This window comes from Alicyclobacillus sp. SP_1 (genome assembly GCF_024706985.1).
Lineage (GTDB): Bacteria > Bacillota > Bacilli > Alicyclobacillales > Alicyclobacillaceae > Alicyclobacillus_I.
Window position 1 is genome coordinate 57,672 of sequence record NZ_JAMCCX010000050.1, and the last position, 57,671, is coordinate 115,342.

The window sequence follows — 57,671 nt, forward strand, 5'->3', positions numbered from 1 at the left end:
ATGCCTCCGTTGGCCAAGATTCGACCACGGGTGCGCCGACGGTCGATGTCACGTTTAAAAATGCCTCCCAATGGGCGAAAATCACTAAGCAGTACTTGGGCAAGCCTATTTATACATTTCTGAATGGGAACCTCATTACGGCCGCCACGATTGAGGATGTTATTGAAAACGGACAAACGCAAATCTCGGGTATCGGCAGTGTCGAAAAATGTCGTGTGCTGGCGAAGGAACTTAACGCGGGCTCGTTGCCTTACCCTCTGAAGCGAATTGCATCGACAAACATCGGTCCACAGCTCGGTGCAGCGTCGTTGAAAGCGACCATGTATGCGGGTTTGGCAGCAGTCATATTAATCTTTTTCTTCATGATTGGAATGTATCGAATGGCTGGCGTCATTGCTGACTTGGCCATCGTCGCTTACGCCTACGTTACGCTTCTGATTTTCGCCGCTTTCCCGATTACCCTGACCCTACCTGGTTTGGCCGCCTTGGTGCTCGGGTTAGGTATTGCCGTGGACGCGAACATCATTACCTATGAGCGCATCAAGGACGAGGTTCGCAACGGTCGTAGCTTACAGTCAGCCGTCATCGCGGGTTCGCGCAGAGCTTTGCGGACCATCGTCGATTCCAACGCCACCACGTTTATCGCTGCCGTCGTCATGTTTTGGTTTGGTCAGGGAGATGTGCGGGGCTTCGCAGTCGCCTTGATGGTCAGTATCATCGTCTCCTTGCTGACGGCAGTATTCCTGTCGCGCACCATGCTCCAAGTGTTCACGCGGGCTAACGTCGTCCGCAAACCGTGGTGGTATGGTTCACGGAAAAGGAGCGTGGAACAATGAAAGTGCATTTTGACATCATCCGTCGACGCAAGTGGTTTTTCACCATCTCGAGTCTTATCACAGTAGCGGGCCTCGTGGTCTTTTTGGTGTCGGGTTTCAACTTGGGGACCGACTTTAAAGCGGGATCGCAAGTGCAAGTGCAGTTGAATCAACCTTTCACGTCAACTCAAGTCGCGCATGTCATGACCGAAGCAGGGTTGACGTTGACTCCTGGCGCTGTCACGAAAGCCGGCTTAAACGACCAGACCGCCATCATTCGCTTCTCGGATGTGCTGACGAGCAAGCAGATTGCGAACATCACGTCGGATATGAAAACGGCGTTTCCCAAGGCACTGCCGCCGCAAATTAACACGGTTGATCCACTCGTTGCCACTCAGACTTCACATAAAGCAGTATTGGCGGTCTTATTTGCCTCGCTGTTCATCGTGATTTACGTGGCCATTCGCTTTGAGTACCGCTATGCAGTGGCCGGTATCATCGCGCTCATGCACGATGCGTTTATCGTCATGTCGGTCTTCGCCTTGTTGCGCTTGGAGGTCAACCTGACGTTCATCGCAGCGGTATTGACGATTGTCGGCTATTCCATCAACGACACGATTGTCATTTTCGACCGAATTCGCGAAAACATGAAACTCACGCCGCCCAATTCGTATGAGGAGTTACAGGCTCTCGTCAACAAGAGTTTGTGGCAGACGATGACGCGGTCTCTGAATACGGTTGCCACCGTGTTGATTGCTGCCCTTATGCTGTTCTTCTTTGGGGGCCAGTCAATTCATGACTTCACGTTTGCACTGATTGTCGGTCTTATCAGTGGAGCGTACAGTTCCATTTTTATCGCATCGCCGATTTGGGTCATTTGGCGCGGACGCGATTTTCGACGCAAGGCAAGACTCGCGGCTCTCGACAAAGCGTGACGTGATGGCGACTTCGGAAGACTGGCAAGCGCGCCAACTCGCAGTAGTCAATGCGGTCATCAATGTGCTGCTCACCATCGTCAAAGCGGTGGTGGGCATCTTGTCGTCCAGTGAAGCCTTAATTGCGGATGCGGTGCACTCAGGAGCTGATGTAGTCGGTTCGATTGCGGTTATCATTGGACTCCGAATTGCCAAAAAGCCAGCGGATGCCGACCATCCTTACGGTCATGGCAAAGCAGAATTGATTGCTGCGTCCCTCGTGGGTGGTTTTCTCTTCGCCGCGGCTCTGGATGTGGGATATTCTTCGATTCGCTCCCTGTTTGCACCCCAGACTGCTCCTGGCGTCAGTGCAGCATATACTGCACTTGGCGCCATCGTGATCAAAGAGATCTTGTTTCATCTGAACTTCCGCATTGGCCGAAAAATTCATCGCCAGAGTTTAGTTGCGAGTGCCTATGATAGCCGGTCCGATGTATACTCCTCTCTGGCGGCGCTCCTCGGCATTCTACTCTCGATTGCCGGTAAACGGTTTGACGTTCCGTTTCTTCTCTATATGGACGGAGTCGCAGGCGCAGTCGTTGCCCTGTTGGTCTTGAAGATCGCTCTGCGTGTCACAAAAGAGGCTTTACAGCCCCTGATGGACCGAGTCATCTTGGAACCCACCAATCTCGCTCCATATCGGGAAGTCATTGTCCACGTCCCTGGTGTCGAGCACATCGACGAGCTTCGCGTGCGGGACCACGGTTCTTACGTGATTGTCGATGTTGAAATTAGTGTTCACGCCCAGATGACCGTGCTTCAGGGTCACGAAGTGGCGGCAACGGTCAGGAGGGCGATGCGCACGGCATTCCCGCGTGTTCAAGATGTGTTTGTGCATGTCAATCCGTACATAGAAGGGGAAGATTTGTTTGGCCGACCACACGACTGAAGGGATGGACCGTTCCATCGACCATGGGTCATCGCCGCTGCTTTGGAAGTCTGCCGAGGTTTGTGAAGACGATATCTCGAGATTGTCTATCGCGTTGTCCGTCCCTCCGGTTGTTGCGAAGTGGCTGTGTTTGCGCGGTCTCACGGAGGCTGCGGACGCTTTGGAATATCTTCACGGCAGCGAACCGTTCACGGCGCCCGATGATTTTTTGGACATGACAGAGGCCGTGAGAATTCTCACAGACGCTGTGGAACAACGGCAGACCATAGCCATCGTCGGCGACTATGACGCCGATGGTGTGACGTCCACTGCCATCCTTCATTTAGTGATGAAGGCACTCGGCGGCCAAGTGATGTGTCTCATCCCGCACCGTGAAGAAGATGGGTACGGCTTGTCAACCTCCCTTGTCGATCGCGCTCGTGAGGCTGGGGCCAAGGTTCTCTGTACGGTCGACAACGGCATTCGCGCCATGGACGCCGTTTCGTATGCTAAACATGCGGGCATGGTGGTCGTGGTCACGGATCATCATGAACCGGGAGAGCAGTTGCCTGACGCCAATGCGCTCATTCACTACGAGCGGCACCGCTATCCGCGGATTGCAAAGCGCCTTTCGGGCGCTGGAGTCGCTTGGAAACTGGGGGTAGCCCTGTTGGAGGCGAGTGCCACCCGAAGTGTGGGGCGGGACATTGGCGCGGCGGAGCGAGATGAACTGCACCATCTCGCGATGGGCTATGCTGCTGTTGGCGCGATTGCCGACCGAATGCCGCTCTACGGTGAAAATCGGCGCTTGCTGCGGGAAGGGCTGAATGCTTTAGCGGGCGTATCCCATGCGGGATGGCAGGCGTTTTTAGCTCGAGCTGGGGTGCAAAAGCAACCCGTGAGCGTCGGCGATGTGGAGTGGAAACTGGCTCCGCGACTCAATGCTGCGGGTCGAATGGACTCTGCCGAGGTTGCTTATCGACTGCTGATGGCGACGAATGACGCCAGTGCAGCGACGTATGCGGAGCAACTAGAGGAGCTGAACAAAGCGCGTCGATCCGCTTCTCTCAGGGCATCTGCAGAAGCTATTGCGGCCACAGCTCTGGGCGACGTGGACAGGCCGTCAGGCGTGGTTGTGGCGGGTCCTTGGAAACTGGGGGTGGTCGGCATTGTCGCCGCGCGTGTCGCCGAGGTGTTTCAGTGTCCGACGGTGGTCTTTTCTGACTTCGGCGAGCCGATTTTGCGCGGGTCGGGACGAACCTATGGGCATCGACCGCTCTATTCCCTGATTGAGGCGTGTTCTGCACATTTGCACCACTACGGGGGGCATGAAGGTGCGGTCGGCTGCGGGGTGGAGCGAGACCATCTTGAAGCGTTTCGGAGTGCGTTTCAGGAACAAGCTCGGCGCGTTGCTGACTCTGTGCTGCCGTCTGCCATCGATGAGAGAGCACCTGTGGCCGATGATTTTTTAGCGCTGTCCGATGTCACGCTGGATTTGGTGCAGTGGAAACAGCGCTTCGAGCCGTTCGGGGAGGGGAATCCTGATTTTTTATTCTACCTTGGCCCGCTACAAATCAAGGAGATTCAGTGGATGGGGGCAGACTCGAAGCACGCGCGTTTGCACGTAGCGGAGGGCAATGTGGAACACGGTTTGGTGTGGTTTCAGGTGCCAGAAGCAGTGAAGCAGTGGAAGGCCGGTCAGCAGATAGCCGTTTTTGCAAGGCTGGAAAAGAACGAGTGGCGTGGCAACCTTCGGCCGCAACTGCGCGTCGAGCGCGGGTTTTTACTGGATAATCCGCTACTCCGTGAGCAGTTTGCGCAGATGTATTTGTGGTTTCGCAGAAAAGGTGTTATCACCAAGTCAGAGATGGTTGGAAAACGGGCGGAAACGGCGCGTTTGCCGTTGTTATTTCAAATTTTTTGTGAGCTCGGATTTGCTGAGGACGAAGGCACTGCGTATCATATAGTGCATACACCGAAGCCGCGTGACTTGCGGCATTCCACCACGTATCAACGTCACTTGTGGCAGTGCATGCAAGCAGCGCTCAAGGGACCGTCGGCGTGAGCTTGCAAGGAGGACATCATGGGATTTGAAACGTGGATTCGAGATATCCCCAATTTCCCGAAAGAGGGAATTTTGTTTCGCGACATTACCCCGCTTCTGGCGGATGGCAAGGCTTATCGAAAGGCTATCGAGCAGTTGTCCGACTTCGCTCGTTCTTGTCGAGCGGAGATGATTGTCGGCCCGGAGGCGCGTGGCTATGTGGTGGGGGCACCTCTTGCAGTGATGACGGAATGTGGGTTTGCACCAGTCCGCAAGTCGGGCAAACTGCCAGGAGAGACCATCCGCGAAACGTATAGTCTAGAGTATGGTGAGGATGCCTTAGAAATACACACAGATGCCATTCGACCAGGAATGCGAGTGCTGGTCGCCGACGACTTGTTGGCAACTGGAGGCACCATGCAGGCCACAGTCAAGCTGGTGCAACGGCTTGGTGGACATGTGGTTGGTGCTGCCTTTTTGATTGAGCTTGTCGCACTCGGCGGTCGCGCTCGACTCGAGGGCATTCCTGTCGTCACTTTGGTGCAATACGATGGCTAAACAGAGAGGAGGAGACGGCAATGGTGAGTGAAGAACGGACACTGGACGAGCTTTGCCGCATCGTCTCCGATTACTGTGACCCACAGGAACTCGATTTGATTTGTCGTGCCTACCGTTTCGCTGCCAACGCGCATGAAGGGCAGTTTCGGAAATCTGGGGAACCCTACATTACGCATCCTTTGGCCGTCGCCAACATCCTTGCCGAACTGCAAGTGGATTGCACCACCATTGTGGCGGGACTGCTTCATGATGTGGTCGAGGATACGCCGGTGACCGATGCCGATCTCGTTCAGTCTTTCGGCTCGGACGTGGCTGCTTTGGTGGATGGCGTGACGAAATTGAAACGTATTAAATTTGACTCGCGCGAGGAGCAGCAGGCGGAGAATTTGCGCAAGATGTTTATGGCGATGGCTCGCGACATCCGCGTACTTATCATCAAATTGGCGGACCGTCTGCACAACATGCGTACGTTAAAATATCAGCCGCCCGACAAACAATTGCGCACCGCGCGTGAGACATTAGAGATTTTCGCGCCTTTGGCACACCGCTTGGGAATTTATACTATGAAGTGGGAATTAGAAGACGTAGCATTTCGCTATTTGAACCCCACAGAATATTATCGCATTGTGGACTTAATGGCCGAGAAGAGGAAAGAGAGAGAGCGTTATATTGAGGAGGTCATGAATCTTCTGCGCAACCGACTTTCCGAGTTAGACTTAGCCGCAGAAGTTTCCGGACGTGCCAAACACATTTACAGTATCTATCGGAAGATGATCACCCAAAACAAAGAGTTTAACGAAATTTACGACCTATTTGCCGTCCGAGTCACGGTGGAAAGTATTAAAGACTGCTATGGGGTGCTCGGCGTGGTTCATACGTTGTGGAAACCCATGCCGGGTCGATTTAAAGACTATATCGCCATGCCTAAAGCGAATATGTATCAAAGCTTGCACACAACGGTGATTGGACCACGCGGTGAACCGCTCGAGATTCAAATTCGCACCTGGGAAATGCATCAAACTGCCGAATTTGGTATTGCTGCCCATTGGGTCTATAAAGAAGATGGAGAAGGCAGTCGTTCCGAAGGGAAATTTTCGCAAAAATTGGCGTGGTTTCGCGAAGTGTTGGAGTGGCAGCAGGATTTTCGAGACGCGCAGGAATTTATGGAGACACTTAAAATTGACCTCTTTGCGGATGAGGTTTTTGTTTTCACACCGAAAGGCGATGTTTACGATTTGCCAGCGGGTTCGGTACCCATTGACTTTGCCTATCGGGTTCATACGGACATCGGCAATCGCTGCACGGGAGCGCGCGTGAATGGGAAAATGGTGCCGCTCGACTATCGACTGCGAACGGGAGACATCGTTGAAATTCTGACCACGAAGACGGGTTACGGGCCGAGTCGCGACTGGTTAAAAATCGTCAAGTCGTCGCAGGCCAAGAGTAAAATTCGTCAGTGGTTCAAACGGGAAAAGCGAGATGAGAACATCGCTCGTGGGCGAGAAGTGGTCGAGAGGGAATTGGTTCGCCAACGGATTGACCCTCATTTAGTCTTGTCTGGGGCTTATCTTACGGACGTGATGCAAAAATTTTCGTTTACACGGGAAGAAGATTTGTATGCGGCCGTAGGGTACGGTGGAATTAGCGCCGGGCATGTGGTGACACGTTTAGTCGAAAAACTTCGCAAAGAGCAGCAGACGGTTCAGCAGGATACGCTCAGTCTGGAGCGAAAATCGGCTTCGAAACCCACCGAGATGGGCGTGCGCGTGCGCGGCGTGGACAATATGCTGATTCGGTTTGCTCGCTGCTGTCATCCCGTTCCTGGGGATGCCATCACCGGGTTTGTTACGCGTGGTCGAGGCGTGTCGGTTCATCGCGAAGATTGTCCGAATGTGAAAAGCTTGCTTGTGGACGGTAGTCGTCAAATCGACGTGGAGTGGGCGTCACACCGAGATTGGTCTTATCACGTCGCATTGGAGGTCACTGCGATGGATAGGCATGGGTTAATTAACGAGATGATGAACGCTATTGCCGAGACAAAAACCGACATCATGGGTGTGAGTGCTCGCGTTGACAGCCAAAAAGTGGCTCACGTGCATCTCGATGTGCGCATCCGCAATCTTGACCACTTGCGCAGTGTGACGGAGCGGTTGAAACGTTTGCGAGACACGCTCACGGTGCACCGTGTGACGCAGTGAGACTAAGGACCATCGTGTGAGGCAGTGAGATCGGTGTGAGGGGGTGTGAGTAGAGAATGAGAGTCGTTGTTCAACGGTCTGGTCCAGCAAAGGTGTGGGTCGATGACCGTGTGGTTGGCGCGATAGACGGCGGACTCGTCCTCTTGGTGGGAGTTACTCACGGGGATACAGAGCGGGATGTCGACTATCTCGCAGAGAAGACGGCACACCTGCGCATTTTTGAAGATGAGTCCGACAAGATGAACCGGAGCGTACTTGATGTCGGCCTGTCCATCTTGTCCATCTCCCAATTTACCTTGTATGGAGATTGCCGCAAAGGGCGCCGGCCGAATTTTATGGAGGCGGCCTCACCGCATTTAGCCGAGCCGCTGTATGATTCCTTTAACCAAGCTCTCCGGCGACGAGGCCTCACCGTAGCCACGGGTGTGTTCGGCGCCATGATGAAAGTAGAATTGGTCAACGATGGTCCAGTCACATTGTTGCTCGAAAGTTAGTGGTCGAGGAGGAAAAGGTATGCACATTCGAAAGTTTGTCGTCTCTCCCGTTCAATCCAACTGCTACGTTGTTTCGGAATCTCAGGAGAGGGGTGCACAAGCAGTCCTTATTGACCCTGGTGACATCCATCTCGATGCGGTTTTCTCCTACATTGAAGACGAAGGGTTGCGCCTCGTGGCCAACTGGAACACGCATGCTCATTTCGATCACGTTGCAGGCGCCAACCTCGTCCGCTCGAAGTATGGTATCTCCGCTTGGCTTCACCCAGATGACTTGGTTGTCTGGGATGCGGTTCCCGCATCGGTCTTGCGATTCACTGGCGAGACCGTCGCCCCGCTCCTGCCGCCCGAACAAGAGTTAAGGGATGGCATGGAACTGCGCCTCGGCGATTTGACCTTTCAGGTCATGTCGACACCAGGGCATTCACCGGGATCGGTCATCTTGTATGATGAAACCGTCGCGTTTACTGGCGACACCTTGTTTGCAGGCACGATTGGCCGCACGGACTTGCCACATTCGAGTTCTCAGCAGATGGAAGCATCGTTGCAGAAGCTGTGGTCCCTGCCCGAATCTCTCCGCTGCTATCCTGGTCACATGGGGGAGACGACGCTTGCCTCAGAGCGGCAGTCCAACCCGTTTTTGTTAGCGCATCGTCCGAGGTAGGTACAACCTGAGACTCATTCTCTGCCAGCGCGGTACAGAAACCACCGTGAGGAGTGAGTCCGCCGTTTGCATGATGCCGGGAAACTGGCTATACTCGGACAAGCAAACTGTTCCCGAGGGAGCGGATGGGGTACTGGTGTCCTTCCCGGTCTTCAAAACCGAGTGCGTCCGGTGGTGCCGGATGGGTGGGTTCGATTCCCACGCGCTCCCGCCAAGGAGATAGGCGTATGCAGGTGTTCTTCAAAAAATTCGAAAGCAGCAGTCCCTTGCGTTCTCGACCGGATTCACAGAACCGTTTTGGGGCGAACATCGTTCGATGGTGTCTCTATCTGTTGTTGGCGTATCCAATTGTGGATTATGCCATGGTTCGTTATGGTCTGCCTTTCGACCATTCGTGGAGTTCCATCGTGCTGGTCTTACTCGCACTGGTCGCGGTGGTTCGCTATGCACAAGGCTACCGTCCAGAAACCTTCTTTTGGTCGAAGTTTGCAGCATGGTACATTGTCTTTTGTTTGGCGTTGCTGATTATCGGAACTCCGAGCAGCAACGTCGATTATGGAGCTTTTTTTATTGATGTGAAGTACATTTTCGTGGGTCTTCTCCTGCCTTATCTCGTAGAGCCTGAAGAAGTTTTGAGCTACCTGTACGTAGGCGCCGTCGTTTCCCTCTTGCTCGGGCTGGACGGCGTCTTTCAATATATCACGAAGGTTCCAATTCCTGTCGGTTGGACGGATGTCGGCGAGCACGTGCGGACACGCGTCTTTTCGGTCTTTGGTTCGCCCGCGGAGTTTGGTGCGCATATGGAGATGGCGGTTCCGCTCTTTCTAGGGCTGTTTGTCTATGACCAAGACTCTCGGCGTCGCTGGCTTTACGCGCTCGGAGCAATAGCTGGACTCGCCACGTTGCTGTTTACTTACGATCGCGGTTCGTGGCTGGGCCTATCTCTCGCTGCACTTTGTGTGGCGGTCTTTTACGACCGTCGAATTTTTGTCGGACTACTGCTCGCCCTGCTGGTTGCCTGGTTTGTCCCATCGATTCACCATCGCATTGTCGATTTGTTCAGCCCCGTATACTGGATGAAGTCTTCGGCGGGTGGACGAATCATGCGCTGGGAGACGGCGTTTAACCGCATGTCTAGAAATCCATTGTTTGGCGTGGGACTCGGCAAATATGGAGGAGGGTTAGCTTCCGTCTACCACTTTTCCATTTATTCGGACAATTACTACGCAAAAATTCTTGGCGAGTCTGGCCTTGTTGGATTGGTGCTCTTTGTTGGGATGCATCTCGCGATTGTGCGCGAGATGGTCCAGACGGTCGTTCGGCGGGCTACCGGCGCCACGCGCTATTTAGCACTGGGTGGCTTGATTGGGACGCTATCGATGCTGATTCACAGTTTTGTCGAGAATCTGTTCGAATACTCCGCGACGGCTGTGTTTTACTTTTTGATGATTGGCTTGCTGTTGCTCTGGGGCAGAGTCTTGGATAAGTCGAAGCAATAAGGTATGATAGTGGCGATGCCTGTGTCCATCTACTCTGGCAGGAAAGTATTGAATTTTAGGCGGTACTGGTTTGCCTGACGTTGAATGGAGAAACAGCATATCGAATTCGTGGAGGATCGCGATGAATTCTGTCTATGTTTTCGTTGGCCTACTGTACTTGGTGTTGCTTATCATCACCGTGGTCACATCGATATATCAATTTGCTTTCTCGCTGTTCGGTATCAAAGAGGGAAGGACGGCTGTGGCGTCCCCGCCGGTTAAGCGTTTTGCAGTCATCATTCCTGGTCACAATGAAGAGCGTGTCATAGGACCTCTGATTGAGAGTATCAAGGCGCAACATTACCCGATGGAGCTCATTGACATTCATTTGATTGCCGATAATTGCACCGATCACACCGCAGATGTAGGACGCAAGTACGGTGCCATTGTGCACGAACGGTTTGACCCGGTTCATGCTGGAAAGGGCTATGCCATAGAGTGGATGATCGGTCAATTGCGCACGTATGGAGAGGCATACGACGCAATCGTCATGTTTGATGCAGACAACTTAGTGGACGCAGACTTTTTATCCATCATGAATGACAAGCTGTGCCGTGGTCATCGCGTGATTCAAGGCTATTTGGGGGTAAAAAATCCTTTTGACACTTGGGTCAGCGTGTCTCTGGCACTGTCTTATTGGTATGACAATCGCATGTGGCAGCACGCCCGGCAAAACTTAAACCTGCCTTGTGCTCTGGGTGGCACTGGGCTGTGCATTGACTACAACTTGCTTCAAGAGATGGGCTGGGGAGCTACGGGTTTGACGGAGGACTTAGAGTTCGGGGTGCGCTGTGTGGAGCGGGGAGTCATTCCCACATGGGCTCACGAAGCCAAAGTCTTTGATGAAAAGCCGACTACGTTCTTCGCCTCGTTCCGTCAGCGCTTGCGCTGGCAACAGGGCCACTTTCAATGCGCGCATGACCACATGTTGCCGCTTTTCATTCAAGGCATCAAGGAGCGTAATTTGAGCAAGTTTGATACGGCAGTATATCTGTTTCAGCCAATGCGTGCCATCATTGTCCTGATGATGTCCGTCATACTCTTTGTAGCGGATTATCTTCTGCCCGCTCGAATTGCACATTTGATGATTTATCCACTTCCTGAAGAAATTTTGATTGTCACAGGTGCTGTGCTGTTTCTCCAAATTCCTTTTACGCTCTTGTTGGAGCGGAGCAATTGGAGAGCTTATTTTGGACTCGTCATCATGCCACTGTTTTTGTGGACATGGGGACCAGTTTCGCTGCATGCGTACTTCACAAGGAACAATAAAAAATGGTATCACACTGTGCACAAACGCTCTCTGCGCTTGAGTCAAATTAAGGACAGCTAAAAGGGAAAGGCTGCGTGTTCAAAGAGCATCGGCACCGCACATCTCTCAGCGAGAGACCCTGCGGTGCCGATGCTCTTCTGTTTCTAAAACTCTACGCCGTTGCCTGCTGGCAAAGCATCACTTATCTGTAGACTGCAAAGCGAATTCTGCGGAGAAGAAGACTGTTTAGAACCACCGTGACAGAACTCAGAGCCATTGCTGCGCCCGCCAGCATGGGATTGAAAAATCCAAGTGCCGCAAAAGGTATGATGATTAAATTGTAGAGTAACGACCCGAATAAATTTTGCCGAATCTTCCTCCTCATTTTCCTCGCAATGTCAAGAGACTCGAGAATTTTAGTTGGCTGACCTTGAACAATCGTGATGTCTGCGGTCTGGAGTGCCAACTCTGCGCCCGTGCCGAGAGCGATGCCTAGATTGGCGGTTGCAAGGGCAGGCGCGTCATTGATGCCGTCTCCAACCATCGCCACGACTCTCCCAGACTCCTTGAGGCTCTGAATGAGGCGAACTTTGTCGTCGGGTCGAGCATCGGCCGTGATGCGTTCAATCCCGACTTGTTGTGCGATGTTTTGGCAAGCAGTCACATTGTCTCCCGAGACAAGATGAACCTCGAGTCCAAGTCGTCGCAGACGCCGAACGGCGGTCACAGCGTCTGGTTTGAGTGGGTCGTAGAGCGCCATGACCCCCACAGGAATCCCGTCTCGTACGACCACCACAACGGACTTTCCTTCTCGTTCCCAAGCTTCTACGTGTTCTTGAACGCCCCGTTCATAAAGCCTGTGAATGGCCCATTCCGCTCTGCCAATGCGGACCGATTTTCCGTCGACCATTCCGATGATTCCCTGGCCTACGAGGTTCTCTGCGTTTGTTTCGTTGGAAAAAGAAACGCCTTGCTGACGAGCAAATTTTTGAATGGCCACAGCAATCGGATGCGACACGGAGGATTCGAGACGGGCTGCTGCCGCGAGGACGGTGTTTGAGCGCACACCGGGAATTGTCCAGAAGTCCGTGACCGTCATTTTCCCTTCGGTAAGAGTTCCGGTTTTGTCCAAAACGACGGTATCGATATCGAGAGCGCGCTCCAAACACTCGGTGCTACGAACCAAGATGCCCCGGCTCGCCGCAACGCCAGTGCCGACCATGATGGCGGTCGGAGTCGCGAGTCCGAGTGCACAGGGACAGGCGGCGACGAGAACGCTGATGGCAGGTAGCCAAGCGTGCGGCCATCCAGCGCTGACCCCTTGGTAGAGGTACGTTGCCAGGGAAGCCAGCAGCACAGTCGGTACGAAGAGCGTACTGATGGTATCTACGAGTCGTTGTACAGAAGCTTTTGAGCCCTGAGCTTCTTCCACAATTCGAATCATTTGTGCGAGAGCAGTGGCGGATCCTGTTCGTGTAATGCGCACTAAGATGGGTGCTTCGTAGTTGAGTGCCCCGCCAATCACAGGGTCTCCGGGACGTTTCTGCAGTGGCGTGGTCTCTCCCGTCAAGAAGGATTCATCCACCGTGCTCACGCCTTCGATGATCTGTCCATCTTGAGGAACCGTTTCTCCCACCGCGACGGCGACGATATTGCCGACCGACAAGTCGTCCACGGATACCTCCCGGACGCCACTGTCGCTAAGGAGGCGCGCGGTTGGAACGGATCTCTGTAGGAGGGCCTCCATCGCTTGGACGGAGGCCCTCTTGCCTCGTCCCTCCAAGTACTTGCCGATGACAATCGTGGTAATGACGGTGGCGGAGCAGTCGAAATAGACGTCTGTATGACCGCTGGCGAAGGACACCACACTGTAGAAGTAAGCGACGGTCGAACTGATGGTGACCAATAAATCCATAGTCGCGTGACGCGTTCGTAGAGCAGACCAAGCGCCTTGATAAAATCGTCGACCGATATAGAACTGCACCGGTGTAGCCAGTATCCACTCTGTCCATACGGGCATAAACGAGTAGCCGAACAGCATGGCAGTCATTTCGAGCACGAGCGGGATGGTTAACACCAAAGCGAGCCACAATTCGTTGGCGTCCGTGTTTTCAGTGCGGACTTGACGAGACGAACTTGCCCGCACCGTCCGGTCGACTGGCTCTGCGCCGTATCCCGCTTTTTGCACGGCACTGAGGATGGCAGGCAGTGCGTCTGCTCCAGAAAAGTGACCCAGTACGACCGCGTGTTCCGTCGCTAGGTTGACGCGCGCGTCTTCCACTCCGGGAACCCGCTTGACGACCTTTTCAATCCGTGTGGCGCACGCCGCACAGTGCATGCCCGTGATAGCCAAGTCGATTTGTTCTAACTCGGCTTTGGCCGCAGATGATTCCAAGCCGTGTCCCCCCTCCCTGTCCAGTGGGCTCCGCCCAATGTGCGAGGCGGCAATGAGCAACGCTCGCGGTCACGACGGGTGGCCCACTTAGTACATGCTATTCAAGGCATGCTCGGACATGTCAGGTGGGTAGCGCTGTTCGCGTAGGTAGGTCTGCTACTATTTGGCCGCCACCGGGAAAGTATGCAGTAGAGGCACTGCGGTGATAATGACCACAGAAGAACAGGGGGGAGCTGTATGCAGGATAATTTGCATCATCCGATTGTCGACTTCATTCTCAAAGCGTTTTTGGCGATTGTCGTAATAACTGGAGCAAATGCTGTGTTTACTCTGTATGACTACTACTGGGAAATTGTCGTCACGGGTATTGCCGTCGCCATCATTGGCGTGGCTTTGGATTGGCTTGTGCTGCCCCGGATGGGCAGCTTTCCTACTCTTTACGTCGACAAGATGGCGTTTCTCATCGTCATTTCCTTACTTTCTCTGGGTCTCAGTCAGTTCACGATTGTTCCTTTTTACGTGGCGGAAGGCATTGCCATCCTTCTTGCCGTGTTTGAGGGATGGCTCCACCGATTGGTGATGCCCGGTGGATTTCGCCTGGAGCGATAGCGTTGTCCGTTCGGCTGTTCAGTGAGCGTTGGGAAACACCCGCTCGATGTCGTTCATAATCAAGTTGCTTCCCATCTTTTCTGCGTGTTCGCGCGCGACCGCAAATTGATGGAAGTGGTTGACCAGACTTTCATCGCTGCTCACATACACTCGCTTGATGGTGGGAGCAGTGCTTCGGATAATCCGCTGTGCGTCCCTTTGGGCTTGTTTAGCATGGACTCGAGTCGTTGCCAAGGCAACATAAGCACTCTGGTGGCGCTGAAGTACCGTTACGTCGGAAACATCCTGCACACTCGAACGAATTTTTGCGGCGAGGTCTTGACGAGGGACAAAGGCCGTATGATTGTCTCTTGTCTCAAAGGGTGCGTTCGTGTCTTTCAGTTGAGTTACCCGGACACTGGCACTGTCCCGGTCACGGACCAGTCCGCACCCCGTGGCCGCCGTGAGAATCATCGCCACGATGAGCACGGAGTGAGATAATTTTCGGGAATGTGTCGCGTTCCACATGTTCGGTGACCTCCTTCACTCTTCGTCATCGTATTCGTCGTGCTGTTCGTCTCCCCGCAGTCTGACAAAATCACGGTCAACGCGAAGCGCCACATTGCTCAAAAACCACAACAGAAGCGCCATCACTCCAAGTTGGAATATCCACCAAACGAGATCCCACCAATTGGGCATTCCAGGACTGTAGGGGATATAAAAAGGTGCAGTTGGCCATGTCATTAATAAGCCCCTCCATTGTCGCGTCTATTCGCTCATTTTTCCTTATGCCATGTCCAGAGAAAACTCCCCGGACTTTAGAGCACGTCGAGAATAAAAAACAGATATGTCCAAGCGACCGCATTGAATGAAAAAACCCACGTGGCTGCTTCCAGACTCCACGGATTTTCAGCGGTGATGAGACGTTTGCCGATGCGTATCCAGACGCCGAAAACGACCAGAAACGAGATACACGCGTAAAACGAGGCAACGCCTAGACACGTCAAGTCGATTTCTCCAAAGCGGCTCATCCCATCAAAACTGTGATACCAGAGGGGAAGCAACAAAGTGATGAGAGCAGAGAGACAGAGCAGCAACGTCAGTGCCAGTTGTGTTTGTGCGCGAGCGGGCTTGTGTTGGTGCAGGGACGAACGAGCCATGACGATGGGCACAATGCCTACCAGTAAGAGCAGTGCTGGCAGCAGTCCGCCCATCCAGATGTTCAAATTCGCGGGTTTTTCGCCGCCTGCAAGCATGTATCGGACATTGGTCAGCAGGTAATATGGAACACCCTGCGAGATGCAAAAGAGTACAATTCCGAAGCGGTTTTTGCGCAGTGCGCGGGCCGAGAGCCCGACGGCCGTGGCTCTCGAGTTATGGTCGAGCAGTTCGTGAGACATCTTCATTCGTCCTTTCGTGACGGACCGTCTGCCGCGTAGTCATAGAAACCAGTCTCGACACGAGGCAGAGGGTGAAAGTTCTTTTCACCAGGCTGTGCTTCTGTTTGCCATTCGAGTGTCTGTGCACCCCACGGATTTTTCTTTGCAGGCTTACCTCGGTTCCACATCCAGGCAATGTGCAAGAGATTGAACAAGAATCCAAGACCGAGCAAAAATGCGAACATCGACACGGAGAAGTTCATGCTTTGCAAATATACTGGATAGGCCGCAGCCCATCGATTCATGCCGCGAAGGCCCAAGAAAAACATCTGTCCAAATGCTCCGTTGAAGCCAACAAATACCCAAATGGCGCCCAGAATTGCGAGTTTTTCGTTGTACATCCTGCCCGACAGACGCGGCATCCAGTAGTATGCGACGGCTAGCCACGTGAAAATCATCGCGCCGATAATGGTGTAGTGAAAATGCGCAATGACAAAGAATGTATCGTGGGTTTGCAGGTTGACAACCGGGTCGGCCAAAAGTACACCTGTAATGCCGCCGATGAGAAAATTGAACATGCTCATCAGTACGAGAAGGGTCGGCGCCGTTAGACGCAACTTTGCCCGCCACAGAGTCCCAAGAACCACTAGATAGGCAAATCCAGTTGGGATGGAAATCATCTCGGTGAAGAAGGAAAACGGGAGCATCTCACTATTACGCATGTTCGTAAACATGTGATGGGCCCAGACCAACCCGCTAAAAAGCATTACGAAGACGAGGCCTAGCACTCCCCACTGGCGAGCGAAGAGCGTTTTTTGACCCATCACCGGGATAATCTCCTGCCAGAGGGCGAAGGCTGGTACCACGATGATGTAGACCTCCGGATGGCCAAAAAGCCAAAATGCTTCCATGTAGGTGAGAGGTGTACCGACTTCGGCGAAGAGCGGAAATGGCACAATGTTGTTGAGCAAAGCTAGAACGAATGTCATTTGAATTTCTGGAAGCCAAATGATGTTGAGCAGGCTCACAGCGAGAATTCCCCAGGCATACATAGGAAGGCGGTTCCAGGTAAGGCCTGGTGCGCGTTTGAAGAGAATCGTCGCAGTTAAATTGATGGATACCATGAGCGACGAGGTGGTGAGTGCAAATACACCCAAGTAGTAAAAGACAATACCCGATGGGTCCTGTCCCGAGAGTGGGGCATATCCGCGCCAGCCCGTGTCCCAAAGACCTAAAAGGGGACTCAACACGACGGTCGCTACGCCCGCCGGAAGAAGCCATTGACTGAGCCCGGACAGGCGTGGGAAAGCGGACGAGTTGGCTCCTATCATCATCGGAATGAAGTAGTTCCCGAATCCGCCGACGAGAGCTACCGTGCCCACAGAGAACATCATGACGGTTCCGTGGATCCCGACCGTGGCCAAGTATGACCCGGGATTGCTGAACACCCACAGCTTGGCGTGCATCAATTCAAGGCGCATGAGCATTGCCGCAAAGCCAGCGACAAAGAAGCTGCCAGCGGTCGAAAAAATGTACTGCAATCCGACCACCTTGTGATCGGTGCTGAACATGAAATACCGCCGCCAGTCGTTTGGGACGTCCCACTCGACAGGATAGCCGAAGTAAGGTCGTACAATCACTTCCCAACCGCCTACGCCGAGGAGCCATCCAATCAGCGCTGCAGCCCAGCCGATGGCCACGGAGGGACGGGTGATAAACGGATCGAACGGTTGGCGGTCTAAGATTTGACTGACCAACGTATTGAACACGAGGAAGCCGATGGCGGCCCACAACAATCCGCGGACAAGTGGCGGCAGCATGCGCCGACGGTGTTCAGCGAGTTGACTGCTGCCTAAATCCGTGACATGGGAACTCATGGAAAACTCTCCTTTGCGGCCAGCGTCAGACGTGCCGACCGAATGATGCAGAAAACGGTCCAGGACCGAAACGGGTTTACTTTCTCGGCGAACACAAGAAAGGGATTACGATTGTTGCAGTTTCTTTTGGACCTGAATCCATTTGGCGAAGTCGGTTTGAGAGACCACGTGGACCGGTGCCTCCATGTACGGATGCCCGGGTCCGCACACTTCCGCACACTGTACGCGAACCATGGGGTCCACATCGTAGGATGTGATTTTGTTGGTATGCACGTATTCGTAGCGCGTCTCACCAGGAATGATGTCCTGTTTGAGGCCAAACGCCGGCACCCAGAAGTCGTGGATGACTCCGATATAAGGGGCGTACGTGTGATACGGGTCATAGGAGCGCAGGACAAAGCGCACATTTCGGTTCACCGGTAAATAGAGCGTGCTGTTTCCATTGGTGTCTTGTGCGTACTGAATTCCGTATTGTGGGTAGCTGAAAATCCACTCCCACTGGCGGGCGGTGACATTGACAACGAGATCGTTTCGGTTGAAGCGGGCTTCTTCGCTGTTGAACATCTGCTCCACAGCCGAGGCCGATGGATGTACGAAGAAGAGAATGTTCAAGGCGATGCTGAGAATCACCCAACTGCCGATGAACAGCTTGTTGTCACGAAACTGGTGTCGAGACAGGATGGGCTTGTTCGAGCGAGATCGAAACCGGATGGCATTGTAGACGAGTAGCACGATGACGAAAGAGATGACCGGGACGAGTACGGTCAAGATAAAAGCGACCGCCTTTTCGCCAGCTATGGCCTGTGCACTCGCTGTGTAGTAATAGAGACCCAGGTGCTCCAAGGCGTGCAGTCCCCATTCTCCGAGGAGGGAGACAATCACCCAGATAATTGTAAACCAGAGGAGATCCATGTTCTTTACACCTGCTTCTGTGGGAGAATGGTGATTGTTCCACGCATGCCGTCCAAATAATGGATGTATTGCTGGACGAAGCAACCGTAATACCATTTTCCGGGCTTGTTCGGAACTGTGAACGTGATGTCAATTCCACCTTTGGGTTGAATGGTAGGACTGAAGTCTCCGCCCGTCTCGATGTTTGGTTTTGGTCCAATATAAGTTGGGATGGCTTTGTTGACGACTAAGTTATCCACGTGATTGGCGTGGCTGAAGGTGACGTGGACGCCGTCCCAAAAATCTTCCTTGAATTGCGTGGCGATCGGACCGAACGTGCTCGGTGTGTTGTCAAATCCGCGCCCAATCACCATTTCATGCCAATGTGTATCGCTCCGATTGCGAAGCTGAATGGTGACGCGGTCCCCCACGCGCCACGTGATGTGGCGAGGTTCGTAGTCGTAATCGAATTGGTAAATCCGGGTGATGGGTTCGTCAAGCTTGCGTCCGAAGACCGAGGCGGCAACTTCAGACACGGGCTTTTGCCAGAATAGAGCAAATAACCCGACAATAAAGGCGCATCCAAAGACGATGAAGAAGGTGCTTGCGCGCCATCTTGAATCGCGTTTGTTCATCCGCCGGTGCGATGAGGCAGAATGGTCTTGCATCGAGGAAACCTCCAGCGTCGTGGTGAGTAGACGGATGTACATCCAGTCAGTTGCAAAGATGAGTCTCGGAAATCCGTCACAGACGTTTCCGGGAGCATGGTTTAAACGCTTTTGACTTCGGCTTTGCCGCTTTGAGTCACGTTAAATTGTGCCCAGAGGCCCAGCGGAGTGTGAGTTGGATGGTGCGATGGGTAGCGGTAAAGCAGACTTTCCAGACGATAGTGACCGACTTTGTTCGCAGTAAAAGTCAATTTGGCAGAGTTTCCCGGCATGATTCCGGCGGTTGGACTATTGACAAGATTTGCAATGGCATCTCCGGAGCCTGGAAAAGCGACTTGCTGTTCCTTTGTGTAGACACCACTTGTGAACGGAATTCCTCCGTCATTTGTGATGTGAAGAATGACCTTGGACCCCACTGGTACTGAGATAAGTAGGTGCCCGTTGGCAAAGCCATTGTAGTTCGCGTCTAGATTTTCGCTCTTGTGGCCCATGCTTAAAAAGAGTTGGACGGTGTTCGCGGATGGATTGGCATCCATGATGGACGCGAGAGCTTGTTCCGCTGGACGTCCGCACGCGGTGAGCAACAGGGGAACGCCAACTAAGAGTGCTGCGACTTTCAGTTTTTTCCGCGGTCTCGTTTGCAATCACCTCACTTTGCCCTCTGTAGCTATAATTTCCCTCGAATTGAAATGTATACGCGGGAACGAAATATGGGCTAAAATTCTCGGTTAACAGGGGTTCTGGAATTTGCGTTACTTGATTAAAGTGAGTAGGCTGTCATCAAGAAGCATGGGTCTGTGTCCATACTGCCGCTCGTCTATGGGTTCGTCGATACACAGTCAGGAGGCGATTAGAGCATGAAAGCAGTGCGCATTGTCAGTCCTTGCAATCCACCGTCTGTCGAATTGACCGAGGTGCCGCGCCCGGAGAGTTGTGACGGAGATGCGCTCATTTCTGTGCATGCAGCGTCCATCAATCCGAGTGACGCGAAAAATGCCATGGGCTTTTTTTCAGAGACTCGATTTCCGCGCACTCCAGGTCGGGATTTTGCTGGAATCGTCGTTGACGGGCCAGCCAACTGGAGCGGGAAAGAAGTGTTCGGTATGCATGCCGAACTTGGATTTAAACGCGATGGAACGCATGCGGAATATGTGGTGGTTCCGTCCGCTTGCCTGGTGGAACGGCCGTCGCAGTTGCCAGCAGAGCAGGCGGCCGCTATGGGCGTGGTCTACAGCACCGCTTGGTATGGCGTGGTGCAGAAAGGTGAGGTCTGTGCTGACATGTCCGTGCTGGTGACGGGCGTCACAGGAAGCGTAGGACGAGCGGCAGCGGAAATTGCCGCGGCGCACGGGGCTCAGGTTTTTGGTACCATCCGCTCCGAAGCGGCGCGTCAAAGAGCACCCTTGCCCGTCCTGGCGGACATGGTCTCATTGGACGATCCCGCTTGGCCGACAAAGATTCGCGAATGGACCGGCGGTCGAGGAGTCGACGTAGTGTTTGATGCGGTGGGAGGTCCTCTCTTCAATCCCTCGCTGTCCTGCCTACGTCAGCGGGGGAAATATGTGGTTATCGCCTCTGCCGTTACGCCAAGTGTGTCGCTGAACTTAATCGATTTCTACCATCGAGAAGCGCATCTCATCGGTGTGGACAGTCTGAAATTAACTGCCGAGGAAACTCAGGCTGTGTTGACACAGGTCTCCACTTTGGTCTGCACAGGACGTTTGACACCGCCTACAGTTCATTGCTGCTCCTTCGAGGAAGCACCGCTCATGTATCAGCGGTTAGCTGCCGGAGAGGAGCATCGAAAATTGGTCTTGGTATCGGGTCGATGAGCGTCTTGAAACGCGGCGGTTCTTTTTGGACAGTACTTCTCGGTGCATACGTAGCGGGATTGGCTGGGACGATGGCACAGTTTGCTGATCCGCCCATTCTCCCAACACTCACCGCATATTTCCGCATTTCGTCTGCCACGTCTGGGTGGTTTATGTCCGTCTATGCCTTGGCGACTCTGGTGACCGCACTGCCCGCTGGCTTGGTTATCAAGCGGTTTGGAGAAAAACTAATGGGAGGAACGGGGCTTTGTTTGCTGGTCTTGGGTGAAGCGCTGTTTTGGTTCGAATTTTCGGCGCACTCTTTGACCGGAGTGCTCGTTGCGCGCGGACTGCAGGGGTTTGGTTTTGGCCTCGTCGCCGTGGCCGCACCTGCTTCGATTGCTGCTTTTATCTCCGAAAAGAGAATGTCGCTCGCGATGAGTATTTGGGCCACTTGGGTTCCATTTGGAAGTGTTCTGATGTTTTTGTTTGCACCTCTGTTGACCCATGATGGAGGCATCGCATCCCTATCGATTTTTCTCCTTGCGGCTTCTGTCGTTGCTTGCGCACTTTTTTGGGGTGCTATTCCCCGGCGCACAAAGGCATCTCTGAGATTGTCTCGACTGCCGTCAGAGTCAACCCCATCTCTTGCTGTGCTCATCCAGGCGTCATTTTCGGGCCGCCAGCGCATGATTTGGTGGGTGGCAAGTTCATTTGCTTGTTTTACGGTGGTGTTTTTCTCTTTCAATACCTTTTTGACTACATACTTGACGTCTAGGTACGCGCTGTCGCTGGTCTTTGCCAGTTCAATCGCGGCGGTGGCTAGTGTTGCCAATGCACTCGGCAACTTTCTTACTCATTTTGTGGCTAAGCGGTGGCGAAGGACTCTGTTTCTACTGCCCTCGTTACTACTTGCGGCGTCTTGGCTTGCTTTTGCTTGGGGGGATGTCGGGTGGAGTGTAACCGTCATTTTGTGGGTTGGCTTTGTCGGAGGTTTCATTCCCAGTCTCGTCTTTTCAGCGCCGCCTAGTCTGGCGCTCAGTTCGTCTTCCGTTCCACTGCTGACTGCAGTTGTGATTCTTGGCGAAAATATTGGCATTGTCGTCGGACCCGTCTTATTTGGGGCGGTGGCAGGCAAGTACGGCTTTGAACGAGCATTTCTCCTACTCATTCCTTTCAGCTTGTGGATGGGTGTCGGACTTTGGAGATTGTATCGTCAACAGAACGTTTCCCTATCTATCCATTCATGAGCACCATTGGGCTAATACAGACTATGGTGGAGGTTTTTTTTCGACTGCATCGGTGATATTGTGAAACCAATTGAATCTAGCCAATGGGAAGCAGGGGGCAACTTTCCGGCGACATCATCCGAAACTAGGCGGAGTGTGGCGGAGGTGACATCCTTGTCGTTTGCCAATTGTCGAATTTGTGGGAAACTCTTTTATCGGACGACCCGAGATATTTGTCTTGACTGTCGAACGGATGAAGAGGGAAAGTTTTTACGGGTAAAAAAGTACTTGCATGCGTATCCCAGCGCCACGATTGACGATGTCACATTGGGAACTGAAGTGGAGTTGAGGTTAATTATTCTCTGGATTGAGCAGAGGAAGTTGACTCTCGAGCAGAATCCAAATATCGTTCTTGAGTGTGAACGTTGCGGAGCAGACACAAGAACTGGACGCCTTTGCCCCGAGTGCCGCAGTGAGCTGCGGCAACAGCTTGTGCACCAAGATGAGCGGACTATGATGGGGGAACAGCCGTCTCTTGCCTCGGCAAAGTCCGAGCTTTCCGCTAAATATCACCTGTCTCGTCGCCGAGACAGGCGCTAGTCATCCCTGGCTTGCTAGGCCAATCGTCATGGTCGAGAGAATCGGGACTGTGTCGTTTTTGTTGTCGCCCACAATATTGGACGAATTAGGTCGTTGACAAAATTCGACCAGGCCACATATAATGAGGCCATGATAAGCTCTACAGTTCAGCAAAGGCCACACGCTCCGAGAGGAGTGTGTCAGGGTACTTTGTGAGGACTGTAGATTTTATTATAATGAGACGTATGCAGGAAAGAAAACAAGGTTTGCTTTTGCTTCTGGTATTATTAAGGCTTTGAATGTGACAGTCGGCTTCGAAGGCATAAAGGCGCAGACCTGCACATCAGGTTGTGCCTCCAGAGACGAGGTGGCCGACATCGACTGACTTCGCGAAGACGGGGTAGAATGGTGGATGGTGGTCGATGGGAAGGTTGGTGTTCGATGAATCGTTGCGCAGTTTTTATGGATGGAGGGTATATCGACAGTATTCACAAAGGTCTTGGAAGTCCACAAATTGATTTTGTGCAATTAGTCGAGAGAGCTACGGAGAATTGTCCATTATTGAGGGTGTATTATTACAACTGCCTTCCTTATCAATCACAAACTCCGACGGAAGTGGAGAAAAATCTCGTTTCCAGTAAACAGCGATTTTTTGCCGCAGTAAGCAAACTGCCTTACTTTACAGTTCGTGAAGGGAAACTGGCTTATCGGGGCCATGACCGGGAAGGTCGGCCGATTCTCGAACAAAAACGGGTCGATGTGATGCTTGCGACGGATTTGGTGATGCACTCCACCAAACATCTGATTTCGTATGCTATTTTGTTGGCAGGGGATAGCGATTTTATACCTGCTGTGGAAATTGCGAAGAACGAGGGTGTCAATGTCCACCTGTATTCCGTCGGTGGAGTCAGTGCGCGTCCTCATGATGAACTCATTATGGCGTGCGACCGACACACTATCATCTCACGAGAGGAATATTTAGCCTTTGAACGGCATGTCGGTTGACACAGGTCGACTTTCAAATGGGGTTCGGAGATGGCTGCTCGCTGTTCTGTTGGCAGCCATTTTTCTGGACGCCATGGATTATACCATTGCCAATACGGCTATGCCTGAGATTGTGCGCCATCTGGGCGGTGTTAGACTGTTCAATTTGGTTCTTGCGGTGTACACGTTATCTACGAGTTTGTTCCTTCCCTTGTTTGGGAGGCTTTGCGATCGGGTCGGACGCAAGCCGATGTTTCTGCTTGGACTGACCACGTTCCTTGTGGGTTCCATTCTGTCCGGTCTCAGTGCCAATATGGTGAGTTTGATTGTCTTTCGAGCCATTCAGGGGATTGGCGCTGGTGCGCTCGTACCAGTGACCCTAACGATTGTCGGAGACATCTACCAGGGGCAAGCGCGTGGTCGCATCCAGGGAGTCGTGAGTGCGGTTTGGACAAGCGCTGCGTTGCTTGGTCCTCTCGCAGGTGGGATACTCGTTGAGACTGTCGGCTGGAGGTATATTTTCTTTTTGAACATCCCCATATCAATTCCCGCACTGTTCTTATTTATTCGCTTCTATCCAACGAAGCGCATTCTGCAAACATCCTCCTCTTTTGACTTGCCTGGCTTCTTTTTGTTCACTGCACCGACGCTCGCGATGTTGTTAGGATTTATTTCTTTGGGTTACCCAGAAACGATTCCCACGGAAATGTCGTGGATACTGATTGCCTTGTCTGCCTTTGCCTTTTTCTTTACGGTGCGACACGGTCTTGATCGCCGAGAGGCATTCTTCCCAAGTTTTTTGTTTCGTCAGCGAATGGTGTGGGTGTCCAATTTCACCACGTTTTTGGCTACCCTGTTTATTGCTGGTGTCGAAATTTATACACCTCTTTGGATCCAGGGCGTCTGGAGGGAAACTCCAGTTGTATCGGGGTTATGTTTGGTGCCCGTATCTGTCTGCTGGACTCTCGGTGCTATTTGGAGTTCGCGCCTTCTTGCAGGACGGAGCATGCGCGTGCCGGTTTATCTCGGTGTTGGGCTTGTGTTTCTTTCCGCCACAGGGATGTTGCTCTTGCAGGTGGACAGTCCACTCATTCTGCTCGTGATGTGGCTGAGCGTCGGCGGATTTGGGATGGGTTTATGCACCACCATATTTACAGTTGTCATTCAGTCCGTGGTCGGTGATGAGCTGCGGGGGACTGCTACCTCCTCCAACACTTTTATGGTGTCGGTTGGCCAAACATTCGGTGTGGGACTGTGCGCGTGGATGTGGAGTTCCACGTTGGCACGCCAAAGTGCGCGCGTGCATGGCGTATCCTTAGAGACGGTGCGACGCTTTCTGTCCGTTGCCTCTGAGGCGCCGGCCCAATCCGTCATCAAAAGTGTCGTCTATGCAGTGTCTTCCGCACTGCACCATGTCTATATTGTGACGTTCGTCGCAGCCGCTTTGGCCGTGCTCTGTGCCTTGTTCATTCCCTCGCGCCAGTTGTTTTCTCATGACCAGTCGGAGAATCACGGATAGTCACCGTCTCAGACAATCTGCTGACCTTTCGCTAAAGTCGGGTTTTTGGACGCGGGTCACATTCCGGGTTTGTCGGTGGGCTGGACGTCTTTGTCTTCTTTTTTTTGCCTAGACAAGTTTTTCATGGAGTGACTCATTTTTCGGTGGAAATACACGTAGGCGACAATGAGAATGGCCGCGATTGCAATGGCTGGAATCAAGTCTGTGCGCCAGTTGCGAATGACGATGCCGACGAGGGCAGCTAGTGCTCCACCAGCCGCTAAAAAAGTGGTCGTCCAAACGGCGGACATAACTAAGATGATTGGGATGAATACGCGCAATCGCACCTTTTGAATACCAGCGATATATGGGACAATATCTCGGGCCACAGGAATATAGCGCGACACAATGAGTGTCAAAATGGTGTACTTTTCGAACAAGATTTCGCTTTGCTCCAGCCGCTCGGGAGTCAGAAACACGTATTTTCCATATCGGAGGATGACGGAGCGGCCTAGAGTTCGACCGATGACATAGGCTATCATGGCCCCGGAAAACGTACCTAAAGTCGTAGCGACAATCATCCAAGGCAGTTGCAGATGGTCTGCACCGCTCCGCCACAAAGCGCCAGCCGTCGTCAGAGTTGTTTCGCCAGGGACGATGAGAATGAGATATTCAAGTAGCAGCATGGCATACAGGCCAACGTATCCATATTCGGTAATCAGTCGTGTGATATCGCTCAATGCATCGGTGCCACCTTCCCGAGTCGGGTACGTTCCCTTAGGATAACAGAGATTGCTCCTACTGCGTAGCTTTAGAGACAAGTTGAAAAAGAGTGTCACAAAGTCCTCATACCCTCGTTTCATCAGTCGTCGTCTGCGTGTCTATGCTGTAAAGAAGAGTTCGGACGCCCGTCATTCGCGCTTCGGTCTCTGTGATATGCGACTTCTTGGGACAATTCATGGTATATTCAAATCGGTGTGCTTTCCATAACTTTGGTGTACGGTCGTTGTATTTCTGGTCTCGGGCACACGGCCGAGCGTTTTAGGGAGACAAAAAGAGTGTGGACAAGGAGGAAGTAGAACGTGCATTCCTATTGGTTTTGGATTGGGTCGTTTCCGGTCCGGTCTTATAGTACGATATTCGCCGCAGCATTCTTGCTCGGCTTTGGAGTAACTCTGTACTTTGCAAAAACTCGAGGTAAACCTGGCGATGCAGAACACTGGTGGAATTTGGCGCCGCTCTGTTTGCTGGGCGGTATCGTCGGTGCGCGCGTATGGCAAGTATTCTTCTTTGACTGGCCTTACTACAGAGCACATCCTGGCCAAATCCCTCTCATCTGGCATGGAGGATTGTCCATTCAGGGTGGTATCGTCGGAGCTTGTGCGATTGGATATTGGTATTTGAGACGGCACAAGTTAAGCTTTTGGCGTTTTGCCGATCTCGGTGCACCTGGCATCCTGCTTGGTCAGAGTATCGGTCGTGATGCCGACTTTATGAATGGCAGTGCTTACGGCGCTCCAACTCATCAAGGCTTTGGTATTGTCTTTCCGCCAGGCACGCTGGCTCATGCACAATATGGTTCACATCCGCTGTGGCCGGCGGTCATTTGGGAAGGCCAAGCGGATGTCATTCTTTTTGCCGTACTCTTGATTCTCATGCAGCGAAAAAAAGGTTGGCCTCCTGGATTTGCCATTGCCTATTACTTAGTGGCTTACGACACGCTGCGTTTTTTCATCGAGATGTTGCGTGGGGACTCCCCGCGATTTGCGTTGGGATGGGACGCTGCTCAGTACACCGCATTGCCGATGATTGCCATCGGGATCGTCATTTGGATCTATGGATTTCGCAAGAAAAGACGTGTCTTGCTTGATGGAAGTGAAGTGGAGGATTTTACGAAGAACTCCGATGAAGATTCGACCGAGCAGTAAGCTTGCCATTCTGTCTCTGTATTCCCATGGCGAAGGCGAGCCGTGCCCACGTGCATGAAGAAGGTGCTTCGAAGCAATGCTTCGTTTTGCAGTGGATGGCTTTTGGTGCCTTCGCCTTGACGGGTGGAATTTGCATCATCCAGAAGGAATTTGTGCGAATGCGGCGAAGTAGTGCAGTGATAACTCAGTTGAAATGATGTGAAATTTGATTTGGATTGACGGTCGCATGCAGTCTATCCTTGCATTTGTTGGACTGTTGGAGAACCGTGTTCTTGTTGGTGCAATAAGGCGCCGCTTCGTGAATGGTATTGGAGGGAGACAGAATGACCGACGACAATCATCAGGTCTTTCCCGAGCGACTTGTTTCTCATGGAACCACAGATGTCTTGTGGATGCTGGAAGAACTTAAAAACTATGAGTGGTTAGAGCAATGTACCGTCAAAGCTATGGAGAGTCAATCGGTACTGCAATTGATGGAGAACGTTCGCGCATTGTTTCTGGAACGGTTTGATTTTGACAGGTTTGGAATTCTCCTCGGTGCCTTTAATGACCGCTATTGTGTCATTCACGAGTTAGTCACCCGGGACGGAGTGGAACCTATTCCAGTTGGCTCACTCATGATTGTTAAAAATACCGGTTTGGAGTGGGTTTATCGACATCAAGTGCTGCATTACAACCCGGACTTAATGTCTCATCCCGAATTTGTGGAAGACGAAGAAATGGTTCGGCTTGGACTTCGCAGCATGTTCGCATTCCATTAGTCTTCCAAAAATCTGTGTTCGGAGTCATGACGTTAAAAATATCCCATGCGGATTTCTATTCGCCTGCGGACTTGCGACTGATGGAGAAAGTGGCTCTGCGCCTCAGTGTTTTTCTCCATTCTGCGAAATTAGTCTATGAATTGCGGCAACAGGCATACACGGATGCTTTGACGGGAACGTTGAATCGTCGCTTTTTGAGCGAGTTGGAGGAAGTTTCTAAATCCTCAGGCGGTAGTGGTGTTCTCGACTACTTAGAGCAACACGCTGGGTTTTCCTTTGAGGAGAGCGAGGCAGTTTCCGTTCTTTTTGTCGATATTGACTCGTTTAAGTCGATGAATGACGAATATGGTCACGCGATGGGAGACAAGTATCTCTTTGAAGTAGCCAAACTCCTGCTTGGGTCCGTTGACAAGAAAGGTTTTGTCGTTCGCTATGGTGGGGATGAATTTATCGTTGTACTTCCAGGAGTACCCTTGCATGAAGCAGAGCAGCATGCACAATTACTCAGGCAACGGATGAAAGCCGGCGAGTTTGTGGTCGATTTGCGCGCAAGTTCGATAACCTTCGATACAACGTTGTCCATTGGCTGTGCATCGGGTCAGTGGTCAGAGCTTTCCGATATTCTAAAACGCTCGGATGAAGCGATGTACGTGCGAAAACAAGGTGCGGAGACCCTCGAACTTCTCCGCGGAGAGAGTACTGGTCGACTGATGTGACGTTTTTTTGGTTCTAGTCATCCTCGGTGTCGTTCGTGAGCACGATAGTCAACGTGAAATTGGTTGACAGCGCCGCACTCAGGGCACTGGAGTTGGACACCAAGTCCTACAACACCCTCGTCATTTGCAGCGGATGTTACGGAAATAGTCGCCGATACTTCATGTCCGTGACCAATGTATAAATTTCCGCAAATGTCGCCTGCCCATGACATTGTATGCCCACAAAGGTGGCAACTGTGTTGGTTGTGGATTTCTGGCACGTGATTCATCCTCTCAGACTTTCTCCAGTTAATGCCTAGTGTATCTTACCTAGGTATTTTATATCCGTCTTTCTTTGTCTAACACTCCCTTTCTTCGTCATGACATGTTCGTGGTTGGCTTCTTGAGAACGGTGACAAAAGCCACGGGTGCAATCAGTGCCGTAATGGCCGCTACCAAGAGAATACCGTCGGCGAGCTCCTCTGGAAGTAAATGGAGAGACACGCCGAGTTGGGCGGCCGCCGCGATCAGCGACAGTCTTGCAGATAGCAGACAACCAGCCGCCAAGGATGCGCGCTGACCGTGTTTCTTTGCTAGCATGAGTGCGGGAATGATTTTTGAGAGTACGGCAATCACGAGCAGGAGCGGCAACCAAAGAAGTGCGTCTCTCGACTGAAACGTTCGTAAATCGAAGTCCATACCGACAGACAAGAAAAATAGTGGTATGAGAAAACCGTAGCCAAGGCCGTGACTGTATTCTCGGATTCGAGACTTTTCTCGACTTGGGAGTGCGGCTACTAGCATGCCGATGAGAAAACTTCCGAGTATTGGCTCGGCGCCCGTTGCGTCCGCCAGTAGACAGGTGGTTCCCAAAATAGCTAGTATTGCTCTGAGGCGAGCTTTGGCGTCGCCAGCCCATGCTCGGACTTTAGGAAAACGCTGAATGGCTCTGAGTACCAGATAGAGGATCGCGGTGAAAGGAAGAATGGCCAGCGTCCGCAGCGTCATACCGGGGCCGTCTCCCGATACGTGGCCGACGAATACCGATAGAAGAACCATCGTTAAAAAATCCGATAAGAGTGCTGTCGTCAAAATGGCTTGGCCGTAGGACCCGTGCACTAAATTCATCTCTTCGAGTACAGGTAATACCACGCCGAGAGACGTGGTGGTAAACAAAAGGCATAGGTAGTATGGGTTGGCGGAATGTGCAAATAAGGTTACGAAAGTATTCGAAAGTAAGAATGAGATGAGGAACGTCGAAAAAAACAACAGAGAGCCAACCCAGATAGGACTTCTCTGACTTTCGGACGCATTTTTCGGTGGGACTTGCTCTTTGCGCTGAAAAAGCATGGTAGTTAGGTCGATTTCCAGACCGGATACGTACATCAGGAAGAGAAGTCCAAACTCCGCCAAATGATTGATCCAATCCCGTAACGCGTCAGATAAAGGAATCCATCCCGTCTGCAGAAGAATACCAAAGAGTAGGTATGATACAGTAGTGGGAATTCGAAGTACAGGAATTCGACTGGTCAAGAGACTAAATGCATATCCGGTTGCAAGAATCAACAGAAAGGATGCCGTGGTCGAATTCATTTCAACACCTCACCTCACTCTAGTGCATGGTATGTCCTTCTGGGACAAAACATCCCCGAACGTTTTGTGCACTAGGTCGGAAGAACGCTATGCGAAGCGAAGTGTGTGAAATGGTCGTCTAGAGGTGTCGGACATGCTCAGTGTGGGATGAATAATTGATACAATTGTTGGCTAATCATGGCAAATGTGATACAAATAAAGATAGGGCGAATATATTTGACCCCGTGTCGGATGGCCACTTGAGACCCTGTGAAGGCACCTATCATCATTCCGGCACCGAGGATGAATCCGTCGGCATACGCCACATCTCCTGCGATAACAAAGGTCAGAAGAGCACCGATGTTAGAGGCAAGATTGACGGACTTTGCATTGCCGGATGCCTGGATGTAGTCGAATCCGAGCAAGAGAAAGCTTAAAATGAGAAAGGAGCCAGTGCCAGGTCCAAAAAATCCGTCATAGAACCCAAGCAGTGCCGATGCAACACAAGCACCCATAAAAGTGGCTTTACGACCTTCGATATAGGTGTTCACGGTACCTAGGCGCCTGCGTACTATCGAGTAGGCTGCGACCACGACGAGCATGATGACGACAATCGGCCGCAAAAAATCGGGAGATATGTGCCGAACCACGGTCGCACCTAAAATGGCTCCCACAAAACCGAACGGCACTAACCAGCGGATTAAGCGGAAATGCACATGTCCGGTTCGGGCGTAGTTCGTAAAACTCGTTACAGCAGACATGGTACCACCAAGTTTATTGGTTCCAAGCGCAATCGTGGGTGGTAATCCCAGAAGCAGGAGAGTGGGTAGCGAAATGAGTCCGCCTCCGCCGACAGAGGAGTCGATGAATGCTGCGACGAATCCAAACAACAGCAAAATTGAATCCGTGACCCAAAATGTGTGCACAAGAGCCCTCCTGAGGGGAGACATGGGGCAAACATTCGTTGCGAACCTCATTGTAATCGACGGTTGCGTATGGGGCAATGCAATTTGACATGCGTGACTGGACATTCTAACGTAGACGACACTCTGTGTTCTCGAAAGGGGTAGAATTGCATTGAAAGATTGGTATGAAGCTTTGGAGTCCTATTTTCCAGAGAGTGAAATGAAGCATCGCGGACAAATGGAAGAGCTTCTTGAAAAGCATGAAGCGTACTTTAAACATGTTACGGACGATGTTGTTGTGACGTACGCAGACTTCCCCGACTGTGTCTTCATTGATTATCTCTTGGTCAAGCCAACGGCACGCGGCCGCGGAGTTGGGGGAGCTGTTCTGGATGCGTTTAAGCGCAAAAATAAAATCATCATTGTTGAAGTGGAGCCAGAAGAGGCTGAGGATGCAGATACCGTTCGGCGTGTGCGGTTTTATGAGCGGCATGGCTTCGTCCGCGCAGATAGAATCGATTATGTGCGGGAGACACAATCCGGTGAGCCGATTCCAATGGACATTTACTATTGGAGCCCGGCAGATGTCTCCGAAGAGACTATTCTTCAACAGATGGCCACGATTTATCAAGAAATACACAATTTCAAAGCCAGTAAGTATTATCGTAAACCTTTAGCGGACTCGGACGACGTCTTGACCTTGAAATCTTTAGACTAGTTTTATGCGGTTTTCCTTGGAGCAACTTGGTTTCGGGGCGCCGTCGCGTCTTTTAGGTGGCTTGGAGAACCGAGAGTGGGGGAGATACTGTGTCGGATATTCAGTCTATGCAACAGAAACTAGGGAGAGTATTGCAGGTGACCGCAGAGAGAATGGTTGGACAGTCTCTGGTCACACGTCACGCATTTGCAGCATGCCTGGCCGGGGGGCATGTGTTGTTCGAAGATGTTCCTGGTACTGGTAAGACGACCTTGGCCCTCACTCTCGCACAAACGCTCGGACTGACTTTCCGGAGAATCCAAGGGGCTCCGGATTTGTTGCCGAGCGACGTGACAGGAACCATGATTCTCCAACCAGGCACGGGTACTTTTGAATTTCGACCAGGACCAGTTTTCACTCAGCTCTTGTTGATGGATGAAATTAATCGTGCCACGCCGCGAGCGCAGTCCGCACTGCTCGAAGCGATGGCTGAGCGCCAGGTTTCTGTAGATGGTGAAACAAAGTCCTTACCACGCCCATTTTTTGTGCTGGCAACCGCCAATCCCGTAGAGTCACAAGGAGTATTTCCGCTTCCTGAGGCACAACTCGATCGATTTTTGGTTCAGCTAAAACTCGGATACGTGACTGAGACCGAGGAAATAGAGATGGTCAGACGGCAAGAAAGCGGTCGTGGAGGTATTGTTTCTTCTGTGATGACGGCGGATGAGCTTATCCTTGCTCAGCAACTGCTTTCTAAAGTAACTATTGCAGACGATGTTTTGCAGTATTTAGTTCGAATGTGCCGAAAGACTAGAGAGCGCTCGGACGTAATGCTCGGAGCCAGTCCACGTGCCGTGATCGCACTGACAAAATTTTCGCAAGCATTGGCTATGCTTGAAAATCGCGACTTTGTCACACCCGATGATGTCCGTGAAGCGTGGTTTCCAGTGTTGCGTCATCGACTGCGCTTGGAGTCTTGGGACATTGATCGCGGCAGCGTAGCTGCTGAAAAAATACTTCAGCAAGTGTTGGATGCTGAGCCGGTTCCGTCAGAATTTGTGGAGGCAAAGTGAGGTGTCATCACCATGTGGTTCTGGGCCTTTCCAGTCTTCATTCTTCTTGCCATCGCCATGTGGCCCGATTTTTGGCATCACGTCGTTCGCAATCAGTTAAGCGTCTCTGCCAGTCTCGACCAGACCGTTTGTGCTCCGGGTAGCCCTGTGAGCATGAAAATTATTGTAGAAAATCATTCTTGGCTGCCCCTCCCTTTTATTCAACTGGATTTGAAACTGCCCGAAGGTCTTTCTTTTGAAATGTCGCAAGTGAATCAGACTATGGAGTTTGTCACCCATCTTTGGCCAAATCAAGAGGTTGAACTCGCGTGCAAAATTTATGGTAGCCAGCGCGGACCGTTTTCCTTGCGCGAGACGGCTCGCGTTCAAATTCACGATGGGTTCGGCTTGCGCGTCATCCCACAAACACCTTCGTTAGATGCTGAATTGTGCGTTATGCCACCCATACTCCATGGCCAACAAGAGGCGGTTCCCGCCTTCGCAGTCGACGGACAGCGCGAAATCTTGCGCTGGCTGTTTCCGGATGAATCGCGGTTCCGCGATGTTCGGCCTTACATTCCGGGCGATCCGGTCAAGTCTATTTCCTGGAAGGCCTCTGCACGAACGGGAGAGTTGTGGACCAAGCAGTTTCTGTCTTCGACGGAGGCGGATTATACCCTTGTTATCAATGCGCAAATGGCGGATCCTTATTGGATGGGATATAACTCCGATGTTTTCGACCGGCTGTGTTCTGTAGCTGCAGGAATGGCATATCGCCTGCAGAGCGAAGGTGGCTCGTTAAAATTTGCTACCAATGCACTCCTGAAAGGCAGCGGAACGCGTTCCTGGTATGGAGTGCAGACTGCCTCGTCCCTGCGTGTGTTGTTAGCACGGTTACGTCCATACCCTGTCCAGTCTTTCGACACACTACTGCCGATGGTATTGAATCAAGCTAGTGCGCGAGAACCCATTGTCGTCATTGGAATCTTTTTCACTAAGAGCCAGCGGAGATCCATGGATCGACTGCGTCAGAGCGGGAGACCCATCGTTCTTATCGAAGTGCCAGTGTCGGATATGATCGATGATTTAGTTTCTCCTCCGGACGAACGAGAGCTAACAAGTGAGGGATTGCCCCTTGATGCCGGGGCTAGTCATGCGATGGCTAGTCACGCGCTGTGAGCGGTATCATGGTACACATCGTCGTGTGTCACTGCATCGTGTAGGAAGTGGCTGTGAGTACGTTGTGTGTGAGTGCCTGTGAGTGCGACTCACAGCGCGTGAAGCTGGACAATCTCGAGAGATGCTGAACGAGTGGTTGCATTGCATGTTCGCGTGAGAATGACAGGGCTGATTGTAGCCCTTGCATTGCCTCGCCAGACATTCTCGTGGGAGGTGCAAGAGTGTTGAGTTCAAGTCCAACTCCCGACAAGCCGATGCCCGCATGGAATGGATTTTCTCCTTTGGTGAAGCTGGTTCTCGGAGTGTTAAGTGTTGGCTCTTGGGGACTATTGTATCTGGATGTGACCCATCGAAGTCCGCTGCTGTCGGTCACTCTCTGTTTGATGTTCTGTGTCATGGGTGTCGTTACAGCAGCGCTATTGCGGCTTAGTGCGTCGCATGGGCGCCTGCGCCCATTTCAAACAGGAGGACTGTCTGCCATCGTGGCCATCGCGGCTGTCGGTTTCGCCTTTCATAACATCGGATTGGCTGCGGCGGGAATCGTCATACTGTTGTTGGCTTTAATGCGTTTGCAAAGACTGTGGACACCACGAAGTATTCTGGCAGAAAATCGTCTGCAAATCGGCATTGATGCAGTGCTCGGTATGATGGCTATGGTCTTTGCGTTGGGTGATGCGCCGAATTTTGAATTGGCGCGTTTAATTTCTGCACTGACCGTGCTCGTTGTCTTAATGCGGCTCAGCGTGTCATGGCATCTGTCGGGCAGTCAACTGCAGGGTTCGGGCAAATTTGTAGCCTGGACCATTGCCGCGATTGTCTTGTTTGGGTTAACTTTGGTGGTCGCTACTCCCTATGTCATCTGGGGTGTCATCGGAGGCTTAGGAGCGGCTGTCTTCTATGTGTTGGGTCCCGTTCTCGAATATGTTGAACATGTCATCGCATTGCTAGTCGCGAGGATAGAGGGGCACATTCGGCATATCAGCCCCATCCATAGCGTAGAAAGCGAGTTGTCCAAACACGGTCATAAGGCTGCCTCTGGGAGCACCAGTCACCCGTGGGTTGGCATCCTATTTATGTTGATTTTGGTCGCCATGTTAGTGTATCTACTGTGGCGCTCTAAGAAAAAATTTCTGCAAGTCCCGCCACGTCGGGTCAATCGCCTTGTTTCGGTGACAAGACGGTCCCTCCAAGTCCGCAAGGCGAAACAGTTTGTTGCCACGGACAATGAAATTCGGCTGAAAATGCAGAGTTGGCTTCGAGAACGCGCTTCAAAGGACGAAGACAAGGACAAAATTCAGGACACAAGGACGATTCGCGCTATGTGGACGGAAAGCGCTCCAACAGACCGACCCGACGCATCCGTTTTGTCTTTGGAGGAATATGAACGCGTGCGTTACGGGTCGTATGACCACAATTCTTGAAGAACCGCTGGATTGTGCGTGAATTTTGCACACGGTGACAAAGCAGTCATGGTTGCACTTGCCTTCGTAAGGATGCATTGGCTTCGTAAGGATGCATTGGCTTCGTAAGGATGCATTGGCTTCGTAAGGATGCATTGGCTTCATACGGGTGCGAAACTTGAGTCAAGAACTTTCTATATTCAGTAGGTAGCGTTTGAGTTCCAGTCCACCGCCATACCCGCCTAGTCCACCGCCATGGGACACAACGCGGTGACAAGGCACGATAACGGGTAGTGGATTGGAACCGTTTGCTGTTCCGACGGCACGAATCGCGGTGGGACGCGCAATCAAAGATGCAAGCTGAGAGTAGGACACTGTTTCGCCATAGGGTATTTCGAGCAGCGCTTTCCAAACAATTTGTTGAAATTCTGTACCGTGATACGCGAACGGAAGGTCGAAGTGCTTGCGCGTGCCAGCGAAGTACTCTCTGAATTGCAGTACATAAGGCGACAGGTACTGCTCATCCTCGACGGTCGTCCAACCTTCCGGGTAGTGACGGTCTGCATAGCGCTCAAAGTGTTCATCCAGCACATTGGGCAATCTCACATAAAAGAGTCCCCGTTCGTTCGCCACCAGTTGAAAAGGTCCCATCGATGTGCTGAGTGTCGTGTGGACGAGCGTGATTGGCATATGGTTCGCACCCCTTTCACAAGGAAGTTGAGTCGTCCTCTCATCGAACAAAGAAGGGCTCGGCTTAAATCCATCCTAAACGGATCGACACGAGAGGGAAAGAGTGCATGCGTACAAGAGTGTGCCGATCCGCTATGTTGTCCAACATTATGTCTGCTTGTGCTCACCCTGCGTTGGGTCAGAGTGCATTGTGAGCGCCGCTATCAGCCGCAATGTGCGTAGCCAGACGTACGTGCTTCCAGAGAGAACTGCCGCACATGCGACGTCGAACAGGGAAAATGACACAACTCGATAGACCAACGTGCCAGAGATGTTTAAGGAATACCAGAGTAGCGCGTAACGCAACGCAAAAAGGACGAGTGGAAGCGTGACAGCTCCGGTCAGGAATCGCAGCCATAGTCGACTTTTCATTTGCGGATAGATGTCGTTCAAGTCCTCTAGACGCAGACCGTAGCGCACCACACGATAGAACCAGACTCCAAGAATGAAGACGGTGGTAGCAATGCTGAAGACAAATGGCCAAAGTGCCAGGTGTAAGCTTACCCTAGACTTGGCCAGTGCGTGAGCGGGCCATTTGGATAGGTCTTTGACAAACACTGCGGGGTTTGGATTGCCCAGTCCCTGGTAGGGCTGCCACAAAGGGCGATTCTTGACCCCCCGATTGAATGCGTGAGGGTGCTTGAGAGCCAGTTCATAGAGCAAGCGGTTGGCGTTCGCTGGCAAAGGGTGGCCAGTTTGGGCGACGTGCGCTGCGTCTGCGAGTGCAAAGAGTGCTGCGAACGTTGGTGATGCCAAGGAAGTCCCTTCAACTCCACCGAGAAAACCACGAGTGTCTGAGATGAATACTCCAGGATTGCCTCCAAACCACACAACGTCTGGAACCTGGCGATAGAGCAAAGGACGCCCTGCCGCTTGCCGCTGCAGAGGAGAAGCAAATGCAGTCCAGACAGCCGGGCCCTGCCCTTCCCAGGGAGTAGGCTCCAAGGATTTGCCCACGAATTGACTGGCACCGACGAAAACAGCTTGAGGAGCAATTGTGGCAGAACTAACATGGCCCGGCTGGTCGCCGGATGCCAAGAACAATGGATAGTGGCTGGCTGTCCATAGAAGCATGGCGCGACTTCCGAAAGTTCGCTCTTGGAGAAGTGGATTGTGGGACATGAGCGGTTGAATGCCCTGTTCCACCGAAGAACTGAGAACGTTCACATGAGCGTTGTGGAGAAGTTGTTTCAGTCGAGCCAGCGTGAGTGGATAAGGAACACCGGATTGATGGATGTCAATCAAGAGCAAGTTCGCTCGCGGTGCCACTACGTGAGCCCATTCGGCATCCAGCAGCGCCTCCGAATTAGGCCGAATCACTTGCGATGAGCGGGAGAGTGCATGAAGTTGACCGTCTGTCCAGATGGAGACGTGATTGGGGTACATCAACTCGGGTTCTTCAGCTGCGAATGCTTTACAAAATGCTAGGTAAGCTGGCATGCTGAAATCAGCGTCGGTCTCAAAAAGTCCAATCGTCTCGCCTTGCCCATATCGGCCTTCCTGTTGCGCTCGCCGGAAATGCATTTTTTGCAAAAAGCTTAACGGCGTGAGGCTTTGAGTGTAAACTTTGAATTTCTTTGCCGTCGTATAAGTGGGGAAAGAGGGTGCAGCTTGAATGCCTGTCCCGCCGCCATAGACACTGTCACTCCAAAGATTGAGACCATCACTAAGGGCCGTGAAATAGCCGAACAGCAAGAGTACAGCAAAGAAAGCGAAAAATCGCAGCCGCAATCGGCTCATCTGCAATAACCTCCGAGCTTGGATATACTCGCCATTATACTCGATGCAATGCCCGTGTGTGGGCTACTGACAGAGGAGACGATTTCACTGAAGACGAGAATTACACAACTACTTCACATTCATTACCCTGTCCTTCAGGGAGGATTGGCGCATTTAGCGCACGCGGATCTCGCTGCCGCCGTTTCCAACGCGGGTGGACTGGGTCAGGTGACCGCCACGTCCTTGGCTAATCCAGAGGAGCTTCGGAAAGAAATTAGGGACGTGAAACGGTTGACGCAGCGGCCGTTCGGGGTCAACTTTGCGATTTCCGAGTATCGCGCCATCGACTCTATGCTGAAGGTAGCACTGGAAGAACAAGTTCCGATTGTCACTTTGACAGGTGGCAATCCGGCGCCTTTGATGCCGCTTCTCCGTCAATCTGAAACCAAGGTGCTGGTACTCGTTAGTTCCGTACGCCAAGCAAAACACGCGGAAGAACTAGGTGCGGATGCGGTGATTGCCGTCGGCCAAGAAGGAGGAGGTCACATTGGGCGGGACGATGTCGGTTCCCTCGTCTTGACCGCGTCCGTGGTCGACGCAGTCTCTATTCCAGTGGTGGCGAGCGGTGGCTTCGCAGATGGGCGCGGTTTGGTCAGTGCCCTGTCTCTGGGCGCAGATGGGATAGAAATGGGCACACGCTTTGTGGCGACGCAAGAATGTCGAGCCAGTCAGGCCTATAAAGATGCACTCTTGGCAACCCCGGCAGATCGAACCAAAGTCGTTCAGAGGAGCGTGGGAACACCGGCGAGAGTACTACCTTCCGCATGGGTTCAAAAAATTCTGGAGGTAGAGCAGGAGCAGCCAGAGAAGCACATTTTGTATCCACTGGTCGCACGTGAAAACAATGTTGTGGCCGCCATCGAAGGCCGTATGCAAGAAGGGTATGCGTACGCGGGGCAGTCGGCAGCTTTCATTCACGATATTCCTGCCGTCTCTGAGTTGATGCAGCGGTTGATAGCCGAAGCTTATCGGAGCTTCGACCGGATTGACCATGTTATGAACGAATGACGTGCTCTTTTCAGAAAGATCCATCGATCCTGTCCGACAGCGGTCGACGGCGGTCGCGTTCCTTCGCAAATCTTTGTGGAATGTCGGGTCTTACATGGTAGGGATTTGGCAGGGCGTGTCGTATTAATAAATTTGGTGCGGTTGCGTGCCGAATTTTGCAGATCGACACGGATTGGGGTTGTGATGGTTGCGTTCCGTTTCTCGGTTGGCAGCTTCCATTTTAGCGGCGCTTTTTTGCGCATGGCCGCTGCACGGCGTGGTCCGTGCGGATTCACTTTCGCAAGACAAGAATCTGTTGCAACAACTACAACAGCAGTCTCAAGCCATTTACGAGCAGATTTCAAAAGAGAAAGCGACGGAAAACGTGGATGAAAGCAAGTTGACAGAATATCGGAATTCCTTGGAGAATGTTCAACATGCCATGACGGAGAATGCTGCCCAAATGCAGTCGCTCCAGTCGCAAATTCAGGCGCTCCAAGTGCAAATCCACGCTACGGATGTCAAGTTGGCGAGTTACAGGACAGACCTCGAGGCGAGGTTGCGTCTCATGTACGAAGACGGAAATGTTCAGTACTTGGAAGTCATCTTGCATGCGACCAGCTTTAACGACCTGTTGAATCGGTTGCATGGGCTGGCAGTGATATCGCAAGAGAATAAAGATTTGTTGCAACAAGTTCAACAACTACAACAAGAACTTGCCCAACAAAATGCGCAGAAGGCAAAGGCGTATCAGACACTCGCTAAAAAACACCAAGAGCTAAAAACTTTGCAACAGACGGATGCTATCCTCGCGGCGGATGAAAAGGCTACCTTAAAAGCAGCTCAAACATCAGTGGCGGCTGCAGAGGAGAAACACGGTTTGTTGGAAAGTCAGATTCATTTGACGCAATCGCAAATTCAAGAGATTCAATTGCAGACAGAAGAAGCCAATGCCCTCATGGAGAATAAGTCCTATGTTGCCGAGACGGCAGCTCAAATGAAGTCAGCGCCAGTGCACCAATTGATTGCTTACGCCGAAAGTTATTTAGGAGTGCCGTACGTCTGGGGCGGGACAAGCCCGAGCGGCTTTGACTGCTCTGGATTTACGCAATATGTTTTAGCTCATTTTGGAATTGATATTTATCGGACTTCAGAAGAACAGTTTGCTGAAGGGGTGCCTGTATCTGAGAATGATTTGCAACCGGGTGACTTAGTCTTTTTCACCACGTATGCTCCAGGAGCTTCCCATGTAGGCATCTACATCGGCAATGGGCTCATGGTAGATGCGCAGGATATGGGCGTGAGTATTGACAGTGTGTTCAATTCGTATTGGGGACCAAAATATCTCGGAGCACGTCAGATGTTCAATCCGTAATGTAGCTTTACCTCAAGTGCCCTTTGCGAGATGGAATCTTAAAGGTTCCCGTCTGACAGGCGTTGCGGGTGGCGCTTTGGTTTCGGCTTCAATTGCGATGCGCGATATGTCAACCTCTTCTCATCAGTCGGATGGTTTGTAGCGGCTGATTTTTGATGCAATGAGACCCGCTCAGAGAACGGGTCTCATTTCGGAGGGTGTTTAAAGCACTCCGGTTTTAGAGAATACGCGCTGAATATCTCCTTTTTTAGATCATATCCTTTTTTAAATCATATCAAGCCAATCATTCTGGTGCTAATTCGCTGTCCAAACATCCTTCGCATAGCGTCCACTGGCAAGAAGTCGTTCGAACCAGTTTTGAGCCTCCTGCTCTCCGACACCGCGAACAGCCTGATACTCTCTGCGTAGTTCCATTTCTACATCCGGAGCCATTTTGCTGCCATCTCCACACACGTATAAGCGTCCTTCGCGTTCCAGAATGTCCACAATTTTGTCGGCATCATGAGCCATCCGGTGCTGGACGTATGTCTTCTGCACTCCTGCCTCACGTGAGAAGGCGATGTGCAGTGTAACAACACCGCTCGCTTCGAATTGTTCGAGTTCTTCCCGGTAGATGTAGTCCGATTCATTGCGACAACCAAAGTAAAGATGCGCTTCGCCAAGTTGTTTCCCCTGCTGTTTGGCCATGGCTCGCGCTTGCAGAAAGCCACGGAAAGGTGCCAGTCCGGTGCCGGGACCGACCATGATGATTGGGCATAAAGGGTCATCCGGAAGTTGAAATCCAGATTCGGGTGTCCGAACGAATACCACAATGTCGTCACCCGCTTTTCGATCCGCTAAGTAATTCGAAGCGACGCCACGATATTCGCCGCGGTCGCTCCAGGACGGACTTCGGACAACGGCAACCGTGATACTGGCACGCCGCGCATTGACCTGCGGAGAACTGGAGATAGAATAATATCTTGGTTTGAGAGCTGGTAAAAGTTCCAAAAAGCGTTCAAAGGGCATTTCGCACGCTTCGTATGTTTCTAAAAGGTCCAGCATCGTAACTCGTTTCGCCAGCACCTGTGTTTGATATGCCTCGTCTGCCAACAAATTTTCCAACTCCCGTTTGTGTGGTGGGCAAACGGTGAATGCGGCTATTTCACGTATTTGAGACCGAGTGGCAGCCTCCTGTAGCTCGACGCTCTGTCGAAGCACATCGATGAGCGAAACCGGTCTATCCAATGGAAGGTGAGACCCACTGGCGCCACTGGCTGTTAAAATGACTTGGTCTTTGTCATTCAGGTGGAATCTGGAGAGAACTCGACGCACATTCTCCTCTCGGTTGCGCGCGAAGACCCCTAGATGGTCGCCTTCTTGATAGGACACTCCCTCGGGCAGTTCGACTTCAATGTGTCGTGTGCTACGCCCGCTGTCCATTTGCTGAAGTTCTCGATTCTCTGTCACCCATGCGTGAACCGCTCTGTATGATTCAGCAAGCGGGGTTTCGGCAAAGCCGCTCACGAAGGTCACGTTCAGTGTGCTTCTTTCTTTTTCTGCATTCTCATTCAGTTTTAAATCGAATGTTTGCATGGCATCCGTCCACATCTGAGTTTTCCAGTCATCCAATTGCTTCTCAAAGTCGCCACTCGCGTCTGCTTCTCCGCGGAGAGAGAATCTTGTGGCGCCTTTCTCGACCAGTTTCTCATCAATCCATCGTGGTACCGCTTGGTACGTGCTAGCCCAATTATGGTCACCACAGCCGAATACCGAAAAATGCACACCCTCGAGTTCGCCAGGCTCCAACTGCTCCAGCCATTGAATGAATTGCCGAGCATTGCTGGGCGGCTTTCCATTGTACGATGAGGTGACGATTAAAAGGGCACCGTCTGTAGGCAACTTGCCGAGTCGCTCATTCAGGGTGGCTACTTCCGTCTGAATTCCGTGCATCCGGGCAAGGTCAGCCAACTCTTTAGCAATTCGTTCTGCCGTCCCCATGTCCGACCCATATAGAACCAGTAAGGGACGATTATCGAGACCAATGATTGATGATGTTAACGGTGCAGCTTGGTGCATAGCGGCGGGTGTTGGCGAAGTTTCGGGTGCACCACTGTACGGTTCGTCCTCGATGTTTCGCTCTCGGCGTTGCACACGGATGGTAAAGTCCTTTGGCTTGAGTGTGAGCGTCTGTTTGATTTTGAGTTGATAATTCATGTGATCGATCAATTCGAAACGCTGCAAGACCATGGCGAGTACTAAAGTTGCTTCATGGAGTGCGAATTGCATTCCAATGCAGGCACGTTGCCCGTTTCCAAAGGGTTTGTAGGCGTCACTTGGGACTTTTTCCGAATTCTCAAACCTTTCAGGACGAAATTGTTCAGCATCGTCCCCCCACGCGTCTTTATCACGGTGAAGCTTAGGTATGTGAACAAAGACCATTTCTCCCTTTTTGACTTCGTATTTTTCGGCAACGGTGGTATCTTCGGTCGCGGTTAGTGCAAAGCCCGGGGCTGTTGGAAACAACCGCAGAGATTCGCTCAAAATCATCCGCAGATATTTAAGTTGCAACACCTCTGAATACGTGGGCACGGAACCTGCAATCACGGTATCGACTTCTTCGTACGCCTTTTTGAGAACAGACGGATGCTTTAACAAAAAATAAATTGCAAAAGACAGTAATCCACTTGTAGTTTCGTGTCCAGCAATGAGGAACGTGATGATTTGGTAACGAATGTTGGCGTCGTCTAGGGGCTCTCCTGTCTCCGCATCGGTCACATTCAGCATTCGAGCGAGTAAGTCTGTCTCGCCTTGGTCTCCTCTCGATTTGCGTTCGGAAATAATCTTGTCCACGAGTGCGAACATACTCTGAATGTCCCGCTCAAATTGGCGTCTTTGTCGTATCATCATTTGGTCTTGGAGCGGCAAACGATTGTTTTTGTGCATTGCTTCATCCAACGCACGAACCATACTCACAATGAAGGGATTCGGTGTCTCCCTGTAGTAGCTGTTAAAGCGATAGCTAAAAGCGCATAAGCCGATAGTGTCGAGAGTCAGTCTCGTCATATCATCCGGTACATCGATGCTTTCATCTGTGTTCAGTCGATTCCACTTTTGCACCAATTGCATCGCGATGTCCACCATCATGGCATGGTAGCCTTTCATGGCGGGCTGACTGAAGGAGGGAAGCAAAATTCTGTGTGCCTGCTGCCAATTTGGCTCCTCCGTCAAAGCAGTGAACAGTCCGTCTCCAGTGAAGGAGCGTACATTTCGCAAATGACCGATGTTTTTGTCAAAGCGGGACTCGTTGCAAACGCTCGCAACGACTTTCGGTTCACTTGTGACAATGTATGACTTTCCCGGTAGCTCAAGGCGAAACGTGGGTCCGCATTGGTCGACAATTTTGTCAAACGATATACTCGGAGAGTCTTTGTCAATTAAGGGCAGGTTTCCGAGTGGACCAAATTTTTGGGGCTGGGGAATGGGTAACGTTTTTTCCATAGAAAGGTCTCTCCTTTGTTTCTAGGACGTAACGATCCGGTCTCAGAGTCGAAGATATGAGCTTTTACTCATGTATCATTATACGAGTAAAAACTCGTGTTTGCAAAATGTTTTTTGAAACGGGGCGTTCCCATCAATCGAGCTACACGGGGATGAAAGAAGGTTATCGTTGAATTTGCTCCTGTACTGGCACGTGATATGATATGAGTCAAAGCTCATGTTTCTTGAAGGTGGTCCTCACAATCGACAACAGGATAGGTATGCCCTATGAAAAACCGAAAACGGCACGCGGTCAGCAACGAGTGGACCGAATCTTGGATGCGGCCGCGCATCTTATCGTCGAAGATGGGATTGACACCATAACAACGAATGCTATTGCAAAGCGCGCCAAGACATCCATCGGATCGCTGTACCAATTTTTTCCTAATAAAGAGAGTGTGCTGGTTGCTTTAGCAGACCGGTATCGAAAGTCTCTCCAAACAATTCTTGACAAGGCGTTGGAGGAGAATACAGAGTCTGTAGATTTCACGGATTTACTGGAGAGTATTATCGACAATGTGGTTCAGTTTCAGTTAGACAATATAGCTTTTCGTGCCATCTTTCCGCCGCCTTCCGGCGTGCCGGCGGACTCCTTATTTCATGAAATCATGTCAAGGTTAATGGATTTGTTTTCAATATGGGCACCGGAAATGTCACAAGAAGACAAGAGCTTGCATGCGGAAATTTGCCTCCGTGTCATGGCCGCCTTGCTTCCTTTGACTCACGACCAGTCGGAGGTTCGTGAAGAGGGAGTGAGGGAATTGAAGAGGATACTCAGAGCTTACTTAGAGCCTCTGATTCGATAAGTGGCACGCCAGATTTTCTCGCGTTTGGCTCTAAAGTTTCACCAGTCCAAGTTTCACGGCATACAGAACGGCTTGCGTTCGGTCGAAGACATTCAGCTTTCCGAGAATGTGGCTGACGTGAACCTTGACGGTTTTTTCACTAATGCCAAGATTCATGCCAATTTCTTTGTTCGACAGACCTCGTGCTAATTCTTCGAGTACGTCTCTCTCGCGTTCTGTGAGTGGGTCTGCCAGTGTCGTTATCGCGGGTTGGTCGTGTTTGTCTGAAGACGACATAACGTCCGCAGTTTGAGTTGGCGGAACTGCTGGAGAGACTTCGTTGATTGCGTTGGCGGCGGCCCACGCTGACTGCTCCATCACCATTCGGCCCGCAGCGGCTTGGCGAATACTCCCGAGTAACAAATCCGGCGGGACGTCTTTTTGAAGATACCCAATGGCACCAGCAGACAGGGCGGCGATGGCCGCCTCGCTGTCGGAAAAAGAAGTGAGAGCGAGCAATCGAAGGGCCGGCCGCAGTGCATGCAGTTGCCGAATGGCCGCAATGCCGTCGCAAGGTCCCGGCATTTTGAGGTCCATGATGACCACATCTACCGAGAGTTGTGAATCTTGCAACATGCGCACGGCCGTTTCGCCGTCTTCGAACTCATGGACGATCTCGATGTCCGATGCCAATTGCAGAAATGCTCGCAGCCCTTCCCGAACGACCGGATGGTCGTCGACCATAGCAACTCGGATTTTTTCTTCGCGGCAGTTCATCTTTCTCACTCTCCTAGAATCTGCACCGGTACGGTCATGGTCACACGAGTTCCCTGCCCCATTCGGCAGTCGATGTTGACTTCGCCGTGAATGGCAAAAGCTCTTTCTACTATGCTTCGCGTACCCAGTCCGCTACCAATTGCAGAGGAATCGCATCCCTTTCCATTGTCCTCGACAGCGAGTGTCAGGGTACCAATACGGTTTTGCTCCAGTCGTATTGAAATGGTCTCTGCTTCCGCATGCTTCAGGGCATTGTGCAAGGCTTCGTCGACCATCGCCAAGAGCGCCGCTCGAACCTTTGCAGACGGTTCGGGAACTGGTTCTTGCAAAACTGTCAGAGTGACTCGAGGACGTGCCTGCAGAGAGAGGGTCGCGACGCGTTCACTCAAGCTGGCCATCAAAGAGATGGGCTGGTCGAGCGGCCGCAGGGCGTGAATGAGGCGACGCATTTCTTGTTGACTCTCTACCAGGAGCTCTCCAACTCGCTCTATCGTCGCGCTGGGAGTGGGCTGTCCGTCGCACATCTGTACACTCGCTGTTCGCAGCAACAGTTGTGCTGAGAAGAGACGCTGACTGACCGAGTCGTGGAGTTCAGCGGCAATTCGGCGCCGTTCTTCGAGTTGCGTGTGACGCATCGCTTCGTGATGCGCTAGAGTCCCTGCGTATGCTGCCGCGAGTTGCCACGCAAATGTCTGTAACAATTCCTTATCGGCCTCATCGAATGCGTTCGCGAGACGACTTTCGAGTCGTAATTCGTACTGCGTCCATGGCAGAGGAGTCGTGATAGCGGAGCGCGCTTCGGAGAGCAGAATGCTTTCACACCCCGTCTCTGGTGCGTCACTTCGCGGATAGACGTACGCTTTTGCACGGTCGTCCGCCGACTGCGTTGCTTCGGCAACGGCGACAATTTCTGCATGGCCGCGGGCGTCACGGGTCAAGGCACCACAGGCCGAATGGGGGAACATCTCAACGTAGAACTCCAAAGCTCGTTGCAGCAGTGCCTCCGGAAGCAAATGCCCGTTCCAATCCGCAGGCATTTTTGCCAGTCGCTGCAAGCGCGTTGATTTGTCGCGCTCTAGTTGGAACATCCGAGCGCGGTCGACCGCGACCGCTACTTGCTGGCCGACTGTCTGTAAAAATGAGAGCGCATCGTCGTCAAACACGGTGCGGCCAGGAGCCGCAAGGTTGAGAATACCTAAGGGCATGCCTTTACTGCGTAGCGGGACGCTGGCGTGAAAGTGCAAATTGCCGGTATCTCCCTGTGCAGCTTTGAGTCGGCTACAGCGAACAATATTGACGGCTTCTCCGAGTTCGCCGCGTACAAATTGGTCTTGGCATTCACACCACCCGGTGCGGAGTGGCGCTTGTTGGCAGGTGTCCAGAGCTGGCGGCAAGCCGCTCGCACCCACTTCCACGAAGGAGCGCTTGTGCTCGTCAAAGCGGAAGGCCCAGCCTGTTTCCAAGCCGAGAGCGTCACCCAGGCGCGGTAGTATGGCTTCGATGGCGGCGGATAGATCGTTCGCTTGATTGAGTGCCTCCGCAATGTCCCGAAACACTTCGATTCGGTTCGGAGACGGATGGAAACCACGTTCCTCCACATGGTCACCCCCATAGTCGCAGGGAAGTGGATTGCTAATGATTCACGTCAGAAAGTCGATTGCCTTCAGAAAGTCGATTGCTTTCAGTGTACACTACAAAATCAGATTCGAGTCGCCAAATTCGTGCCATAGATACTCGCGGTGCAACGCTTCTTCGTAGGCTTTGTGCAACTGTTCTGGAGTCACGAAAGCATAGAGCATCGCCAGGTGACTGGTGGCGTCGTGATGTAGCCCGGTCAGCAAACTGGTGACGGACACTGGTGGATTGTTCGGAGTGATGACAACCGTCGTCCAGCCAGACTTGTTTCCCATCACCAGTCCGTCTCGGCCTGTTGCCGCGGCGAGAGCACGGACGACCGTGGTTCCTGCGGCGATGACGCGGCGACCGTCGCGGTTTGCACGATTGACCACGTCTGCCGTGGCTTGGGGAACGGAAAACCACTCCGGGAGGAACGGATGGTCGTCGAGGGAGCCAACCACTTCGTGGCTGGACACGCCAGTGTGCAACGTGATGTTTGTGATGGCCACGCCATTTTGGCGAAGTTCGCTCAGCACCCGGTTCGAGAATGGTCGGGCCGCCGATGGCATTTCGGCCGATCCGCTGTGTTTCGCAAACACAGTCTGGTACGCGTCCAAGTCGGGCCGCGATTGCAGATACTCATACCGGATGGGCTGTCCGCAAGTCGCTGCCGCCTGCCACAGGTCTCCACGGCTTTCGACGTACCAAAGACGACTGTTGGGATGGAAATGGCCAAGGACCGTCGTCGCGACGCCGCCTATGAACAGTTGTTCGCCGATGTCAAAAGGTTGTTCGTCGGCCAGCCCATCCATCGTCCGACGTTCGACCACATAGACCGTCGGAGTGAGACAAAGGGCGAGGTGGATGCGCAGATGACTACCCGTCTTGACCCGAATGGCGGGCATGCTTGCAGGAAGCGTCTTCGAGTCGTTGACCACGAGGACATCTCCAGCACGCAGGAAGTCCGTCATCTTGAGAAATTGAGTGTGTTCAATACGGCCCGTGGCTCGGTGGAGTACGAGCAGCCGTACTTCATCTCGTGCCAATCCGCGCTCTTCTGGGGTTTGTCGAGCAGGGGTAGGCACACCGGAAAGATGAAGAGACAAAGGGAATGGGTTGGGAATATTATGAAATACCCGTTCCGGCGCTTTGGAGTAAGGTGCCACAGTTTCACGTTGCCTCATGACGCGGTCACCTCCAGAACTCCATGACCAGCCACCCGCAGTCGCGTGCCACTTTGGAACGGAAAAGCGACGTCGTCCTCTAGCGGCTTGAAGAGCGGCCAGAGAGTTTCTGCGACGCTCAGCGGATCGGCCAAACCATCAGCATCGCTGTCCACAGAGCGGTGCATGGCGGTATCCATGTCGCCTGGGTCGACGCTATAGACGTATACGGGACGGTCGCCAAGTTCGGCTGCGAGCGTTTTGTGAAGGAGATCTAACGCGGCCTTCGAGGCACCATAGATACCCCATCCCGGATATCCGCCGGTCGCGGCATCGCTCGAGATTCCGACGATCACGCTGCGCCGGCGCTCCTCTAAATGCGACAGCGCGTGGCGGAGCAGTTGGTTGGGAGCCACGACGTTCGTCTCGAAGACGCTACGGTCGTTTGCGGCGGTGCTGTGAAGCACGTACGGCAGTGGCAACAGCCCAAGCGTCGATGCGTTGTTGACGATGGCGTCAATGTGCCCGAAGGCGCCTACGGCCTCCTCTATGAAACGGCGCTGGAATGCAGGGTGGGTCACGTCCCCGACGAGTGCGACGAGTGGGTAACGACTATCGACAGACGCCTTTAACGCCTCGATGCCCGCTTTCGTACGCGCACAGGTGCAGACTGCAAATCCCTGCCTCAACAGCATCTGCGTCAGCGCGTAGCCGAGGCCTTGCGTTCCTCCGGTAATGACTGCAACCGGGCGCTGCTCGCGGTCTTGTTCAATAGTATCCATAGTGGACATAAAAATCCTCCTCGCTCATTGGGGGGAGTTTCGCAGAACCAGTTCGGGTCGCTCAACTCACGCCTTCATCGTAGAGGAGGAGGTGCAAAAAAAACGTCCGACAATTGTCTTACTGCGCATAGGACTTTGGTCTTACAAATGACTGGTCAGCCATACTTCATTGGCCGCGTTCTGCCCCTGCTGAATGCAATCGGGGATGCCTACGCCGTGGTAGGGTGCTCCAGCCAGCACCAATCCGGGAGCGTTTGATTTAAGCTCTGTCTCGACTGTGTTGATTCGGTCTAAATGGCCAACGTGATATTGAGGCATGGCATCATTCCACCGAGTTATCTTCGAAAATACGGGGGGTACCTGGATTCCAACGAGACTCTGCAATTCGTCGCGGACAAGCTGGAGCATCTGCTCGTCGCTTAACTCGAGATACTGTTCTTGACCACTTCTTCCAACATAACAACGGACGAGAACATAATCCTCAGTCGTCGTGTGCGGCCACTTGCTGGATACAAAAGTGCTTGCCGTAATGCCGCGGTTCTCGGAGCGGGGGATGACAAATCCAGACGCATCCAGTTGCACATCGATTTGATTCGACCGAAACCCGAGAATGACGGTGGCAGTGGACACGGCTGGAATCGAGTGAATCCAATGCCAATGAGGAGCAAACGGCTGAATCAGTTTTGCCGCGGGCTCTGAGGGTGTGGTGACCACCACGCCGTCATACAGGCAATCCAGGGAAGCGTCTCCTGCGAAAGCGTATCGTCTGTCGTGTTTCGAAATGCTGGAAACCGGCGACTCTAAGTGAAACGTCGCTTCAGGAGCGAGAACTTCCGCCACTCGGTCTGTCAGTGAGGCAAGACCTCTCCGCAACGTGATAAAGGCGCTTCGCCCTGTTTCCGGCACCGAGCCTGCTGATTTTGAAGCGGCTCTGCGCAAGCCCAAAATGACGCTACGATGGTTCTGCTCCAATAGGCCAAATTGCGGAAACGTCGCAGCCAGGCTGAGGTCGTCAATTTTCCCGGAATAAATCCCTGCTAAGAGAGGTTCGCACAGAGAATTGACGAGTTCGTCTCCGAACCGGCGGCGTAAAAATCCCCCCAGAGACTCGTCGGATGTTTCCTCGCGCCGTGGCAAAATCAAGTCGGAAAATACGCGAGCTTTCGCAGATGGAGACAAGAGATTCGTCTCGAAAAATGGCTGGAACTGCACGGGTATTCCCATGTTTGTGCCTTTTGGCATGGGAATGAGGTTTCCCTCTTTCACGATATAGGTCTTGTTCGCCGCGAGACTTTGGTCGACAACTTCTGACTCCATCCCCAAGTCGCGGATGAGACCCATGCCCGCAGGTTTGCGGCGAAGCATGGAGTCCGGCCCCGCTTCGAGCGTCAAGCCCTGTTCGCGGTAGGTGAGAATTTTGCCACCGAGTCGGTCACTGGCTTCGTACAGGTGGCAGTCTATTGGTTCGCCGGCAGCGAGGGCAAGCTTATACAGTTGATAGGCTGCCGACAGACCGGTGATGCCGCCGCCGATGACCGCGAAGCGCCGCCGCCGATTCATTGCGCCTCTCCTCTCGACTCGCGCTCGCGAACTACACTTTGCAGGGCCTTTAAAAAAGCGGGATCGTCATTCAATTGCCGCGTTCTCTCGAGGTGCAGGCCAAGTTCCTTGGCTACCGCTTGTGCTTCAATGTCAATGTCGTAGAGAACCTCCAAGTGGTCGGCAACAAAGCCTTGAGAGCAGGATAATACGTTGTCGATCCCGTTCTGTGCAAGCTCCCTCAACTTGTCCAAAATGTCTGGGCCGAGCCACGGTTCCCCGGTTTGACCAGCACTCTGCCAGGCAAAGTCATAATGGACAAGGCCCAACTTCTTGGCCACTGCCTCGCCGGATTCGCGGAGTTGGGCAGGGTAGGGGTCGCCTACCGTGAGAATTCTCTCAGGCAGCGAATGAGCGGAGAAGACCGTGGTCACTTTGTCCGGTTGGGAAAAACGGCGCAGTCCTTCTGTGACTCTGTCTGCCAGTAAGTCAAGAAAGAGGGGGTTCATATGCCAGTTGTCAATGAGTCGCAGTTTGGGGCCGCCAAGCTGTTCGGCTTTAGCCTTTGCTGAATTTTGATACGATTGAATGCTCATCGTCGAATAGTGCGGTGCGAGGACAATACCCACACATTCCTCAATGCCATCTCTATGCATGGCTTCGACTGCGTCCTCAATGAACGGACTGGCATGTTTTAGTCCGATGTACAGTTGCACCGGGCGTCCGCCGTCTTCATTGAGCAGTCGCGCGAGGCCTTCTGCTTGGCGAATTGTAATCTCAGCCAACGGAGACACACCGCCAATGCTTTCATAGCGGCGTGTCAAGTCGTCGAGTTGCTCCGCACTGGGCGCACGCCCTCGGCGGATGTGCGTGTAGTAAGGGAGTATTTCTTCGCGGCTACGCGGAGTGCCATAGGCCATGACGAGTAACCCGAGTGGACTTTGTGAACTCATGAAATCACACCATCCTTTGCTGATGAAGACATGACTTGGGAAGATTGAAAGTGGCGGGCACTGTACTCATGCACAAATTCGGTCACTCGGCGCAAGACATTGACGTCGACCGATGGGCGCACGCCGTGGCCTAAATTAAAGGTGTATCCAGGATATTCCATGCCTGCGTCGAGAATGCGCCGAATTTGATTCTCGAGCACGGGCCAAGGGGCATGCAGCAGGGCGGGGTCTAGGTTGCCCTGTAAGGCGACGTCATGACCTACGCGTAGGCGCGCCGTCGGAAGGGGAACACGCCAGTCCACCCCGATGACCGTGGCTCCTGCAGAGCGGAATTGCGATAGCAGTTCTCCTGTTGTCACGCCGAAATAAATGAGGGGAACCTTCAAGGAGCGAAGGTTTTCAAAGATGTAGGACATGGTGGGAAACACATAGGTCGCGTAATCTTCGGGCGACAAGCTGCCCACCCAAGAATCGAATAACTGCAGTGCAGATGCCCCGGACTGTACCTGAGCCTGTCCATAGGAGACAATCATTTTCGCCAGTTTGTCCATCAATGCGCCCCACACGGCTGGGGACTCATACATCATTTGCTTCGTCCGAGCATATTCTCGCGAGGGTCCACCTTCAATCATGTAACTCGCCAAAGTGAACGGTGCTCCGGTAAAGCCGATGAGGGGCACGCGTAAGTCGCTCGTCAGCAGTTCGATGGTTTCTAAAACGTGCGGCAACGAGGTGCGCGGGTGAAAGACGGTCAGCCTGTCCACGTCTTCTCTGGTTCGAACTGGAGAAGCGATGATTGGGCCGACGTTTTCGCGAATCTCAAAAGGTAAGCCCATGGCGCCAATGGGAATCATGATGTCGGAAAACAAAATAGCCGCGTCCACGCCCAATTTTTGAACAGGCATGCGCGTGACATCTGCACAGACTTCGGGATGTTCGCAAATCTCTACCAGTGTATACTTCTGACGAATGGCGCGATAATCGGCATCATACCGCCCCGCTTGACGCATGAACCAGACTGGAATCTGGTTAACGGACTCCAATCGACAAGCTTTCAGAAAGTTAGAATCTTCTTTTTGCATGAGTAACCTACGTCTCCTCCGGTCATTGCCTCTCTTCGTTATACCGATGTCGACAGGTCCATGCAACTTTCACGACCAAGAAAGTCACAGGGACGGATGGTGTTTCAGGAAACTGTCATGGATTTCGGGAATTTGTGCAACTTCGATTTGGCGTGGTGACGAGTTGCGCTCTATAATGAGAGCAAAAGGAGGGGTTTGAATGAGCCTCGAGTTAGATTTTTATGCGATGATGGTACAGCCCATGCGCGATGAACTGACGCAGCTCGGCTTTACCGAACTTCGGACGCCGGAAGCGGTCGATGAAGCGCTGCAGAATAAAAACGGCACGACCTTGGTAGTGGTCAATTCGGTGTGCGGTTGTGCAGGAGGCATTGCACGGCCAGCAGTCGCCTTGGCTTTGAACAACGACAAGCGCCCAGACCAGTTGACAACGGTGTTTGCAGGGCAGGACAAGGACGCGACGATTCGCGCACGCCAGTATTTTGAAGGCATGCCGCCATCCTCGCCATCCATGTTTTTGTTCAAAGACGGACGGTTGTCCGGCGTCTTGCACCGCAGTGACATTGAAGGTAGTGACGCGACGCACGTAGCGGCGAAACTCGTCGCGTTGTTTGACCAATATTGCTAAGTCGGTAGCTTTTATGGCCCGGTGGAGTGAAATGACTCTGCAGCGCCGTTGGTATGAGGGAAAGTGACATGGTCAAGAGCGTGCATGACACATAAACGCCCTCCTGGGCGAAGGCGGCCTCGGTGCCGCCTTTGTCATGAAAGGGCGACGATTTCAGGGCCGAAAGACGAGTCCTGAGGGCGCATGGGCGCCCGGAAGGTGGAGCGAAGAGTGATGCGTGTTGTGGTTGCACCCGATTCCTACAAGGGAACGCTGTCCGCGACCGATGCGGCGCATGCGATGGCGCAGGGCTTGCGGCGCGTTCCGATGCGTCTCGACATCGATATGGCGCCGATGGCTGACGGTGGCGAAGGTACCTTAGAAATTCTACAACGTGCCGTCGGTGGTGCCTGGGTTCGCGTGCTGACGACGGATGCTCACGGTCAGGCGAAGAGCATTGCCTATGTTCGCGGGGGGCACAAGGCAATGGTGGAATTGGCGGCGGTCGCCACTTTCCAAAAGTTGATAGGGCCAGTGGCAGAGCGCGACCAAATGGCACAGGCGGCACATACTTACGGGGTGGGTCAAGTTATCGTCGATGCGCTCGAAAGAGGCGCTGAGCACCTCGTTTTGACACTGGGCGGCAGTTCTACGACCGACGGAGGATATGGGTTGCTGCGGGCGCTTGGAGCCCAATACCGCGACGCGGATGGCAATCTGCTGAGTGGACGAGATGCTCGGGAATTGTCGCGAGTGCGAGAGATTGATTTATCAGGCCTTCATCCTGGAGTCCGCACGCTGCGTGTGGAATTGGTGGCGGACGTCCAAAATCCGTTGCTCGGTCCGCGTGGGACGACAGCGGTGTATGGTCGTCAAAAAGGCTTAATGGAGTCATCCGCACGGACGCGTGAAGGAGACTTGGCCACTTTCGCCTTGCTGCTCGAGAAGGCCTTTGGACAGTCGCAGCTTGCACTCCTTCCAGGCTGTGGAGCTGCTGGCGGCGCCGGGTTGCCGCTGTTGGCAATGGGGCGTGCGCAAGTCGTGCAAGGTGCACAGTATGTCGGAGAAGCCATCGGCTTACCGCAGCGTATTGCTGCAGCCCAGTTTGTTCTGACGGGTGAAGGGTGCGCGGATGCATCGAGTTCGGAAGGAAAAGTACCGTGGTACGTCGCGAGTCTCGCGCACCATCAGAAAAAACTCTGTGCGCTCGTTGCGGGTAGTATTGGTGAGGGCTATGAAGTCCTGTTCGCGGCAGGCTTGACGCATATGGTCGAAGCGGCTCCAACCGATGCCGCAGACGATGCTGCGCGGCTGCGCGTGCAGCAGGGTGCGTATCAAGTCGCTTTAGAGATGATGCGCGATTTGGAACTGTCGCGCAGGAAAGAACAAGGAGGAAAAGCCGATGCCTGAGGCACCACAAACTTTAGACGGATGGTATGTTTTGCACGATTTTCGAACGCTCGACGTAAAAGCATGGCAGTCCGCGAGTGCGGCGGAACGGACCGAAGCATGGGACAGCTTGGAAGAACTGCTGTTGCAATATGACGCCATCAACAGCACGTCACAGGGTAGTTTTGGTTTTTACCAGATGGCTGGACATAAAGCGGACGTTCTCTTTTTGCATTTTCGGCCTACGGTAGCGGAACTCATCGACGTCAAGACGAAATTGCAGAAGACGTCGATGGCCCCTTACTTGCAATCGCCGTATTCGTATGTATCCGTGGTCGAACTGGGAGGGTATTTAGCTAAGCCTGGGGTTGATGTGGAGACAGACGAATATCTACAAAGTCGCTTGAAACCACGGATTCCAGAAATGGACCAAATCTGCTTCTATCCCATGTCGAAACGGCGAGATGGGCAGGACAATTGGTACATGCTCCCTACGGAAGACCGCGCCAAACTGATGCGTAGCCACGGTATGATAGGTCGCACCTACGCGGAAAAAGTCAAGCAAATTATCAGCGGATCGATGGGATTAGACGACTGGGAGTGGGGAGTCACGTTGTTTGCTCACGACCCACTCGAATTCAAAAAAATTGTACAAGAGATGCGATTTGATGAAGTGAGCGCCCGCTTTGCAGATTTTGGGGTATTTTTGGTCGGGTGCCGCGTCAAGGTCGAGGACGCGAAGCGCTCATGGGATATTCTGTAGTGTACTAGGATGGGGCGGACGGTCGGCATTACCCTAGGGCCGGTCGTCGCCACGCGGAGTCTACTCTATGATATAATTTGGTTGTCGGTCGTAATCGGAGAGAAGGTGTGGAATGTCCTCGAAAATATGGAATCGGGATGAACCTTGGTTGCTCTCAACCGAGGCGATAGAAAAGATTCGAAATATTTTTTGCGTTGGGCGAAATTACCGAGACCACGCCACGGAACTTGGCAATGAGGTGCCGGCAGAGCCCCTTATTTTTGGGAAATCGACGCACGCGTTGGCTTCTGCAAGTCATCCCATCAAGCTCCCTAGAGGTCGCGCCAACATCCATCATGAATTGGAATGGGTGTTGTTTATCGCTCGGGACCACGTCGTTTCGAGACCTTTTTCGGACTGCGTCGGAGGCGTCGCCCTCGGCCTTGATTTGACGGATAGAGACGCTCAGAATCGTTTGAAAGCGGCGGGACAGCCGTGGGAATTGGCGAAAGGATTTCCTGGTTCTGCAGTTGTTACAGATTTTTATACGGTGCAGGACTGGGAAGAATTCTCCCATCTCTCCTTTTCACTAGCAAGTGACGGGCGTGTCCTACAGCGAGCGACGGCTGCTGAAATGATTTTTCCATGGCAGGTGCTCGTGGACTATGTTGGTGAGCATTTTGGACTGCAAGCGGGAGATATTCTCTATACAGGCACGCCAGCAGGTGTTGGTCGATTGACGGCAGGACAAGTTCTCGAGTTTCATGTGGACGGCCTGATGATGGCAAGGACCACCGTCGAAAAGATGGGCTGAGAGGAAGAAGTCGATGACACGGACGCACGGGATGGATGCTTACTTAGAAGCTATCTACGTATTGGAGGCGGAAGGCGAATCCGTTCTGTCTTCAAAGGTCGCTGATTATCTCGAAGTGTCTCGTCCCACGGTAACTCAAACCATGCAGCGTCTAACTGCTGCTGGGCTCGTGGAAGTGGGCGACAGCAAGGAGATTCTGCTGACAGAGGATGGCCGCATGAAAGCCGAGTCGCTGGTGCGTCGGCATCGTCTGCTCGAGCGCTGGTTAACGGATGAATTAGGTTTGGATTGGGCCGATGCCCATGTAGAAGCTGGGCGCCTAGAGCATTCCATATCTCCTTTGGTAGAGCGCCAACTGTTTGAGCGTCTTGGGCACCCAACCACGTGCCCACACGGAAATGTCATTCCCGGTACAGGGTTTCGGCAACCGAACGGGATCCCCCTGAGTCATCTTCGTCCTGGCGATGAGGCGAAAGTCGTGCGGATTGTGGAACTGGCCGAGGAGGATTTGGATTTGCTACGGTACTTTCACAAGTCTGGAATTGTTCCGAGTGCCACTTTGACGGTTCAGGCTCCGCAAAGTGCGTACGACCCGAGTGTGACAGTTTTGGTGGTTCAGGACAGCCGGGCTTTGCCTGTGTCTTTGAGTCCAGATGTGGCGAAAAGGGTGTTAGTCGAACGGGTGGTCAAAGACGGCGTCAATGAACATTGCGCCACCTGAGGACTACTTCGTTGGACGTGTTCGGATATTTTTTGTGATTTTCGCACATCCTCAACTCGTCGGAATGGCGAGGGAGGTAGCGTATGCAGGTTTGGAAGCAACATCGAAGAGTTCAGATGCGGCGCCATGTCGTCGCTTTTTTTGTCTCTATCCTCTGTGTTTTCGCGGTGAGCACGGTGAGTGCCATCGGCACGGTGACGCATGCTAGGGAGATTTCTTCGCGGTCCTCTGTACCGCAAGCTCCTCACGTCAATGCCAAAGCTGCAATTGTCTACGACGCAACCAGTGGTCAAGTGTTGCTCGATAAGTCGGCGGATGTTCCCGTCTACCCCGCGAGTACTACAAAATTAATGACGGCCATCTTGCTGGTCAAACACACTGTTCCGACCGATGAAATCTATGTGAGTAAAAGGGCAACTCGTCAGCCCAAAGTGAGGCTGGGGCTGACACCGGGTACAACGCTCAGTGCAGATGAGGCACTCCGAGCTCTGTTGATGAAAAGCGCCAACGATGTCGCCTATGCGGTGGCCGAGAGTATCGGCGGTTCTCAAGAAGGATTTTCGAGAATGATGAACGTGGAAGCGCGCTTGCTCGGCTGTCGCAATACATCGTTTGTGACTCCAAACGGATTACATCACCTCGACCACAAGACGAGCGCCCACGATATCGCCATCATTTTGGCGGAAGCAGTTCGCTATCCACGCATTGTCGAAGCCATGCAGACGAAAAGCGCGACGATAGCGGGCAAGACCATTCATAATGGAAATCGCCTCATGTATGTCCATCCAACGCCGTTTGGCACCGTCATTGGAGGCAAGACT

Annotated in this window: 52 protein-coding genes, 1 tRNA gene and 1 pseudogene (2 of these 54 cut by a window edge); 33 read left to right on the top strand and 21 right to left on the bottom strand. The window is 52.6% G+C overall.

Annotated elements, in window-relative coordinates:
- From secD to M4I36_RS12275, 11 genes are all read left to right on the top strand, one after another.
- Window positions 1-836, top strand: the 3' portion of a protein-coding gene (gene secD, locus M4I36_RS12225) for a protein translocase subunit SecD (protein WP_258112030.1). The gene continues 427 nt to the left of window position 1, outside the view; 836 of the gene's 1,263 nt are visible here — the last part of the coding sequence; the start codon falls outside the window, past its left edge; the stop codon is at window positions 834-836.
- Window positions 833-1,750 carry a protein translocase subunit SecF gene (secF, locus tag M4I36_RS12230; protein WP_258112031.1) on the top strand — a complete coding sequence of 306 codons (918 nt, stop codon included), beginning with the start codon at window positions 833-835 and terminating at the stop codon, window positions 1,748-1,750. Before secD ends, secF begins: the two co-directional genes overlap by 4 nt.
- Before the next feature lie 4 nt (window positions 1,751-1,754).
- Window positions 1,755-2,678 carry a cation diffusion facilitator family transporter gene (locus M4I36_RS12235; RefSeq protein WP_258112032.1) on the top strand — a complete coding sequence of 308 codons (924 nt, stop codon included), beginning with the start codon at window positions 1,755-1,757 and terminating at the stop codon, window positions 2,676-2,678.
- Window positions 2,659-4,722, top strand: coding sequence for a single-stranded-DNA-specific exonuclease RecJ (gene recJ / locus M4I36_RS12240; RefSeq protein ID WP_258112033.1), 2,064 nt, complete (start codon window positions 2,659-2,661; stop codon window positions 4,720-4,722). The genes M4I36_RS12235 and recJ overlap by 20 nt, the downstream gene beginning before the upstream one ends.
- Before the next feature lie 18 nt (window positions 4,723-4,740).
- Entirely contained in the window at window positions 4,741-5,259 is a 519-nt protein-coding gene (locus M4I36_RS12245) for an adenine phosphoribosyltransferase (RefSeq protein ID WP_258112034.1), read from the top strand.
- Between the two features lie 20 nt (window positions 5,260-5,279).
- On the top strand, window positions 5,280-7,457 hold the full coding sequence (locus M4I36_RS12250; protein WP_258112035.1) for a RelA/SpoT family protein: 2,178 nt from the start codon (window positions 5,280-5,282) through the stop codon (window positions 7,455-7,457).
- A gap of 56 nt (window positions 7,458-7,513) precedes the next feature.
- Window positions 7,514-7,951, top strand: coding sequence for a D-aminoacyl-tRNA deacylase (dtd, locus tag M4I36_RS12255; RefSeq protein ID WP_258112036.1), 438 nt, complete (start codon window positions 7,514-7,516; stop codon window positions 7,949-7,951).
- Window positions 7,952-7,970: 19 nt separating this feature from the next.
- Complete coding sequence (locus tag M4I36_RS12260; protein ID WP_258112037.1) at window positions 7,971-8,615, top strand: MBL fold metallo-hydrolase; 645 nt, start codon at window positions 7,971-7,973, stop codon at window positions 8,613-8,615.
- Window positions 8,616-8,732: 117 nt separating this feature from the next.
- Window positions 8,733-8,829: transfer RNA gene (locus M4I36_RS12265), tRNA-Sec, on the top strand.
- 13 nt (window positions 8,830-8,842) lie between these two features.
- The gene (locus M4I36_RS12270) at window positions 8,843-10,114 is read left to right on the top strand and encodes an O-antigen ligase family protein (RefSeq protein WP_258112038.1); all 1,272 of its coding nucleotides are present in this window, start codon (window positions 8,843-8,845) and stop codon (window positions 10,112-10,114) included.
- 121 nt (window positions 10,115-10,235) lie between these two features.
- Window positions 10,236-11,483: a glycosyltransferase family 2 protein gene (locus M4I36_RS12275; protein WP_258112039.1), complete on the top strand. Its 1,248-nt coding sequence runs from the start codon at window positions 10,236-10,238 to the stop codon at window positions 11,481-11,483.
- Window positions 11,484-11,643: 160 nt separating this feature from the next.
- Here the strand turns inward: M4I36_RS12275 and M4I36_RS12280 are convergent.
- Window positions 11,644-13,740: pseudogene (locus M4I36_RS12280) on the bottom strand (heavy metal translocating P-type ATPase); the annotation flags it as partial.
- Between the two features lie 294 nt (window positions 13,741-14,034).
- On the opposite strand from M4I36_RS12280, the gene M4I36_RS12285 reads away from it, so the two are divergent.
- Window positions 14,035-14,406 carry a hypothetical protein gene (locus M4I36_RS12285; RefSeq protein ID WP_258112041.1) on the top strand — a complete coding sequence of 124 codons (372 nt, stop codon included), beginning with the start codon at window positions 14,035-14,037 and terminating at the stop codon, window positions 14,404-14,406.
- 18 nt (window positions 14,407-14,424) lie between these two features.
- On the opposite strand, the gene M4I36_RS12290 is transcribed toward M4I36_RS12285, so the two are convergent.
- The 7 genes from M4I36_RS12290 to M4I36_RS12320 all read right to left on the bottom strand — a co-directional run bounded on the left by M4I36_RS12290 (window position 14,425) and on the right by M4I36_RS12320 (window position 19,844).
- Window positions 14,425-14,913 (bottom strand): YhcN/YlaJ family sporulation lipoprotein, encoded by a 489-nt coding sequence (locus M4I36_RS12290; RefSeq protein ID WP_258112042.1) that lies wholly within the window; start codon window positions 14,911-14,913, stop codon window positions 14,425-14,427.
- 15 nt (window positions 14,914-14,928) lie between these two features.
- Window positions 14,929-15,129 carry a hypothetical protein gene (locus M4I36_RS12295; protein ID WP_258112043.1) on the bottom strand — a complete coding sequence of 67 codons (201 nt, stop codon included), beginning with the start codon at window positions 15,127-15,129 and terminating at the stop codon, window positions 14,929-14,931.
- Window positions 15,130-15,203: 74 nt separating this feature from the next.
- Window positions 15,204-15,785 (bottom strand): hypothetical protein, encoded by a 582-nt coding sequence (locus M4I36_RS12300; protein WP_258112044.1) that lies wholly within the window; start codon window positions 15,783-15,785, stop codon window positions 15,204-15,206.
- A gap of 2 nt (window positions 15,786-15,787) precedes the next feature.
- Window positions 15,788-17,641, bottom strand: a complete 1,854-nt coding sequence (locus tag M4I36_RS12305) for a cytochrome c oxidase subunit I (protein ID WP_258112045.1) — start codon at window positions 17,639-17,641, stop codon at window positions 15,788-15,790.
- A gap of 105 nt (window positions 17,642-17,746) precedes the next feature.
- A complete protein-coding gene (locus M4I36_RS12310; RefSeq protein WP_258112046.1) occupies window positions 17,747-18,553 on the bottom strand; it encodes a cytochrome c oxidase subunit II in 807 nt (268 codons plus the stop codon).
- A gap of 5 nt (window positions 18,554-18,558) precedes the next feature.
- The gene (locus tag M4I36_RS12315; protein WP_258112047.1) at window positions 18,559-19,200 is read right to left on the bottom strand and encodes a cupredoxin domain-containing protein; all 642 of its coding nucleotides are present in this window, start codon (window positions 19,198-19,200) and stop codon (window positions 18,559-18,561) included.
- A 101-nt stretch (window positions 19,201-19,301) separates the two neighbouring features.
- The gene (locus tag M4I36_RS12320) at window positions 19,302-19,844 is read right to left on the bottom strand and encodes a sulfocyanin-like copper-binding protein (RefSeq protein ID WP_258112048.1); all 543 of its coding nucleotides are present in this window, start codon (window positions 19,842-19,844) and stop codon (window positions 19,302-19,304) included.
- A 213-nt stretch (window positions 19,845-20,057) separates the two neighbouring features.
- On the opposite strand from M4I36_RS12320, the gene M4I36_RS12325 reads away from it, so the two are divergent.
- The 5 genes from M4I36_RS12325 to M4I36_RS12345 all read left to right on the top strand — a co-directional run bounded on the left by M4I36_RS12325 (window position 20,058) and on the right by M4I36_RS12345 (window position 25,322).
- Window positions 20,058-21,032, top strand: coding sequence for a quinone oxidoreductase family protein (locus M4I36_RS12325; protein ID WP_258112049.1), 975 nt, complete (start codon window positions 20,058-20,060; stop codon window positions 21,030-21,032).
- Window positions 21,029-22,261, top strand: a complete 1,233-nt coding sequence (locus M4I36_RS12330) for an MFS transporter (protein WP_258112050.1) — start codon at window positions 21,029-21,031, stop codon at window positions 22,259-22,261. The genes M4I36_RS12325 and M4I36_RS12330 overlap by 4 nt, the downstream gene beginning before the upstream one ends.
- Window positions 22,262-22,405: 144 nt before the next feature.
- Window positions 22,406-22,840: a hypothetical protein gene (locus M4I36_RS12335; protein ID WP_258112051.1), complete on the top strand. Its 435-nt coding sequence runs from the start codon at window positions 22,406-22,408 to the stop codon at window positions 22,838-22,840.
- Window positions 22,841-23,260: 420 nt separating this feature from the next.
- Entirely contained in the window at window positions 23,261-23,824 is a 564-nt protein-coding gene (locus tag M4I36_RS12340) for an NYN domain-containing protein (RefSeq protein WP_258112053.1), read from the top strand.
- Window positions 23,814-25,322 carry an MFS transporter gene (locus tag M4I36_RS12345; protein WP_258112129.1) on the top strand — a complete coding sequence of 503 codons (1,509 nt, stop codon included), beginning with the start codon at window positions 23,814-23,816 and terminating at the stop codon, window positions 25,320-25,322. Before M4I36_RS12340 ends, M4I36_RS12345 begins: the two co-directional genes overlap by 11 nt.
- Window positions 25,323-25,378: 56 nt before the next feature.
- On the opposite strand, the gene M4I36_RS12350 is transcribed toward M4I36_RS12345, so the two are convergent.
- Window positions 25,379-26,041, bottom strand: coding sequence for a DedA family protein (locus M4I36_RS12350; protein ID WP_258112054.1), 663 nt, complete (start codon window positions 26,039-26,041; stop codon window positions 25,379-25,381).
- A gap of 342 nt (window positions 26,042-26,383) precedes the next feature.
- Between M4I36_RS12350 and lgt the strand changes: the two genes are divergently transcribed.
- From lgt to M4I36_RS12365, 3 genes are all read left to right on the top strand, one after another.
- A complete protein-coding gene (gene lgt / locus M4I36_RS12355; protein WP_258112055.1) occupies window positions 26,384-27,229 on the top strand; it encodes a prolipoprotein diacylglyceryl transferase in 846 nt (281 codons plus the stop codon).
- Between the two features lie 323 nt (window positions 27,230-27,552).
- Window positions 27,553-27,990, top strand: coding sequence for a hypothetical protein (locus M4I36_RS12360; protein ID WP_258112056.1), 438 nt, complete (start codon window positions 27,553-27,555; stop codon window positions 27,988-27,990).
- 26 nt (window positions 27,991-28,016) lie between these two features.
- Window positions 28,017-28,706: a GGDEF domain-containing protein gene (locus M4I36_RS12365; RefSeq protein WP_258112057.1), complete on the top strand. Its 690-nt coding sequence runs from the start codon at window positions 28,017-28,019 to the stop codon at window positions 28,704-28,706.
- Between the two features lie 357 nt (window positions 28,707-29,063).
- Here M4I36_RS12365 and M4I36_RS12370 read toward each other — a convergent pair whose 3' ends face one another.
- Together M4I36_RS12370 and M4I36_RS12375 are read right to left on the bottom strand one after the other, a co-directional pair.
- On the bottom strand, window positions 29,064-30,278 hold the full coding sequence (locus M4I36_RS12370; protein ID WP_258112058.1) for a cation:proton antiporter: 1,215 nt from the start codon (window positions 30,276-30,278) through the stop codon (window positions 29,064-29,066).
- 137 nt (window positions 30,279-30,415) lie between these two features.
- Window positions 30,416-31,183, bottom strand: coding sequence for a TSUP family transporter (locus M4I36_RS12375; RefSeq protein ID WP_258112059.1), 768 nt, complete (start codon window positions 31,181-31,183; stop codon window positions 30,416-30,418).
- A 151-nt stretch (window positions 31,184-31,334) separates the two neighbouring features.
- On the opposite strand from M4I36_RS12375, the gene M4I36_RS12380 reads away from it, so the two are divergent.
- The 4 genes from M4I36_RS12380 (at window position 31,335) to M4I36_RS12395 (ending at window position 35,511) form a co-directional block, all read left to right on the top strand.
- A complete protein-coding gene (locus M4I36_RS12380; protein ID WP_258112060.1) occupies window positions 31,335-31,880 on the top strand; it encodes a GNAT family N-acetyltransferase in 546 nt (181 codons plus the stop codon).
- An 89-nt stretch (window positions 31,881-31,969) separates the two neighbouring features.
- Complete coding sequence (locus M4I36_RS12385) at window positions 31,970-32,932, top strand: AAA family ATPase (RefSeq protein WP_258112061.1); 963 nt, start codon at window positions 31,970-31,972, stop codon at window positions 32,930-32,932.
- 12 nt (window positions 32,933-32,944) lie between these two features.
- Window positions 32,945-34,090, top strand: coding sequence for a DUF58 domain-containing protein (locus tag M4I36_RS12390; RefSeq protein ID WP_258112062.1), 1,146 nt, complete (start codon window positions 32,945-32,947; stop codon window positions 34,088-34,090).
- Between the two features lie 221 nt (window positions 34,091-34,311).
- The gene (locus M4I36_RS12395; RefSeq protein WP_258112063.1) at window positions 34,312-35,511 is read left to right on the top strand and encodes a hypothetical protein; all 1,200 of its coding nucleotides are present in this window, start codon (window positions 34,312-34,314) and stop codon (window positions 35,509-35,511) included.
- 162 nt (window positions 35,512-35,673) lie between these two features.
- Here M4I36_RS12395 and M4I36_RS16720 read toward each other — a convergent pair whose 3' ends face one another.
- Both M4I36_RS16720 and M4I36_RS12410 read right to left on the bottom strand, forming a co-directional pair.
- The gene (locus M4I36_RS16720; protein WP_308661247.1) at window positions 35,674-36,180 is read right to left on the bottom strand and encodes a methylated-DNA--[protein]-cysteine S-methyltransferase; all 507 of its coding nucleotides are present in this window, start codon (window positions 36,178-36,180) and stop codon (window positions 35,674-35,676) included.
- 147 nt (window positions 36,181-36,327) lie between these two features.
- The gene (locus tag M4I36_RS12410) at window positions 36,328-37,959 is read right to left on the bottom strand and encodes a S8/S53 family peptidase (protein WP_258112064.1); all 1,632 of its coding nucleotides are present in this window, start codon (window positions 37,957-37,959) and stop codon (window positions 36,328-36,330) included.
- Between the two features lie 81 nt (window positions 37,960-38,040).
- Between M4I36_RS12410 and M4I36_RS12415 the strand changes: the two genes are divergently transcribed.
- Both M4I36_RS12415 and M4I36_RS12420 read left to right on the top strand, forming a co-directional pair.
- Window positions 38,041-39,006 carry an NAD(P)H-dependent flavin oxidoreductase gene (locus M4I36_RS12415; protein WP_258112130.1) on the top strand — a complete coding sequence of 322 codons (966 nt, stop codon included), beginning with the start codon at window positions 38,041-38,043 and terminating at the stop codon, window positions 39,004-39,006.
- A gap of 187 nt (window positions 39,007-39,193) precedes the next feature.
- Entirely contained in the window at window positions 39,194-40,360 is a 1,167-nt protein-coding gene (locus tag M4I36_RS12420; RefSeq protein ID WP_258112065.1) for a C40 family peptidase, read from the top strand.
- A 294-nt stretch (window positions 40,361-40,654) separates the two neighbouring features.
- Here M4I36_RS12420 and M4I36_RS12425 read toward each other — a convergent pair whose 3' ends face one another.
- Window positions 40,655-43,840 carry a bifunctional cytochrome P450/NADPH--P450 reductase gene (locus tag M4I36_RS12425; RefSeq protein WP_258112066.1) on the bottom strand — a complete coding sequence of 1,062 codons (3,186 nt, stop codon included), beginning with the start codon at window positions 43,838-43,840 and terminating at the stop codon, window positions 40,655-40,657.
- A gap of 260 nt (window positions 43,841-44,100) precedes the next feature.
- Between M4I36_RS12425 and M4I36_RS12430 the strand changes: the two genes are divergently transcribed.
- Window positions 44,101-44,685 (top strand): TetR/AcrR family transcriptional regulator, encoded by a 585-nt coding sequence (locus M4I36_RS12430; RefSeq protein ID WP_258112067.1) that lies wholly within the window; start codon window positions 44,101-44,103, stop codon window positions 44,683-44,685.
- Window positions 44,686-44,715: 30 nt separating this feature from the next.
- On the opposite strand, the gene M4I36_RS12435 is transcribed toward M4I36_RS12430, so the two are convergent.
- The 7 genes from M4I36_RS12435 to hemE form a co-directional block, all read right to left on the bottom strand.
- Window positions 44,716-45,441, bottom strand: coding sequence for a response regulator (locus tag M4I36_RS12435; RefSeq protein ID WP_258112068.1), 726 nt, complete (start codon window positions 45,439-45,441; stop codon window positions 44,716-44,718).
- A 5-nt stretch (window positions 45,442-45,446) separates the two neighbouring features.
- Entirely contained in the window at window positions 45,447-47,039 is a 1,593-nt protein-coding gene (locus M4I36_RS12440; protein WP_258112069.1) for a GAF domain-containing sensor histidine kinase, read from the bottom strand.
- Window positions 47,040-47,132: 93 nt separating this feature from the next.
- A complete protein-coding gene (locus tag M4I36_RS12445) occupies window positions 47,133-48,242 on the bottom strand; it encodes an S-adenosylmethionine:tRNA ribosyltransferase-isomerase (protein ID WP_258112070.1) in 1,110 nt (369 codons plus the stop codon).
- The gene (locus tag M4I36_RS12450; protein ID WP_258112071.1) at window positions 48,239-49,012 is read right to left on the bottom strand and encodes an SDR family NAD(P)-dependent oxidoreductase; all 774 of its coding nucleotides are present in this window, start codon (window positions 49,010-49,012) and stop codon (window positions 48,239-48,241) included. Before M4I36_RS12450 ends, M4I36_RS12445 begins: the two co-directional genes overlap by 4 nt.
- A 132-nt stretch (window positions 49,013-49,144) precedes the next feature.
- Window positions 49,145-50,563: a protoporphyrinogen oxidase gene (gene hemG, locus M4I36_RS12455; RefSeq protein WP_258112072.1), complete on the bottom strand. Its 1,419-nt coding sequence runs from the start codon at window positions 50,561-50,563 to the stop codon at window positions 49,145-49,147.
- Window positions 50,560-51,495, bottom strand: coding sequence for a ferrochelatase (hemH, locus tag M4I36_RS12460; protein WP_258112073.1), 936 nt, complete (start codon window positions 51,493-51,495; stop codon window positions 50,560-50,562). Before hemH ends, hemG begins: the two co-directional genes overlap by 4 nt.
- Entirely contained in the window at window positions 51,492-52,577 is a 1,086-nt protein-coding gene (gene hemE, locus M4I36_RS12465) for a uroporphyrinogen decarboxylase (protein ID WP_258112074.1), read from the bottom strand. Before hemE ends, hemH begins: the two co-directional genes overlap by 4 nt.
- A 199-nt stretch (window positions 52,578-52,776) precedes the next feature.
- Here hemE and M4I36_RS12470 point away from each other — a divergent pair, with 199 nt between their 5' ends.
- The 6 genes from M4I36_RS12470 to M4I36_RS12495 form a co-directional block, all read left to right on the top strand.
- Entirely contained in the window at window positions 52,777-53,205 is a 429-nt protein-coding gene (locus tag M4I36_RS12470; RefSeq protein ID WP_258112075.1) for a BrxA/BrxB family bacilliredoxin, read from the top strand.
- 213 nt (window positions 53,206-53,418) lie between these two features.
- A complete protein-coding gene (locus M4I36_RS12475; protein WP_258112131.1) occupies window positions 53,419-54,594 on the top strand; it encodes a glycerate kinase in 1,176 nt (391 codons plus the stop codon).
- Window positions 54,587-55,336, top strand: coding sequence for a hydrogen peroxide-dependent heme synthase (hemQ, locus tag M4I36_RS12480; RefSeq protein WP_258112076.1), 750 nt, complete (start codon window positions 54,587-54,589; stop codon window positions 55,334-55,336). Before M4I36_RS12475 ends, hemQ begins: the two co-directional genes overlap by 8 nt.
- A 112-nt stretch (window positions 55,337-55,448) precedes the next feature.
- Complete coding sequence (locus M4I36_RS12485) at window positions 55,449-56,129, top strand: fumarylacetoacetate hydrolase family protein (protein WP_258112077.1); 681 nt, start codon at window positions 55,449-55,451, stop codon at window positions 56,127-56,129.
- A gap of 13 nt (window positions 56,130-56,142) precedes the next feature.
- A complete protein-coding gene (locus M4I36_RS12490) occupies window positions 56,143-56,850 on the top strand; it encodes a metal-dependent transcriptional regulator (RefSeq protein WP_258112078.1) in 708 nt (235 codons plus the stop codon).
- Between the two features lie 83 nt (window positions 56,851-56,933).
- On the top strand, window positions 56,934-57,671 hold the 5' portion of the coding sequence (locus M4I36_RS12495) for a D-alanyl-D-alanine carboxypeptidase family protein (RefSeq protein WP_258112079.1). The gene runs 159 nt beyond the window's last position; only the first 738 of its 897 coding nucleotides appear in the window; it begins with the start codon at window positions 56,934-56,936; its stop codon lies beyond the right edge, outside the window.

Bases quoted from the DNA above. Each gene is read 5' to 3' on its own strand.
- secF (WP_258112031.1), top strand. From the start codon at position 833: ATGAAAGTGCATTTTGACATCATCCGTCGACGCAAGTGGTTTTTCACC.
- M4I36_RS12235 (WP_258112032.1), top strand. From the start codon at position 1,755: ATGGCGACTTCGGAAGACTGGCAAGCGCGCCAACTCGCAGTAGTCAAT.
- M4I36_RS12245 (WP_258112034.1), top strand. From the start codon at position 4,741: ATGGGATTTGAAACGTGGATTCGAGATATCCCCAATTTCCCGAAAGAG.
- M4I36_RS12250 (WP_258112035.1), top strand. From the start codon at position 5,280: ATGGTGAGTGAAGAACGGACACTGGACGAGCTTTGCCGCATCGTCTCC.
- dtd (WP_258112036.1), top strand. From the start codon at position 7,514: ATGAGAGTCGTTGTTCAACGGTCTGGTCCAGCAAAGGTGTGGGTCGAT.
- M4I36_RS12260 (WP_258112037.1), top strand. From the start codon at position 7,971: ATGCACATTCGAAAGTTTGTCGTCTCTCCCGTTCAATCCAACTGCTAC.
- M4I36_RS12270 (WP_258112038.1), top strand. From the start codon at position 8,843: ATGCAGGTGTTCTTCAAAAAATTCGAAAGCAGCAGTCCCTTGCGTTCT.
- M4I36_RS12275 (WP_258112039.1), top strand. From the start codon at position 10,236: ATGAATTCTGTCTATGTTTTCGTTGGCCTACTGTACTTGGTGTTGCTT.
- M4I36_RS12285 (WP_258112041.1), top strand. From the start codon at position 14,035: ATGCAGGATAATTTGCATCATCCGATTGTCGACTTCATTCTCAAAGCG.
- M4I36_RS12290 (WP_258112042.1), bottom strand. From the start codon at position 14,913: ATGTGGAACGCGACACATTCCCGAAAATTATCTCACTCCGTGCTCATC.
- M4I36_RS12295 (WP_258112043.1), bottom strand. From the start codon at position 15,129: ATGACATGGCCAACTGCACCTTTTTATATCCCCTACAGTCCTGGAATG.
- M4I36_RS12300 (WP_258112044.1), bottom strand. From the start codon at position 15,785: ATGTCTCACGAACTGCTCGACCATAACTCGAGAGCCACGGCCGTCGGG.
- M4I36_RS12305 (WP_258112045.1), bottom strand. From the start codon at position 17,641: ATGAGTTCCCATGTCACGGATTTAGGCAGCAGTCAACTCGCTGAACAC.
- M4I36_RS12310 (WP_258112046.1), bottom strand. From the start codon at position 18,553: ATGGATCTCCTCTGGTTTACAATTATCTGGGTGATTGTCTCCCTCCTC.
- M4I36_RS12315 (WP_258112047.1), bottom strand. From the start codon at position 19,200: ATGCAAGACCATTCTGCCTCATCGCACCGGCGGATGAACAAACGCGAT.
- M4I36_RS12325 (WP_258112049.1), top strand. From the start codon at position 20,058: ATGAAAGCAGTGCGCATTGTCAGTCCTTGCAATCCACCGTCTGTCGAA.
- M4I36_RS12330 (WP_258112050.1), top strand. From the start codon at position 21,029: ATGAGCGTCTTGAAACGCGGCGGTTCTTTTTGGACAGTACTTCTCGGT.
- M4I36_RS12340 (WP_258112053.1), top strand. From the start codon at position 23,261: ATGAATCGTTGCGCAGTTTTTATGGATGGAGGGTATATCGACAGTATT.
- M4I36_RS12345 (WP_258112129.1), top strand. From the start codon at position 23,814: ATGTCGGTTGACACAGGTCGACTTTCAAATGGGGTTCGGAGATGGCTG.
- M4I36_RS12360 (WP_258112056.1), top strand. From the start codon at position 27,553: ATGACCGACGACAATCATCAGGTCTTTCCCGAGCGACTTGTTTCTCAT.
- M4I36_RS12365 (WP_258112057.1), top strand. From the start codon at position 28,017: ATGACGTTAAAAATATCCCATGCGGATTTCTATTCGCCTGCGGACTTG.
- M4I36_RS12370 (WP_258112058.1), bottom strand. From the start codon at position 30,278: ATGAATTCGACCACGGCATCCTTTCTGTTGATTCTTGCAACCGGATAT.
- M4I36_RS12390 (WP_258112062.1), top strand. From the start codon at position 32,945: ATGTGGTTCTGGGCCTTTCCAGTCTTCATTCTTCTTGCCATCGCCATG.
- M4I36_RS16720 (WP_308661247.1), bottom strand. From the start codon at position 36,180: ATGCCAATCACGCTCGTCCACACGACACTCAGCACATCGATGGGACCT.
- M4I36_RS12410 (WP_258112064.1), bottom strand. From the start codon at position 37,959: ATGAGCCGATTGCGGCTGCGATTTTTCGCTTTCTTTGCTGTACTCTTG.
- M4I36_RS12425 (WP_258112066.1), bottom strand. From the start codon at position 43,840: ATGGAAAAAACGTTACCCATTCCCCAGCCCCAAAAATTTGGTCCACTC.
- M4I36_RS12430 (WP_258112067.1), top strand. From the start codon at position 44,101: ATGCCCTATGAAAAACCGAAAACGGCACGCGGTCAGCAACGAGTGGAC.
- M4I36_RS12435 (WP_258112068.1), bottom strand. From the start codon at position 45,441: ATGAACTGCCGCGAAGAAAAAATCCGAGTTGCTATGGTCGACGACCAT.
- M4I36_RS12445 (WP_258112070.1), bottom strand. From the start codon at position 48,242: ATGAGGCAACGTGAAACTGTGGCACCTTACTCCAAAGCGCCGGAACGG.
- M4I36_RS12450 (WP_258112071.1), bottom strand. From the start codon at position 49,012: ATGTCCACTATGGATACTATTGAACAAGACCGCGAGCAGCGCCCGGTT.
- hemG (WP_258112072.1), bottom strand. From the start codon at position 50,563: ATGAATCGGCGGCGGCGCTTCGCGGTCATCGGCGGCGGCATCACCGGT.
- hemH (WP_258112073.1), bottom strand. From the start codon at position 51,495: ATGAGTTCACAAAGTCCACTCGGGTTACTCGTCATGGCCTATGGCACT.
- hemE (WP_258112074.1), bottom strand. From the start codon at position 52,577: ATGCAAAAAGAAGATTCTAACTTTCTGAAAGCTTGTCGATTGGAGTCC.
- M4I36_RS12470 (WP_258112075.1), top strand. From the start codon at position 52,777: ATGAGCCTCGAGTTAGATTTTTATGCGATGATGGTACAGCCCATGCGC.
- M4I36_RS12475 (WP_258112131.1), top strand. From the start codon at position 53,419: ATGCGTGTTGTGGTTGCACCCGATTCCTACAAGGGAACGCTGTCCGCG.
- hemQ (WP_258112076.1), top strand. From the start codon at position 54,587: ATGCCTGAGGCACCACAAACTTTAGACGGATGGTATGTTTTGCACGAT.
- M4I36_RS12485 (WP_258112077.1), top strand. From the start codon at position 55,449: ATGTCCTCGAAAATATGGAATCGGGATGAACCTTGGTTGCTCTCAACC.
- M4I36_RS12490 (WP_258112078.1), top strand. From the start codon at position 56,143: ATGACACGGACGCACGGGATGGATGCTTACTTAGAAGCTATCTACGTA.